We start from the raw sequence: 42511 nt of genomic DNA, 5'->3' as shown, positions 1-42511 counted from the left end.
CGCCGCGCCGCCCGGGCGGCCGCCCGCCGGGCCCGCCGCGCCGCGCCCGCGGCCCGGCGGCAGTCGGTGCGCGAGCGCGGGCTGTGGGCCTGGTTCATCCCCGAGTCCCGGCGCATGAGCCTGGCGATCCTCGTCGCCCTCCTCGCCGTCTTCGCCCTGCGCCCGCTGCCGGGCTTCGACGTGCTCCGCTCGACCTCCCTCGGCGCGGAGCGCAGCATCGGGGCCCTCTCGGCGCTGGGCCTGCTGTTCATCGCCGTCACGACCCTGTACTCCCTGGTCACCACGGCCCTGATGCACTGGGTCGGCTCCCATCTGGACCGTCGCGAGCTGCGCGTGATCGCCCGGCTGAGCCGGGCGCGCCACTCCGTCGGGTGGTACCGGTGGGTGTGGGGCAGCACCGGCGCGCGGTCGGAGGCCGTGCAGATGCTCGTCACCTGCGCCGTCGCGGTACTGGTGCTGCTGACCCGGCCCGATTCCGTCCCCGTGGTGATCCCGCTGCTGTTCACCGCGGGCGCCGTGGTCGCGGCGTGGCTGAGCAGCGTCGTCGGGTTCGCCGCGGAGTACGCGGCGGAGGACTCCCACGGCACGGGACTGCACATGCCCGCCGTCCCGCCGGCCGAGCGCGGCTACGAGGAGTACCTCGACCTCGCCGTGCTGGTGCAGACCACCTCCGGGCCCCCGGGCGTGGTCGGCACCACCCGGGCCGCGCGGCGCGCGCTGCGCTCCCAGTCGATCCTCGCGCACGTGATGAGCACGGTGATCATCTCCCTCGCGGTCTCCGTGGTGCTGACCTCGCTGACCTGAACTGCCCGGGGACGCCCCCGCACTAGGATGACGGGGTGCGCCGCCTGCCGGTGCGCCGGCCCAGAACGCCCCGACATCGGAAGGTCGTCGTATGTCCACGCTCCACGACGAGCAGATCCCCCCGCGCGAGAAGGTCCTGGTCGTCGGCGCCGGTCCCGCCGGGCTCGCCGCCGCCGCCGCGCTGAAGGCGCTCGACGTCCCCTTCGACCTCGTCGACCGCGCCGCGCACGTCGGCGGCATCTGGAACCTCGAGCGCGAGGACTCGCCCGTGTGGCCGGCGATGGAGATGGTCTCCTCACGCGACTTCACGCAGTTCGAGGACATGCTGCAGCCGGCGTCCTACCCGACCTTCCTCGATCCGGGGCGGATGGCGAAGTACCTGCGGGCGTACGCCGCGCGCCACGAGCTGACCGACCACTTCCTGCCGCGCACCGAGGTGCGCTACGCCAAGCCCTTCGGCGAGGGGACCTGGCAGGTGGAGCTGTCCACCGGGCACGTCCACGTCTACCGGGCGATCATCGCCGCCCACGGCATCAGCGAGCGTCCGCATCGGCCCGCATGGGCGGCGGACCTCCCCTCGACCACGCAGGTGCTCGACGCCCGCGACTGGAACGGCGGGGACGGGCTCGAGGGCCGGCGCGTCGTGGTCGTCGGCTCCGGCCAGTCCGCGGCGGACATCGCCGTGGATGCGGCGCGGCGCGCCGGCTGGGTGCACTGGTCCGTGCGCACCGGCCACTGGATCGTCCCCCGGCGCATCGGCCCCGTGCCCGGGGACGTGGCGGCCGCCCGCGAGCCCGCCCTGCTGGGCCGCGTCAACGCGCGGATCGCCGATCTCGTCGCCAAGGGCACCGTGGGCGATCCCGCGGACCTCGGCCTCCCCCGCCCGACGGCCGACGTGCTCGATGACCGCGTGATCATCTCCGACGACGTCGCCGACCGGATCCGCGAGGGGCGCATCACGCCCGCCGCGGACGTCGCCTCCGTCACCGCCGACGGCGACCTGCAGCTGGTGGACGGCACGGTGCTCGGCGCGGACGTCGTCATCCTCGCGACCGGATACGAGCAGGGCGCCGGCTACCTCCCCCGGGACATCGTGCCCCGCACCGCCTCCGGCTCCCCCGACCTGTTCCTGGGCGCGTTCCCGCGATCCCGCGACGACCTGGTCCTTCTGGGGCAGCTGCGGGTCAGCGGCGGGGTCCTCCCCGTGCTCGTCGAGCAGGCCGATGTGGCCGCCTACTTCCTGCGCGCGGTGCGCGAGGACGCCCCGGCGGCCGATGCCTTCCGCCGTCTGCGCACCGGAGCGGACGCCTCCGTGCGCCGCCGCACCGTGCAGGACGCGGGCCTTCTGGGTCGCCTGCGCGGGGCGCTCGACTCCGCGGCCGATGCCCAGCGCCGCACTCCCTCCCCGGAGTCCGGGGCGGCCGAGGGGCTGGTGCCGTTCGTGGACCGGGACGAGCTGCTGGACCGTCTGCGCGCGGCCCGCGGCCTGTTCCGCTGACCGCGCCGCCCGCTCAGCGGCGGCGCAGCACGAGGAGGACGGCGGCGAGCGCCCCGGCGGCCATCGCGGTGACGGCGATGCCGCCCTGGCGCTGATCGGCCAGGGCATCCGCGCGCCAGGTGCGCCCCGTCGCCCCGAACCAGCTGGACTGGATGAGGTCCGAGCCGGTCATGAGCACGATCCCCGCCGCAAGGACCACCAGCAGCGGGGTGACGAGCACGAGGGCGCGGCCCCGGGCCAGGCGCGACGCGGCGACCGGTGCGGCGCCGGCGAGGACCGCCAGGTGCAGCAGGGCGAGGTGGGCCGCATGGCCGTCCAGGGCCAGGCGCAGCAGCGGCGTCGCATACACGGCGACCAGCAGCAGGACCGGCACGGCGCCGAGCGCGGCGAGCACCGCGGTGGAGCGCCGGCCGTCCTCGGCCGGGGCGTCCTGGTCCGTCCCCGCGGCCCGGCGCAGCGCCGCAGGGAGCGTGACCAGGGCGCCGAGCACCGGGCCGACCAGCAGCATGAGAAGCAGGTGCTCCATCAGATGGGCGGAGACCAGCACCTTCGCGTACACCGCGACGGAGCTGGAGGTGATGAGGACCATCACCGCGCAGGCCGCGAGCAGGGCGAGGCTGGAGCGCGACGACCGGGCGGGACCGGTGGGCCGCCACCACAGCAGCAGCAGGACGATCGCGGCGGCGAGGGCGTAGGCGTCCGGCCGCCAGGTCGTCAGCAGCTCGACGAGGCCCGGGGCCGGCGGCAGCGGGTAGCCGGTGAGGATGCCCGCCGGTCCGGTCGCGGCGGCCGACTGCTGCGCGGGAGGCGGTGAGCTCGACATGGCGGCGGCCAGGCCCACGGCGATGCCCATCAGTCCCAGCTCGAGGACCGCGAGGCGGCGGTACTCCCGGATCGGCTCCGGGACGGCCGCCCCGGATCCCGCGGCCCCGGCCCCGGGTCCTGCCGAGGCGGAGATGCGGGCGCCGGCATCGGCCTCCACCCGTCCCGCGAGCAGGCGCCGCTGACGCAGCCCGAACAGGGCCAGGATGCCCAGCAGCACCGCCTTGGCCACCCCGATCTGCACGTACAGGCTGGTCAGCACGTCGGAGGGGCCGTTCATCCGCACCGACAGGGCCCAGACCCCGCTGATCAGCAGCGCGCACCAGGCGATCAGGGCGAGGTGGGAGAACCGGCGGATCACCGCGGCGCTGTCGCGGTCCGGCCCGGGCGGCAGCAGCTGCAGGACGCCGAGGGCGCCGACCCAGATCCCCATCGCCAGCAGGTGGACGAGCATGGTGGAGGTCGCGACCTCGTGGTTCGCGTCCCCGGCGGCGTGCCCCGTCATCGCCTTCGCGAACAGGCCCAGGCCCGCCAGCAGCACCACCGCCCGGGCGAGGGCGACGGAGGATCCGAGCAGGGCCACGGACGTGGTCAGGGCGGCGACGACGACGCCGGTGATCAGCCAGACCCCCAGGTCGGTGCCGAGGAACACGGACGCGTCGGAGCCGAAGCGCGGGGATCCCACGGGCTGCCCGGTGGCGACCGCGTAGGAGAAGGCCAGGGCGAGGGCCTGGGCGAGGGTCCAGACGCCGGCGCAGATCGCGGAGACCAGCAGGGCCCGGGACCGGGCGGACTCCTCCCGGACGATCCAGGCGGCGACGATGCTGCCGCCGAGGGTCAGGGCGCCGGAGAGGTCGGCGAGGACCGCGGCGGCGGGGGCGCCGTGGCGGGCGATCGCCCCGGCGTCGATGAGCACGACGTTGTCCCCGGCGGCGAGCGCGGCGGTGGCGGCGGCGAGGGCGGCGACCCCGGCGACGGCCAGGGCGACCAGGGCGACCACCGCCGGGAGCGGGAGCGCCGCGCCCGGGGGCTGGTCGCCGGGGCGGGGCGGACGACGGTCGTCGGAGCCCGGGCCGGGGCGGGAGCGCGGGGCCTGCGGGGTGCGGGCCCGGCTCATCGGCCGATCACCAGGCCCAGCCACAGCGCGGACATGCCCGCACCGATGCTGAGCAGGAGGTACCCCACCCCGATCACGGTGAACCGGCGGCGGGAGAGGTCGACGATCTCGATGGCGGCGCTGCTGAGCGTGGACATCGCCCCGCACAGCCCGGTGCCCAGCAGGAGGTAGCCGAGGCGGGCGCCGCCGGCGGAGGCCGAGCCGAGCTGGGCGACGAAGACGCCCAGCAGGAAGGAGGCGAGGATGTTGGCGAGGAACACGGGCCAGGGCACCAGGTCCAGGATGATCGAGGGGCGCCCGTCGCGCTCGCGCAGAGCCTTCCAGCCCTCGCCGATCCCCCAGCGGGCGACGGCGCCGACGGCGCCGCCGATCGCCACCAGCAGCACTGCGACCAGGACCGTCATGAGGCGTCCTCCTCGTTCGGGGTGGGGGCGGGCTCCACCCGGCGCCGGCGGTGCCCGCTGCGGGCGGGGCGCTGCAGGCGCGCGGGGCGCACGCCCGCGAGCCGGGATGTGGGTCCCAGCCGGGCCAGGCCGGCGGCGCGGGCGCTCACGCGCCCGACCATCAGGCCGACCATGATCGCGACCACGGCGAGGAGCACGGTGAGCGTCCCGTACAGCAGCGCCAGGCGCGGGAACTCGGCGCCGATCATCGCCGATCCCTCGAGGACCACGGTGGAGAAGGTGGTGAACCCGCCGATCATGCCGGTGCCCACCGCGGGGAACAGCCAGCGCGGGGCGTCCCGGCGCACCTGGATGCCGCCGGCCAGCAGGCCCATGGCCAGGCATCCCAGGGTGTTGGCCAGGAGCGTCGACCAGGGCATCTCGACGAGTGTCGGGGTGGTCGTCGAGGGCAGCAGGAGCTGCAGCAGGAAGCGCAGCACGGCGCCCACGGCGCCGCCGCCCGCGATGAGCAGGGCGATCTGCCAGCGCGGCAGCGGCGGCAGGACCGGACCGGATCCGAAGACCTCCTCCTCGGTGCCCGGGATGTTCAGCGCCGCCATCTCGACGGTCTGCATGCGCGGGTCGTCGCGGCGTCGAGGGGCGGGCGGAGTAGTCACCGCACCAGCGTACCCAGCGCCGCGGGAGCGGCGATCCAGGGCCCCTGCCCTGCGGGCCCGGACCGCCGCGCCGGGATCAGCCCCAGACCAGGCCCAGGTCGGGCTGCTCGAGGACCGCGGAGACGTCCCGCAGCAGCTCGGCGCCGAGGGCGCCGTCGATGAGGCGGTGGTCGAAGCTCGCGGCCAGCTGGGCGACCTGGCGGGGCACGATCTGCCCGTCGATCACGCGCGGCTTCTCCTTGACCGCCCCCATGCCGAGGATCACGGACTCCCCCGGGTTCAGGATCGGCGTGCCGGAGTCGATGCCGAACACCCCGAAGTTCGTGATGGTGATGGTGCCCTCGCGGGTCGCCGAGAGCGGCGTGCGGCCGGCCCGGGCGGTCTTGGCCAGGTCGTTGATGCCGATGGCGAGCTCGCGCAGGGTCAGCAGGTGGGCGTCCTTGATGTTCGGGACGATCAGCCCGCGCGGCGTCGCCGCGGCGATGCCGAGGTTCACGAAGTGCTTGTAGACGATCTCCTGGGAGGCCTCGTCCCAGCTGGCGTTGACCTCGGGGTTGCGGCGGATCGCCACCAGCAGCGCCTTGGCCACCACCACGAGCGGGGAGATCTTCACATCGGCCCATTCGCGCGAGGCCCGCAGCCGGCCCACGAGGTCCATGGTCGCGGTCATGTCGACCTCGTTGAACACGGTCACGTGCGGGGCGGTGAAGGCGGAGGAGACCATCGCCTCGGCGGTGCGCTTGCGCACCGAGCGGATCGGCACGCGGGTGGTGCGGTCATCGCTCGTGTACCCGGCGAAGGGCTGCGACAGGCTCGACTTCATGGTGCCCGGGAGCGTCTCGGGCGCCTGCGGGGACTCGTCGGGGAAGTAGTCGCCGTCGTGGACGCTCACGGTGTCCCCGCCGATGGCCCGCTGCTGCGCCGCGAGCACGTCCTCGCGGGTGACGGTGCCGTCGGGACCGGTCGCGAAGACGTCCGCCAGGGCGATGCCGAGGTCGCGGGCGAGCTTGCGCACCGGCGGCTTGGCGAGGATCCGGTCGATCGGCACCTGCGTGTCCGCCGCGGGCTGGACCCGGCGTCGGCGCCGCGGGGGCGCCTCCGTGGAGCCGTAGCCGACGAGGTTCTTCGGCTCCTCCTCCGCCGGGGCGGCCGGGGCCGGCTCCGCCGGGGAGGCCGATGCCGCGGCCGACGGGCCGTCAGGGGCCGGAGCCGATGCGGGGGCATCGGCCGCAGGAGCATCGGCCGTGGGGGCATCGGCCGTGGGGGCATCGGCCGCAGGAGCATCCGCCGCAGAGCCCGCCGGGGCGGGGCCGCCGTCGGTGTCGACCTCGATCAGCGGGGTGCCCACCGGGACCTCGTCGCCGACGGCCACGAGCACGCGCGTGACGGTGCCGCCGACATGGCTGGGCAGCTCGACGGCGCTCTTGGCCGTCTCCACCTCGATCACGGGGTCGTTGATGGAGATCCGGTCGCCCACGGAGACCTTGATGTCGATGATCTCCGCCTCCGTGAGGCCCTCACCGGGGTCGGTCAGCGTGATCAGCACGAGAGTGGTCATGGCGCGGATCCTTTCAGTGGGCGAGGAGGCGGTCCACGCCGTCCATCACCCGGTCGAGATCGGGCAGGTAGGCGTGCTCGGTGCGCGCCGGCGGGTACGGCGTGTGGAAGCCGCCCACACGCAGCACCGGTGCCTCCAGATGGTAGAAGCACTCCTCGGTGATGCGCGCGGCGATCTCCCCTCCGAGCCCTCCGAGGACCGGAGCCTCGTGGACGATGAGCAGACGGCCGGTGCGCCGCACCGAGTCCGCGATCGTGGGGACGTCGATCGGCGACAGCGACCTAGCGTCGATGACCTCGACGGACACGTCCTCCTGGGCGGCGGAGGCCGCGGCCTCCAGGGCCAGCGGCACGCTGGGGCCCCAGGCCAGCAGCGTGAGATCGGTGCCGGGGCGGACGACGGCGGCCTGCCACGGGGACAGCTCGGGCCGATGATCGGTGTCGACGTCGCCCTTCATCCAGTAGCGCCGCTTGGGCTCGAGCATGATCACCGGGTCATCGGTCTCGATGGCCTGGCGGGTCATCCAGTAGGCGTCGTGCGCGGTCGAGGGGGCCAGGATCCGCAGCCCGGCGGTGTGGGCGAACAGCGCCTCGGGGCTCTCGGAGTGGTGCTCGACCGCCCCGATCCCGCCGCCGTGGGGGATGCGGATGACCAGCGGCATCCGCACGCGGCCGCCGGTGCGGTAGTGCATCTTGGCGACCTGGGTGGTGATCTGGTTGTAGGCCGGGAAGACGAAGCCGTCGAACTGGATCTCCACCACGGGGCGGTAGCCGCGGAAGGCGAGGCCGACGGCGGTGCCGACGATGCCGGCCTCGGCCAGCGGCGTGTCCACCACGCGCTGGGAGCCGAACTCTGCGTGCAGGCCGTCGGTGACCCGGAAGACGCCGCCGAGGACGCCGACGTCCTCGCCCATGATCAGCACGTGCTCGTCGGCGCGCATGGCGTCGCGCAGCCCGGCGGTGATCGCCTTGGCGATGGGGAGCTGGACGATGCTCACCGGCCCGCCTCCTCGTCCTCGAACTGGGAGAGGTACTGCACGTACGCCTCGCGCTCGGCATCGACGATCGGATGCGGCTCGGAGTAGACGTTGTCGAACACGATCATCGGGTCCGGGTCCTTCATGCCGTGGATGTGGTGGTGCAGCTGCATGGCGAGGTCATGGGCCTCCTCCTCGCAGGTGGCGACGTAGGCCTCGTCGATCTCGTCGAGGCCCGCGAGGTGGCGGCGCAGGCGCAGGATCGGGTCCTTCTCGGCCCATTCCTCCTCCTCGGAGCCCGGACGGTAGCGGGAGGCATCGTCGCTCGTGGTGTGGGCGGCCATGCGGTAGGTGAGGGACTCGATGAACCGCGGCCCCTCCCCTGCCCGGGCGGAGTCCAGGCCGCTGCGCACCGCGCCGAGCACGGCCAGGACGTCGTTGCCGTCCACCCGCACCGAGGGGATGCCCCAGCCGCGCGAGCGCTGGGCCAGCGGGACCCGGGTCTGGACGGAGGTGGGGACGGAGATCGCCCACTGGTTGTTCTGGGAGTAGAAGACCACCGGCGCCTCGAAGGAGGCGGCGAAGGTGAAGGACTCGGCGACCTCCCCCTCGCTGGAGGCGCCGTCGCCGAACAGGGCCAGCACGGCCGTGTCCCGCTCGAGGTCGCCGGTGCCGACGGCGCCGTCGCGCTGCAGGCCCATGCCGTAGCCGACCGCGTGGGGCGCCTGCGCGCCGAGCACGATCATGTACGGGTGGGTGCGCAGCTCGTGCGGGTCCCAGCCGCCATGGCTGATGCCGCGGAACATCTCCAGCAGGCGCCATGGCTCGATCCCGCGCGCCCAGGCGATGCCGTGCTCGCGGTAGGTGGGGACGAGATAGTCCTGGGTCCTGGCCGCATGCCCGGCGCCGATCTGCGCGGCCTCCTGGCCCAGCGCGCTCGCCCACAGGCCCAGCTGGCCCTGGCGCTGCAGGCTGGTGGCCTCGAGGTCCGCGGCGCGGATCATCACCATGTCGCGGTAGTAGCCGCGCAGGCGCTCGGGGGTCGCCAGGCCGCCGGCCTCGAGGACCTCGTCGAACTCCTCGTGCGGGGTCCGGGTCCCGTCCGCGGAGAGAAGCTGGATCATCGGCTCGTCCGCCGCCACAGCGGGGATCGTGGTTCGGAAAGCACTCACGACGGTAGCGTAACTTACGGAACCGTAACGTCAAGGGTCCCGGCCGGATCGGCGCGTCGCGGGCCCCCGGCATCCCGGTGGCCTGCGCCGGGACGCGCGGCCTGCATGTCAGGATGGACACATGGCGCACGTACTCGCGGTGGACGACGACCCCGACATCCTCGAGCTGGTGGCCCTGAAGCTCCGCTCGGCCGGCCACACGGTGACCACGGCCGGCTCCGGCGAACGGGCCCGGGACGTGCTCGCCGCCCATCCGGACATCGAGCTGGCGGTCGTGGACCACATGCTCCCCGGCATGACCGGGGTGGACCTGGTGCGCGCGCTGCGCGCCGAGGGGTCCGCGCTGCGGGTGCTGATGCTCACCGCCCGCAGCCAGGAGCGCGACCTCGTCGGCGGCTTCAGCGCGGGAGTCGACGACTACCTCACCAAGCCCTTCTCCCCGCGCGAGCTGGCCGTGCGGGTCCGGGCGCTGCTGGACCGACGATGACCCTGCCCTGGCTCACCCCGCACCTGCTGGTCACGGTGCTCGTGACCGTCTGGGCGCTGGTCCTCCTCACGATCCTCGCCACCCTCCTCTCCCACGCCGCGCGGGTCCGCACGGAGCGCTCGCAGCGCGCGCTGGACGAGGCGGCGCGCCCCCTGGTGGCACGGTTCGTCCTGGACGATCCGGTGGACCCCGGCCTGCGCGCGACGCTGCGCGATGCCCGCGGGGCCTTCGGGGACCGGGTCGACGAGCGTCTGCTCGCGGTGCTCGAGGGCATCACCGGGGAGGGCCGGGAGCGGACGGTCGCGCTGCTGGTGGACCGGGGGCACCCGGCGCGGCTGCGCCGACGCGCCCGCTCCCGCCGAGCCCTGGTCCGCGCCGCCGCGATCCGGCGCCTGGGCCGGCTGGCCCTGCCCGCCGATGCCGACCTGGTGCGCCGGGCGACCGCCGACCGGGCGCCCGTCGTGTCCTCCGTCGCCGCCCGCGCCCTCGCCGCCTACCCGGGGGCCGCATCGGCCCAGGCCGTGCTCGACCTGCTGCGCGCAGGAGCCTCGGTCCCCCAGCTGGTCGTGGTGAACTCGCTGATCGGCCAGGGCGAGGCCGACGAGGACGCCCTCGCCCGGATCCGCCAGGGTCTCGAGGACCCCGAGGCGCGGGTGCGCGCGGCCTGCGCCCAGGTGCTCGGGGAGCTGACCAGCACGGCCGATGCCCCGCTGCTGGGCGAGCTGCTGCGCCGCGATCCCACCGCGGGCGTGCAGCTGGCCGCCGCCGGAGCGCTGCGGCGCGTCGGCCGGGCCGGCGCCGTGCCGGCGCTCCTGGAGGGCACCCGATCCGCCTGGGGGCCGGTGCGCCTGCAGGCGCTGCAGGCCCTGCTCGCCCTGCCCCGCGAGGTCGCGGCGCCCGCCCTGGCCGAGGTCGCCCGCCGCGGCGACCCGCTGCTGGAGCCCCTCCTGCCCCGACCCGCCGACCTTCCCGGGAGCTGACCGATGGACGTGCTCGAGCTGACCGGGACCTGGGTGGACGACGCGGTGCGCGCCGTGCTGCTCTGGACGGCGATCCCGTCCCTGCTGTACTTCCTGGCGATCGCCGTGCAGCAGGGCGTGCTCGTCCTCATGGGCTGGGTCGACGTCCGTGCGAGCTCCGCCCGGCGGGACGTGCTCGACCTCGCCGAGACCGCCACCGCCCCCGTCTCGATGAGCCTGACCGTCGTGATGGCCGCCTACAACGAGTCCGCGGTGATCGCCGAGTCCGTGCGGTCGGTCCTCGCCCTGGACTACCCCGACCACGAGGTCGTCGTCGTCAACGACGGCTCCACCGACGACACCCTCGAGGTCCTCCGCCGCACCTACGACCTGGTGCCCAGCGACCGGGAGGTGCGCGCTGCGGGGAACCTGCAGGTGCGCGGCGCCGTGCGCGGCGTCCTCGAGGCCCGCGACCCCGCGGTCCCGCTGGTGGTGGTGGACACCGAGAACTCGGGCCGCGCCGATGCCTCCAACGCCGGGCTCGCCGTGAGCGCGAAGGACCTCGTGGTGTTCTTCGACGCGGACTCGGTGCTGGACGCCGACGCCCTGCTGCTGGCCGTCCAGCCCTTCCTCGACGATCCGCTGCGGGTGGTCTGCACCGGCGGGAACATCCGCGCCGTCAACGGCTGCCGCGTGGTCGCCGGGCGCGTGGTCGAGGAGGGGATGCCCCGGCCGTGGCTGGCCCGCCTCCAGGTCGTCGAGTACCTGCGCGCCTTCAGCCTGGGCCGCGCCGGGTGGTCCCGCCTCGGGGCGCTGATGCTGGTCTCGGGCGCGTTCGGCGTGTACCGGCGCGACATGCTGCTGGAGGTCGGCGGCTTCGACGCCGACACCATCGGCGAGGACTTCGAGCTGACCATGTCCCTGCATCGCTGGTGCCGTCGCCGCCGCCGCGCCTACCGCCTCGTCTTCGTCGCCGAGCCCACCTGCTGGACCGAGGTGCCCGAGTCGCGGGCCGTGCTGCAGCGGCAGCGCTCCCGGTGGCATCGCGGCCTGTGGGAGGTGCTGTGGAAGCACCGCGGGATGCTGCTGAACCCGCGCTACGGGCGGATCGGGATGGTCGGGCTGCCCAGCTTCTGGCTGTTCGAGCTCATGGCTCCCCTGTTCGAGCTGGTGGGCCTGGCCCTCATCCTGCTGGCGATCGCCGTCGGGGCGATCGACCCCGTCCTCGCGCTGGCTGCCCTCGGCATCTCGCTCGGGATCGGCATCCTCGTGACCGTGCTGGCGATGCTCATCGAGGAGGGCGCCCGGCGCCGGCGCACCACGGTGGCCGACCTCGGCGTGATGGTCCTCTGCGCCGTGGTGGAGAACCTCGGGTACCGCCAGCTCACGGCCGTGTGGCGGCTGCAGGGATGGTGGCAGGCGCTGCGCGGCTCCACCGCGTCCTGGGGCGAGATGACCCGCACGGGGTTCGCCACCGACTGATCGCGGCTCCCCGGCTGACCGCGGCGCCCCGGCTGATCGCGGTGCGGTGCGGCGGCGCGCCCGCCCTCAGGTGCGGGCCAGGGGCAGCACCAGGGTGATCGCGGTCCCCTGGCCTAGGGTCGAGCTGATCTCGACCTCCCCGCCGTGGGCGCGGACGATGCGCCGGGTGATCATCAGCCCGAGCCCGTTGCCGCTGATCCCCGCGCGGGTCGCGCTGCGCGCCCGGAAGTACGGCGTGAACAGCGAGTCGAGGTCCTCCGCGTCGATCCCGATCCCCTCGTCGGCCACCTGAAGCCGGGCTCGGCCCTCGTCCACGGCCAGGGACACGCGGATCGTGCCCTGGTCGTGGGAGTAGGTCACGGCGTTGGAGAGCAGGTTGTCCACGGCCTGGCCCAGGCGCTCGGGATCCGCGTTGACCAGCTCGACGTCCTCCTCCAGCCCGGCGGTGACGATGCTCAGGCCCCGGCCGCGGGCCCGGGGGCCGATGGCCTCGATCTGCTCGGCGACCAGGCGCGTCAGGCTCGTGCGGTGCTCGGGCGCGCTGGCCGAGCCGATGTGGTCCGAGCTGGTCCGGGCGGAGTCCAGCAGTCCCATGATCAGGGAGCGCAGGCGGTCGACGTTGCGGGAGACCACGCCCAGATGGGACCGCACCGTGGCGGAGGGGACGGCGTCCGCGTCCTCCGCCTCGTCCGCCAGCAGCTCGACGTACCCGGCGATCGAGGTCAGCGGCGTCTTCAGCTCGTGGGAGATCCCCGCCAGGAACTGCTCCTCCTGGAGCACGGCGGCGAGGGAGGTGGTCACGTCGTGGACGACCATGAGCATGCGCCCGTCGTCCAGGCGCGTGGACGAGATGGACAGGGCGATCCGGTTCCCGTCCGCCTCCGTCCAGACGGCCTGCCCGTCCAGCTCCGCACCGCCGCGCACCCGGGCGAGGGGGTTGCGGTCCGGGCGCACCGGGTAGCGGCCGTTCTCGGTGAAGACGGGATCATCCAGCAGCTCCTGGACGGGCACGTCGCGGCCGGCGCCCTTCAGCCGTCCTCGGCTGCGCAGGCTCCCGTCGAGCTGGATCACCACCTCGACCGCCCCGATCGCATCGGCGATCAGCGCGTTGCGCCGGCTGGTCTCGTCCAGCCGGCTCACGATCGAGGCGACGACCATGCCGAGCGCGCCGATCAGCAGCGTGAGGGAGAACCCGCGGGCCAGCACCGTCATGGCCTGCCCCGGCGCGATCACCAGGCCGACCACGACCGACATCACCGAGATGCCGAGCGCCAGCCCGACCCCGCGATAGCGCAGCTGGGCGGCCAGCCAGACCGCCGGCAGCGTCATCAGCGCCCCGCGCAGCACGGGCGCGTCGACGAGCCCCCAGCGCGCGACCGCGAGCACCAGCAGATCGAGGACGGGCACGAGGAGCAGCGCACGGCGCTCGAACCGGGCGGCCCCGGCGTCCGAGCGGCGGGCCAGGATCATCCCGATCACCAGCAGGAGCGTCAGGGCGTGCACGAGCAGGTCGCCGCCCCAGTACAGGCGGGGCCGCTCGATCCGCGTGCCGTCCAGCAGCAGGCTGCCGATCACCAGGCAGGCGGACAGGGTGAGCTGATGGCCCAGCGCGATCATCGGCATCTCGGCGACGGGTCCGGAGACCTCGCCGCGCAGGGCCCTCCTCACCCACCGGGTCGGGCCGGGTCCTGGTCGCTGCGCAGTCACCCTCCGAGCGTAGTGCGATCATCGGCGCCGGCCCATCCGCGCGCGGCCGTTGCGGCAGAATCGGGGGATGGATCCCGCGCGACCACCCGCCGGCGCCTCGCTGCGCATCATCGGCCTCATGTCCGGCACCAGCCACGACGCGATCGATGCCGCGGCCTGCGACCTGTGGGCCGAGGGCGACGACCTGGTGCTGCGCCCGCGGGGCATGATCAGCGTCCCCTATGCGCCGTCCCTCCGCGCCCGGCTGATCGCCGCCCTGCCGCCGCGGGAGACCACGATGCAGGAGGTGTGCCGGCTGGATGCCGACATCGGCCGCGCCTTCGCCGAGGTCGCCGTGCAGGCGAGGAGCGAGCTGTGCGACGGCGCCGCGGACCTGGTCGTCTCCCACGGGCAGACGATGTTCCACGACGTCCGCGACGGCGCCGTCCACGGCACCCTGCAGCTGGGACAGCCGGCCTGGATCGCGGAGGCGACCGGCAGCACCGTCGTCGCCGACCTGCGGTCCCGCGATGTGGCCGCCGGCGGCCAGGGCGCCCCGCTGGTGAGCCTGGTCGATGCGCTGTGGCTCGCCGGCCGGGATGCGGCGGTGGTGAACCTGGGCGGGATCGCCAACGCGACCCTGCTGCGGCCGGGCGCGGACCCGGTCGCCTTCGACACAGGTCCGGCGAACGCGCTGATCGACGCGGCCGTCGCCGAGGCCACCGGCGGCGAGCGCCGCTACGACGAGGACGGTCGCCTCGCCGCCGGCGGCACCGTCGACGACGCGCTGCTGGCGATGCTGCTCGCCGAGCCGTACTACGCGCTCCCCGCCCCGAAGACCACCGGCAAGGAGCTCTTCCACGCCGACTACCTGGCCGACCGCCTGAGCGGGAGGGTGCGCCCGCGGCTCGAGGACCTGGTCGCGACGCTCACCGCGCTCACGGCGCGGACGGTCGCCGATGCGGTGCGCGGCCGCGAGCTCGTCGTCGTCTCCGGCGGCGGCACCCGGAACCCCGCGCTGATGGGGATGCTGCGCGCGCAGCTGCCCGGCGCTTCGGTCGCCACCAGCGACGACCTCGGTCTGCCGTCGGCCGCGAAGGAGGCCCTGGCCTTCGCCGTGCTGGGGGCGCTGACGGTCCACGGTCTGCCGGGGACGCTGCCCTCCTGCACGGGGGCGCGGCGCGCGAGCGTCCTCGGGGCGATCCTCCCCGGACAGACGACGCCGCCGCGGATCCTGGAGGCGGCGCCGGCGCGTCTGCGGGTCCTCCCGAGCGCCTAGGGATCTCCGCCGGCACAGGCCGGGGGCAGGTTCAGATCCGCCGGAGGTGCCGCTGGCGCCACACCTCGCGCCAGGTGGGGACGCGCACGCCGTGCTCAGCCATGCGGCGTCGCAGGGCGCGGCGCGTGACCAGCATTCCCAGGATCCCCGCGGCGAGGAACGGCAGCTGCACGGCGAAGGCGAGCCGGAAGGAGTGCAGGTCGTAGTTCCCGTCGGGCCGCAGCGCGTCCAGCACGACGCCGATCAGCAGGATGCACACCAGCGCCCCCAGGAACCCGCCGGTGAGGACGAGCCCGGTGGCGGTGCCCAGCCGGTTGCCGGGCATGCTCGTGCGGGGGAAGTCGAAGCCCACGGAGGAGCCCGGACCGCCCACCGAGAAGCCGATCACCAGCAGCAGGATCAGCCACAGCGGCGCCGGGCCGGGCCAGAGCAGGATCGCCACGAAGGGGACGGCGCTGGCGAGGACCACCAGCAGCACCAGGGTGGAGCGGCGCAGCGGGTGGCGCTGGGTGAGCGCGCCGATCAGCGGGCCGGCGGCGATCGCGACGATCACGTACACCGTCATCACCGTCGAGGCGAGCGCCTGGCTCAGCCCCTCACCGGCGGTGAGGTACGGGTACCCCCACATCATCGCGAAGGCGATGCCCGGGAACCCGGAGGCGAAGTGGGTGAAGAAGCCCAGCTGCGTCGCGGGATGGCGCACGATCGCGGCGATGTCCGCCGGCAGCCGCCGGACGCTCGGCCGGGAGCGGACGGGATCTGCGCCCGGCGGCGCGGCGCGGATGATCGTCAGGGAGATCGCGGCCGCGGCGACGGCCACCCCCGCGGCGGCGGAGAACGCGGGCGTCCAGCCGAAGCGGGTCAGCACGAGCACGAAGGGCACCGCGGAGAGCACCTGGCCGAGCTGGCCGACGATGCCCGTGAGCTGCGTGTAGATCGGCACGCGCGAGGCGGGGAACCACGCGGGGACCAGGCGGATCGCGCTGGTGAAGGTGAGCGCGTCCCCCGCGCCGACGATCACCCGGGCGAGGATGGCCATCCCGACCTGGTCGGACAGGGCCAGGGCGATCTGGCCCGTCGCCATGAGCAGGGCGCCGAGGGTCAGGGTGACCCGGGCCCCGTAGGCGTCCAGGAGGACCCCGCCGGGGATCTGCCCGAGCGCGTACACGAGCAGCTGGACGACCACGAAGGTCGCCACGATCGATGCGGAGGTGCCGAAGCGGTCCGCGGCCTCCAGCCCGGAGACGCCGAGCGTCGTGCGCTGCAGGACGGCGGAGGTGTAGGCGAGGATCGCGGCGCCCCAGACGAGATAGGCCCTCACGACGTCTTCCGCCTCTCCCGCGCCTCGTGCGCGCACCCGGTCCTGCGGGCCATGCGCGGTGCGGGCACGGCTCGCCCTGTCGGGCCATTGTCGCCGGTGGACCGCCGCCCCACAAAAACCTTCCAGCAGACGGGAATCGGCGCGCCCGGCCGCCGGGGCCCGATCGGGCTCCCGGCGGCCGGGGCTCGCGCGTCAGGCGCTCGCGTCCTCCACGGCGCCGCGCAGGGCCGCGAGGTCCAGCGGCTCCTGCTGGGCGTCGAGGTCCTGGACGGGCAGCGGGCAGTCGCCCAGGTCCGGGATCTCGAGCCGGGCGCCGTTCTCCTGCATGGAGCGGTGGGCGATGATGCCCGGCAGGGTGTAGCGGGCGGCGCGCCAGGCGTTGACCACGGGCTGGGTCCGGGCGGAGACGGCGCGCGCGAAGTCGTCCACCAGGAAGTGGTGGGCTCCCTCGTGGCCGTTGGGCATCCCCTGGAACTCCTGCGGGAGGCGGGCCTGGTGGTGGGAGCGGGCCGCCCCGGCGACGAAGGCGTCGCGCAGGGTCGGCGAGACGTCCGCGAGGCGCGGGTCGTCCAGGCTCATGGTGCCCTCGGTGCGGATCAGCTCGGTGACCTCGAGGACGTCGCGCTTGTCGTGCCAGTAGGTGACGTCGATGGTCTCCTCGAAGCTGGACTCCTCGCCGAAGAAGCGGAAGCGGGACTCGCGCTTGTGGCTGGGGTAGCCCACGCGGCGCAGCTCGTTGGTGCGGAAGGCGCCGCCGTTGTCCATCTCGAACAGGGCGAAGGCGTTGGAGACGTCGTTGCCGAACATCGACACCTCCTTGTCGAAGACGCCGTCGCCGCGGGTGTCGGGACGCCCGATGCAGGAGACGGACACCGCGTGGCGGTCCTCCAGGACGCCCAGCACGCCGCCCACCGCATGGGTCGGGTAGAGCATCGGCGGGTAGGAGGCGGTGGACTTCCAGGCCTCGCCGCCGGAGTACTTGTAGGCGTCGTAGAAGCCCAGGTCCATGTCGTGGACGTAGTCGCCCTCGGCGTAGAACACCTCGCCGAACACCTTCTCGCGGTGCAGGCGGCGGGCCAGGACGACGGCGGCGTTGTACTGGCTGGTCTCGCCCATCATGTAGACCAGCCCGGTGCGCTCGACCTCGGCGCAGATCCCGCGGATCTCCTCCTCCTCGATCGCCATCGGGACCGCGGAGTACACGTGCTTGCCGGCCTGCAGGGCCTGGATCGCGATCCGGCCGTGGGTCCACCGCTGGGTGAAGATCGCGACGGCGTCGACGTCGGAGGCCAGCAGCTCCTCCACCGTCTCGAAGCGGCCCGCGAAGGTGAGGCCCCGCGCCTCGAGCGCATCGATGCGCTCGGGGACGGAGTCGACGGCGTAGACGGCATCGATGTCGGGGTGGGCGGAGAACAGCTCGGCGAAGTGGGTGCCGAACTGTCCGATGCCGATGATGCCGAGGCTGAAGGACATACTTCCTCCTTGAAAGTAAGTGGTCCGAGAACCGTACGACAGGTCGGACCTCTGCGGCAACACATATCTCGGGCGCCCCGCATCCCGGGCGACCCCCGCGCGGGATCGCCGGCGCCCGCCGTTCACCGGGACGACGCCGCACCGACGCCTGCCGGACGTCCGGACCCCCTACGGTCCCCGGGTCATCCCCCCCCGACCCTGGAGAACCGCCATGAGCTCTGCCTGCTGCGACCGCCGTCCCGACCTCGCCCCCACCGGGAGGCGGATCGCCCTCGCCGATGCGGAGCTGGCCTCGCTCGGCTTCTCCCGGCGCGGGATGCTGCGCGCCGGCGCTCTCGCCGCGGCGGGCGCGGGACTGGGGGCATCGGCCCTGGCGGCGCCCGGCCGTGCGGCGGCGGCCCCGGCCCGCCCCGTGCGCCCGAAGCATCTCACCTGGCTGGTGGGCGACCATCATGTGCACACCGTCTTCTCGCACGATGCGAAGTACCGGATCCAGGACCAGCTCGATGCCGCGCAGCGGTTCGGGGTGGACTGGCTGGCCTTCACCGAGCACGCGAACTTCGCCCACGCCGACCGCGGTCTGGCCGATTCGGGCGATCTCCTCGACGCCGAGCGCGCCCGCCGCGACCTGCTGATCTTCCAAGGGCTGGAGTGGTACATCCCCGCCGCCGAGCACGGCAGCGTGATCCTGGCCCCGGGGAAGGACAGCCGCGACGTCCTGCGCGCCTTCGAGCTGACCTTCGACGGCAAGCTCAACGGCTGGGAGAAGCCGGCCGATGCCGCCCAGCACGCCGAGTGGGAGGCGCGGGCCGCGGCGGCGATCGCGTGGCTGGGCCAGCAGAAGCGCGAGGGCCGCATCGAGGACGCCCTGGTCCTGGCGAACCATCCGATGCGGCTGGGCATCGACTCCCCGCACGAGATGCGCCGCTGGCGCGACGCGGACCCCGACATCATGATCGGCATGGAGGGCGCGCCGGGGGCGCAGGGCTCCGGGGTCAGCACGTTCGCGCGGGCCGGCGACCAGCGCGGCGAGTACACCAACGCCCCGCGCCCGGACTCCTTCGCCGCCTATCCGCTCGAGGCGTACCGGCCCTGGGGCGGCTTCGACTGGATGACCGCGACGGTGGGCGGGATGTGGGACGCGATGCTCGCCGAGGGGCTGCCGTTCTGGATCACCGCGAACTCCGACCACCACCTGCAGGTGCGCGACACGCGCCGCATCGGCGACTACCCGGCCGAGGAGCCGTACACCTCGCTGGACTCCGAGTTCGACCGGTGGGCCGTCCGCGGCCGCCGCCCCGACCCCGTCGAGACCGGGCAGCCGCAGGGCGGCTCCGACTACTGGCCCGGCGAGTTCGCGCGCATCCACACCGGCGTGACCGACCGCTCCTACGCCGCGGTGATGGACGCGATCCGCGGCGGCCGGATGTGGGTGGACCACGGGCATCTGCTGGACGGCTTCGAGGTCTCCGTGCAGGGGCTCTCCACCGGCCGCGGCCGGGAGCGCACGACCGGACCGGAGGCGACCCTGGGCGGGCGGCTGAGCGTCCGCCGCGGGCAGGACGTGCAGGTCACGCTGCGCATCACGACCTGCGACACGGAGAACTCCGCCGGGATCCTCCCCCACCTCGACCACGTCGACCTGATCGCCGGCCCGATCACCGGCCCGGTCGCGGACGCGGACGAGATGCGCGCCCCGGCCACCCGCGTGGTGCGGCAGATCGACACCGCCGGGCGGCGCGGCACCTTCACGCTCACCCACGTGTTCGAGGATGTGCAGGAGGCCTTCTACGTGCGCTTCCGCGGCTCCGACGGCAACCGTCTGGGTGCCGGGTACCACGGCGCCGAGGTCGACCCGGCCGGCCCCCAGCGCCACGGCGACCGGCTCGGCGACGCCGACCCGTGGGCGGACACCTGGTTCTACGCCAACCCCGTGTTCGTCGACGTGCGCTGACCCTCTCGCCGGCCGCCCGCCCGGCAGGGCGCACTCCCCGCCGGGCCGGCGCGATCCCGCCCGGCGGGCGCGATCCCCGTCGGCGGGCGCGGTCCCCGTCGGCGGGCGCGATCCCCGTCGGCGGGCGCGGTCCCCGTCGGCGGGCGCGATCGCTGGGGAACAATGGCCCTGTCCCCGGGATGCCCGCGGACGCCCTGGCCGATGGACCCCGAGGGAGCGACGATGAGGGATGGACCGGCGGTGCCGGGCGCGGCCCGCGAGATCCGGCTGGGCCGCGCCGGGACGATCGCCCGGATCGCGCCCGACGGGTACAGCGCGCACGGCTGGGTGCTCGAGCTGGGCGGGGCCGAGCAGTCCCATGTCGACCTCGCGGATCCGCGGACCCTCCGCCACGAGTACCTGCGGCGCATCGCCGCCGTCCTGGACACGCTCGGCCGCCCGCATCGGCCGCTGGACGTGCTGCATCTGGGCGCCGGTGCGCTCACGCTGCCGCGGTACGTGCAGGTCACCCGCCCGGGATCGCGGCAGGTGGTGATCGAGATCGAGCGGGAGCTGCCCGGCTTCGTGATCGACCGCCTGCCGCTGCCGGCCGGCACCGACCTGCAGGTCGTGATCGGCGATGCGCGCGAGGAGCTCGCGGCGATGCCCGGGGTCCTCGTCGACCTGATGGTGCTGGACGTGTTCACCGGCGAGGAGACCCCGGAGCATCTGGCCTGCCGGGACTTCTACGCCGAGGCGATCGGGCACCTCGCCCCCGGCGGCGCGCTGCTGGTGAACATCGGCGACGACGCCGGGCTGCGCTTCTTCGCCCGGGAGGCGCAGGCGCTCGAGGAGGCGGCGGCAGCCGCCGGGGTGGGCGGGGCGTGGACCCTCGCCGAGGAGCACCTGCTCGAGCAGCGCCTCGCGGGGAACCTCGTGCTGGGCGCCGGGGACGGGCTCGCCGGCCCGGAGGCACCGCAGCGGCGCGCGGCGTGGCTGGCCGCCGGGCCGCACCCCGCCGGAGTCCTGGACCCCGACGGGACGGCGCACCTGGTGCACCGGATCCAGGGCGGCTGAGCCTCCCCGGCCGGCTCCGCGGCGCCGCGGCGCCGGCGCGGAGCCGGCGGCCCCGCGATCAGCGGCCGATCCACTCCCGGGCGATCTCGAGAAGGCGGTCGTTCGCGGCGACCTCGGCGATGGTCACCCGCACGCCGTCGACGCCGTAGGCCCGCACAACGAGGCCGCGGGAGTCCGCGAACGCGGCGAACTCGGCGCTGCGCTCTTCCAGGGGGAGGTACACGAAGTTGCCCTGCGAGACGGGCAGCTCCCAGCCCTGGGACGCGAGTCCGGCCCGGACGCGGTCGCGCTCGGCACGGATCTGCGCGGCCCGCTGCTCGAGCTGCTCGCGCGCCGCGGGCTCGAGGGTCGCCAGCGCCGCCTCCTGGGCCAGCAGGCTCGCGCCGAAGGGCACCGTCACCTGCCCCAGCGCCCGCGCCAGCCGCGGATGCGCGACCGCGTAGCCGATGCGCAGACCGGCCAGCGCCTGCATCTTGGAGAAGGTGCGCAGCAGGACCACGTTGCCGTGCTCGCGGAAGATCGCCCCGGAGTCGAGCACCGTCTCCGGGTCGTGGAACTCGCGGTAGGCCTCGTCGATCGCGACGACGACGTGCTCGGGCACCGATCGCAGGAACGCGCGCACCTCGTCCGTGCCGAGCGCGGGACCGGTGGGATTGTTCGGCGTGCACAGCACGACGAGGCGGGTGCGGTCGGTGATCGCCGCGGCCATCGCCGGCAGGTCGTGCCGATGCCCCTCGGCCAGCGGGACCATCACCGGCACGCCGCCGTGGCTGGTGACGACGATCGGGTACGCCTCGAAGGACCGCCACGCGAAGACGACCTCGTCGCCCTGATCCACGAGAGCGCGCACCAGGTCCCCGCTCACCGCGACGGATCCGGTCGAGACGGCGATCTGCTCCGGGGCGACGCCGTGCTCGCGACCCAGCGCCTCGCGCAGCGCGGCCGCGGCCATGTCCGGGTAGCGGTTCGCCCCGGCGAGCGCCCGGGTCACCGCCTCCTGCACGGACGGCAGCGGCGGGAACGGCGACTCGTTGGAGGAGACCTTGTAGCGCTCCACGCCGTCATCGGCCGCCGGCCGGCCGGGGACGTAGGAGGGCAGGGCGTCGAGGGTCCCGCGCAGGCGGACCGCCGCATCGGCGGGGGCGGGCTCGGACGGGGACGCAGCGGGCTCGGGGGCATCGGGCTGGGACATGCGCTCCAGGGTAGGGCGCACCGGGCCGGGACCGGGCCGCATATCAGGCTGTGATCCGGGCCCCGAGGTGCTTGGATGGGGGCATGAGATTCCTCGTGCACCTCATCGTCACCGCCGGGGCCCTGTGGGTCACCGCCCTGATCCTGCCGGGGATGCACCTGGGCGACGGGGACGCCACGGCCCTCACCCAGGTCCTCACCATCCTCGCCATCGCCCTCGTGTTCGCGCTGGTGGACGCGATCGTCAAGCCGGTCGCCTCGCTGCTGGCCATGCCCATCACCTGCGTCACGCTGGGCCTGTTCCAGCTGGTCGTCAACACGCTGATGCTGCTGCTGACCAGCTGGGTGTCGGGGCTGTTCGGCCTCACCCTCACCTTCGACACGTTCTGGTGGGCGCTGCTCGCCGGAATCCTCATCGGCATTCTCGGCGCGATCGTCGAGGCCGTGATCGGGGTCGGCGACCGGGACCGCGCCGAGGACTGATCCGCCCGATCCCGTCCTCCCGCTCCGGGTGCGCCGTACCCTGTGGGCGTGACTCCGCACGCCGCGCACCCCGCCCTGGATCCGCACGCCGTCCGCGCCCGCGTCCAGGCGCGCACCGGCCCGTTCGATGCGGACTTCGCCGCCCGCTTCTCGGAGCACCTGCCCACCCTGCACGGCCTGTTCCAGCGGATCTACGGCGAGCGGGAGGACTGGCAGGACGCCCTGGACGAGGTCCTCGTCCTGGCCGCCGAGTCCTGGCAGCAGCGGCCCGCGCCGCTGAAGGCCCTGGACGCGGCGCGCGCAGAGGATCCGGACTGGTTCACCTCCGCGCGGATGCTCGGCGGGGTCTGCTACGTCGACCGCTACGCCGGGACGCTGCGCGGCATGCACGAGCACATCGGCTATTTCCAGGAGCTGGGGCTGACCTACCTGCACCTGATGCCCCTGTTCGCGGCGCCCGAGGGCAACAACGACGGCGGCTACGCCGTGAGCAGCTACCGGCAGGTCGACCCGCGGCTGGGCACCATGGAGGACCTCGCCGAGCTCGCCGCGGCCCTGCGCGAGGCCGGCATCTCCCTGGTGGTCGACTTCATCTTCAACCACACCAGCGACGAGCACGAATGGGCCCGCAAGGCGGTGGCCGGCGACCCGGAGCACGAGGACTTCTACCTCATCTTCGAGGACCGGGCGATGCCCGACGCCTACGAGCGCACCACGCGCGAGATCTTCCCCGACGACCACCGCGGCTCCTTCGTGCAGCTCGAGGACGACCGCTGGATCTGGTCGACCTTCTACCACTTCCAGTGGGACCTGAACTACGCGAACCCGGCGGTGTTCCGCGCCATGGCCGGGGAGATGCTGTTCCTCGCCGCGCAGGGCGTCGAGGTGCTGCGCATGGACGCCGTCGCCTTCATCTGGAAGCGCCTGGGCACCGCGTGCGAATCCCTCCCCGAGGCGCACCTGCTGCTGCAGGCCTTCAACGCGGTGCTGCGCATCGCCGCGCCCAGCCTGCTGTTCAAGTCCGAGGCGATCGTCCACCCCGACGAGGTGATCGAGTACATCTCCCCCGGCGAATGCCAGATCTCCTACAACCCGCTGCAGATGGCGCTGACCTGGGAGGCCCTCGCCACCCGCGATGCGCGGCTGCTGAACCAGGCCCTCGAGCGGCGCCACGCCCTGCCCGCCGGCACGGCCTGGGTGAACTATGTGCGCAGCCATGACGACATCGGCTGGACCTTCGCCGACGAGGACGCCGCCGAGCTCGGCATCGACGGCTATGCGCACCGGCGCTTCCTCAACGACTTCTACGTGGGCCGCACGGTGGGCAGCTTCGCGCGCGGGGCCGCGTTCCAGGAGAACCCCCGCACCGGCGACGCCCGCGTCGCCGGCACCACTGCGTCCCTCGCGGGGATCGAGAAGGGCGACGCCGGCGGGGAGGACCGCGTCGTCCTGGCCCATGCGATCGCCCTGTCCACCGGCGGGATCCCGTTGATCTACCTCGGCGACGAGGTCGCGCAGATGAACGACTACGGCTACCGCAACCGTCCCGCCGAGGCGGAGGATAGCCGCTGGGTGGGCCGCCCGCACCGCCCCGCTGAGGCCTATGCGGTGCGCGAGGACGAGCGCACCGTCGCCGGGCGCGTCCACCAGCGGCTGCGGCGCCTGCTCGCCGTCCGCCGCGACGCCCCGCAGCTGGCCGGGAACGACCTCGTCCCCTTCCACGTCCCCCACCGCTGCGTCATCGGCTTCCAGCGCCCCGGCGAGGTCACGAGCATCCTGGTGCTCGCGAACGTCGGCGACGAGGGCGTCCACGTGGACCCGGTGACGCTGTCCGGCCTCGATCCGCAGGCCCGCGAGCTCATCGCCGATGTCGAGGTCGATCTGCGCGAGGGCGCGGCGATCCCCGCGCACGGCGTGCTGTGGCTGGAGGTGCGGCCGCGCGGCTGAGCGCATCGGCCCGGGGTCGGGCGCGGGGCATCGGCCCGGAGCCGGACGGAGCGCATCGGCCCGTGACGGACCCCGCTCCCCCGCGCCCCGGGGGTGATGGAACAATGGGCCCCATGGCCCATACCTTCGCCGACCTCACCCCGCCGATCGCGCTCACCCCGCTGGACGGCCGGTACCGCGCCCAGGTCGCCCCGCTCGTCGATCACCTCTCCGAAGCCGCCCTGAACCGCTGCCGGATCATCGTCGAGGTCGAGTGGGTCATCCACCTCCTCGACAACGGCGCCATCCCGGGCCTGCGCACCCTCACCGAGGACGAGCGCGCCCTGCTGCGCGCCATCCCGGAGGACTTCGGCGCCGAGGGCATCGCCGAGCACGCCGAGATCGAGCGCGAGACCGTGCACGATGTCAAGGCCGTCGAGTACTACATCAAGCGCCGTCTCGCCGGGACCTCCCTCGAGCCCCTCGCGGAGATCGTGCACATCTACTGCACCAGCGAGGACGTCAACAACCTGTCCTACGCCCTCATGGTCAAGGGCGCGATCGAGCAGGTGTGGCTGCCCGCCCTGCAGGGCGTCATCGACGACCTCGCCGCCCTCGCCCGCGAGACCGCCGAGGTGCCGATGCTCTCGCGCACCCACGGCCAGCCCGCCACCCCCACCACCCTGGGCAAGGAGCTCGCGGTCTTCGCCCACCGCCTGGGGCGCCAGGCACGGCGCATCGCGGCCGACGAGATCCTCGGCAAGATCAACGGGGCCACCGGCACGTTCGCGGCGCATTCGGTCTCCGTGCCCGGAACCGACTGGGAGGAGGTCTCGCGCACCTTCGTCGAGCACCTGGGCCTGACCTGGAACCCGCTGACCACGCAGATCGAGTCCCACGACTGGCAGGCGGAGCTGTACGCCGACGTGGCCCGCGCCGGGCGCATCCTGCACAACCTGGCCACCGACGTGTGGACCTACATCTCGATGGGCTACTTCCGCCAGCGGCTGTCGGCGCAGGGCGGCACCGGCTCCTCGACGATGCCCCACAAGGTCAACCCGATCCGCTTCGAGAACGCCGAGGCGAACCTCGAGATCTCCGGCGCCCTGCTGGACGTGCTCGGCCAGACCCTGGTCACCTCCCGCCTGCAGCGCGATCTCACCGACTCCACCACCCAGCGCAACGTCGGCCCCGCCATCGGCCATTCGCTGCTGGCGATCGCGAACCTCCGCAAGGGCCTCGCGGGCCTGGACGTGGACGCCGAGGCGATGGCCGCGGACCTCGACGCCAACTGGGAGGTGCTCGGCGAGGCCGTCCAGTCCGTCATGCGCACCCTGGGCGTGCAGGGCGCCGAGGGCATGGACAACCCCTACGAGCGCCTCAAGGACCTCACCCGCGGCCAGCGCGTCACCGGCGAGGGCATGCGCGAGTTCATCGGGACCCTGGGCCTGCCCGCGGAGGAGGAGGCGCGCCTGCTCGCGCTGAGCCCGGCGACCTACGTCGGCTACGGGCCGCGCCTGGTGGGACACCTCGACGACGCCTCCGGCGAGGACCCGTCATGACCGAGGCCCATCGGCCCGCCGTGGATGCGACCGCCGAGGCCGGGGACGCGTCCGCCGCGCCCCATGCCGCGACGGACGCGCTGACCGCGGCGGATCCCTGCTCCTGCAAGGACGCCCACGGCTACCACGACGACAAGCCGGCCTACCTGCGCCGGCTCAAGCGGGTCGAGGGCCAGGTCCGCGGGCTGCAGCGGATGATCGAGGAGGACGTGTACTGCATCGACGTCCTCACCCAGGTCTCCGCCGTGCAGAAGGCCCTCGAGTCCGTCGCCACCGGGCTGGTGGACGACCACATCCACCACTGCGTCCACGACGCCGCCCGCTCCGGAGACCCTGCCGTCATCGACGCCAAGATGGACGAGGTGATGGCGGCCGTGAAGCGGCTGCTGAAGTGAGCTCCTCCCCCTCCGACGACCGGGCCGGCTCCGCCGGGCACGGCTCGACGCCCGTCCCCGCCGGGCCGGCCGCACGCACCCCGCTGCCGCGGGAGTTCTTCGACCGCCCCGTCCTCGACCTCGCCCCGCTGCTGCTGGGCTGCGAGCTCGCCGGGCGGGGCGTGCGCCTGCGCATCACCGAGGTCGAGGCGTACTGCGGGGCCGTCGATCCCGGATCCCACGCCTTCCGGGGCCGCAGCGCCCGCAACGCCACCATGTTCGGCCCTCCCGGGCACCTGTACGTCTACCGGCACATGGGGCTGCACGTGTGCATGAACATCGTCGCCGATGCGGAGGGGGTCGCCACCGGGTGCCTGATCCGCGCCGGCGAGATCGTCGAGGGGGCGGATCTCGCCCGCGAGCGCCGCAGCGCCCGCGGCGTCACCCGCCGCGACCGGGACCTCGCCCAGGGGCCCGGTCGTGCGACGGTCGCCTGCGGCGTCACCTGGGAGGACGACGGCCTGGACCTGTGCGCCGGCCCGCTGCGCGTCCTCCCCCGGGACCCGGCGCTGCCAGCCCCCGTCGTGGCGACCGGGCCGCGGATCGGCCTGCGCACCGAGGCGAGCGACCCGGTGCGCTTCCCCTGGCGCTTCCGGATCCTCGGCGACCCGACCGTCTCCGGCCCCGCCGCGCTGAACCGCGCAGCCCCACCGCCCATCGCCTGAGACCGGACGCCGCCGCGAGCGCGAGCGGCAGCGGCCTGTGCTCGCCCGACGGCGGAACCTGACCGGTCCAGCGCTTGCCCGGCCGGGATCCGGCGCCTCCGGGGACGCCCGGTCGGACCCCTCGCCGCGAGCCTGGCCGCGCGCTGTCCGCGCTCCTACAGTGGCCCCAGGCGCAAGGACGCGCCCCGGGGTTCCGGCCACACGCCGCGGCCCCCGGTCAGGTCTCCCGATCGGGAGCAGCGTGGAAGGCACCAGCGACGATGACCGCGACATACGTGTACCCGTTCAGCGAGGGCTCCAAGGACCAGAAGGACCTGCTGGGCGGCAAGGGGGCGAACCTCGCCGAGATGACCCGGCTGGGCCTGCCCGTGCCGCCCGGGTTCACGATCACCACCGACGCCTGCCGCTGGTACATGTCCCACGGCGAGAACCCGCCCGAGCTGGCCGACCAGGTCGCCGCCGCCCTCGCCGACGTCGAGGAGCGCCTGGGGCGGAGGTTCGGCGACCCCGAGGACCCGCTGCTGGTCTCGGTGCGCTCGGGGGCGAAGGTGTCGATGCCGGGGATGATGGAGACGGTCCTGAACGTGGGCCTGAACGACGAGACCGTCCAGGGCCTGGCCGCCCGTTCGGGATCGGAGCGCTTCGCCCAGGATTCGTACCGTCGCCTGCTGCAGATGTTCGGGCGCACCGTCGAGGAGATCGACGGGGAGCGCTTCGAGGAGGTCATGGACCGCGTCAAGGCGCAGCGCGGCGTCGCCTCGGACGTGGATCTGACCGCCGAGGATCTCGCCGGCGTGGTCGCCGCGTTCCAGCAGATCATCCTCGAGGAGACCGGCGAGCCGTTCCCGCAGGACCCGCGCGAGCAGCTGCGCCGCTCGATCCGCGCCGTGTTCGACTCGTGGAACGCGCCGCGCGCGGTGGTGTACCGCAACACCGAGCGGATCCGCCACGACCTGGGGACCGCGGTGAACGTGTGCTCGATGGTCTTCGGCAACCTCGACGACCGCTCCGCGACCGGGGTGTGCTTCACCCGGGACCCCGCCACCGGCCAGCTCGGCGTGTACGGGGACTTCCTCGTCAACGCGCAGGGCGAGGACGTCGTCGCGGGGATCCGCAACACGCGCTCCCTGCCCGAGCTCGAGCAGGTCCTGCCCGAGTGCTACGCGCAGCTCACCGGGATCATGGACACCCTCGAGGCGCACTACAAGGACCTGTGCGACATCGAGTTCACCATCGAGTCCGGGACGCTGTGGATGCTGCAGACCCGCGTCGGAAAGCGCACCGCCGCGGCGGCCTTCCGCATCGCCACGACCCTCGTGGACGAGGGCGTGATCGACGAGGAGGAGGCGCTGCGCCGCGTCGACGGCGGCCAGCTGAGCCGCCTCATGTTCCCTCACTTCGCCGAGGGCTCCGGCGCGGAGCCGATCACGACGGGGCTCAACGCCTCCCCCGGCGCGGCCGTCGGCCAGGTCGCCTTCGACTCCGCGAGCGTGGCCGCGCGGGCCCGCGACGGGATCGCCACCATCCTGGTGCGCCGGGAGACGAACCCCGACGACCTCGCCGGGATGCTGGCCGCCGCCGGGGTCCTCACCTCCCGCGGCGGCAAGACCAGCCATGCCGCGGTGGTCGCCCGCGGGCTGGGCAAGACCTGCGTGTGCGGGGCGGAGACCCTCGAGGTCGACGAGAAGGCCCGGGAGATCCGCATGGGCGGGGAGGTGATCGCCCGCGAGGGCGATGTCATCTCCATCGACGGGACCAGCGGCGAGGTGTACCTCGGGGAGGTTCCCGTCGAGCCCAGCGAGGTCGTCCAGTACCTGGAGGGAGATCTCGCGCCCGATGATCCGGCCGCGAGCGATCTGGTGCGCTCCGTGCACCGCCTGATGGGCGTGGCCGATTCCCTGCGCACCCTCGAGGTGCGCGCCAACGCCGACACCGCCGAGGACGCCGCCCGGGCGCGCCGGATGGGCGCCCAGGGCATCGGCCTGGCCCGCACGGAGCACATGTTCCTCGGCGAGCGGCGCGTTCTGGTGGAGAACCTCATCCTCTCCGCCGACCAGGAGCAGCGCCAGGAGGCGCTGGACGAGCTCGCCGAGGTCCAGCGCGGCGACTTCGTCGGGCTGCTCGAGGCGATGGGCTCCCTGCCCACGACGATCCGCCTGCTGGATCCGCCCCTGCACGAGTTCCTCCCCGACATCACCGAGCTCAGCGTGAAGGTCGCCAAGCGCGAGGCGGCCGGCAAGAAGAAGTCCAAGCGGGACGTGACCCTGCTGGGGGCCGTGCGGCGCCTGCACGAGCAGAACCCGATGCTGGGGCTGCGCGGCGTGCGCCTGGGGCTGACGATCCCGGGGCTGTACGGCATGCAGACCCGCGCGATCCTCGAGGCGGAGGCCCAGGTGCGCCGCGCCGGCGGCGACCCCCACATCGAGATCATGGTGCCGCTGGTGTCCTCGATCCGCGAGCTGTGGGAGATCACCGCCGAGATCCGGGCGGTGCGCGACGACGTGGCCGCCGAGCAGGGCATGGACCTCGCCTGCCGGATCGGCACCATGATCGAGCTGCCGCGGGCGGCGCTGCGGGCCGACGAGATCGCCGAGGTCGCCGAGTTCTTCAGCTTCGGCACCAACGACCTCACCCAGACCACCTGGGGCTTCTCCCGCGACGACGTGGAGGCCGGCTTCTTCTTCACCTACAAGGACCGCGGCATCCTGCTGACCAGCCCCTTCGAGTCGCTGGACCAGTACGGGGTCGGGGAGCTGGTGCGCATCGGCGCGCAGCGCGGCCGCTCCACCCGCCCGGACCTCACGCTGGGGGTGTGCGGCGAGCACGGCGGCGACCCCGACTCCATCCACTTCTTCCACCACGTGGGGCTGGACTACGTCTCCTGCTCCCCGTTCCGGGTGCCGGTGGCGCGCTTCGAGGCCGGGCGGGCGAAGCTGCTGGAGGACTCCTTCGAGCTGCACCACTGAGCCGGTCGGGCCCCGTCGGGGCGGCCGGGCCGACGCCCGGGGCCGCACCGGCGGGCCGGGCCCGCGACCCCGCCTGGCGCACGACACGGCCGATGCCCGCGACGGGGCCGGTGCCCGCGACGGGGCCGGCGCCCGCGACGGGGCCGATGCCCGCGAGGGGGCATCGGCCCCGTCGAGCCTCAGCCGCGGGGGCGGACGTTCAGGGACTCGATGACGGCATCCTCGCCCAGGCGCAGGGCCAGGCCCACCGTCGCGGCGACCGACTCCGGGCGCAGGTACTTCTCCACCTCGTAGGCGCCGTCCTCGAAGGAGCGCAGCTGGCGCTGCATGTCGGAGTCGACGCGGCCGGGATGGATGGAGACCACCCGCACGCCGTGGGGACGCTCCTCCTGGCGCAGCGCGTCGGTCAGGGCGCGCAGCGCGAACTTGGAGGCGGCATAGGCCCCGCCGCCGGCCCCTGCCGTGTACCCGCTGCCGGAGTTGATGGTCACCACGGTGCCGCGGCGTGCCCGCAGCCCGGGCAGCAGCAGCCGCGTGAGCTCGGCGACGGCGGTGACGTTGGTGGCGAAGGAGCGCGCCCAGTCCTCGGGGGCGAGGTCCTCGACGGTCCCGGGGACGAGGATCCCGGCGCTGTGCACGACCCCGTCCAGCCCCGCAGCCAGTCCGAGCTCCTCGACGGCGCGGGCGACCTGCGCGGCGTCGGTGAGATCGGCGGCCAGCAGCTGCGGTGCGGCGCCGCCGGCTTCCTCCAGGGACGCGGCGAGCTCGGCGAGGGCCGAGGCGTCGCGGCCGCCCAGCACCAGGTCATGATCGGCGGCGAGCTCCTGGGCGACGGCGCGGCCGATGCCCCGGGTGGCACCGGTGACGAGGACGAGCGGGCGGGAGGGGGCAGCAGGCGCAGGCGTGGTCATGCCTCCATCCTTCCACTGCCCCGGCCGAGGTGGGCCAGGGCCGCGACGACGTGGGCGCTGGTCATCGCCTCCAGCGTCGGTTCGATCACCGGGGCGAACAGGGGCGAGTGGTTCACCGGGAGCGAGGCGGCGCCGCCGTCCTCCCGCATCGCCGCGGCGAAGGCCTCCGGGTCCCCTCCCCCGACCAACCAGTAGGCGTAGGGCACGCCCAGCGCATCGGGGATCACCGAGAAGTCCTCGGACGCGGTGACCTGGGGCATCGGCACGACCCGGTCCTCGCCGAAACGATCGCGGAAGGCCGCGGCCACCCGCTCGGCGGTCTCCGGGTCGTTGAGGGTGGGCGGCAGCTGGTGCTCGAGGACGATCTCGGGGTCGCGGGGCGCTCCGGAGGCCGCGCACTCGGCGCGGACCACCCGCTCGACCGCGGCGAGCACGCGGTCCCGCACCGCCGGGTCGTAGTGGCGCATGTTCACCTGCAGCTCCGCGCGGTCGGCGATGATGTTGGGCCGGGTGCCGGCGTGCAGCGCCCCGATGGTCAGGACGCTGAACTCCCCCGGGGCGACCTCGCGGGAGACCACGGTCTGCAGGCGCAGCACCACGCTCGCGGCGAGGACCACGGGGTCCACCGAGAGGTGCGGCATGGAGCCGTGGGCGCCGCGGCCGTGCAGGGTGATGCGCAGGGAGTCGCTCTGCGACATCACCGGGCCGGGGCCCACCGCGATCATCCCGGCCGGCATCGGCATCACGTGCTGGCCCAGCGCCACGTCCGGGTGCGGGATCCGCTCGGCGAGGCCGTCCTCGACCATGGCCCGGGCGCCCTCGCCGGTCTCCTCGGCGGGCTGGAACAGGGCGATGTAGGTGCCGGACCAGGTCCCCGGGTGCGCGAGCAGCTGGCGCACGGCGCCCAGCAGCGCGGTCACATGGGTGTCGTGGCCGCAGGCGTGCATCACCCCCTCGACCTCCGAGGCGTACGGCAGTCCCGTCCGCTCCTGCACGGGCAGGCCGTCGATGTCGGCGCGGGCCAGCACCACGGGCCCTTCGCCGTGGGTCAGCACGGCGACCACCCCGGTCCCGCCGATCCGCATCGGCCGCGCCCCCAGCGCCTCGAGCTCCGCGGTGATGCGCTGCGCGGTGGCGGTCTCCTCGAGGCCCAGCTCGGGGTGACGGTGCAGGTCGGTGTACAGCTCGCGGCGCCAGTCGCGATGCTCGGACAGGTCGCGCAGAGCGGCGTCCACGGCCTCCGCAGCCGGCTCGCCGGCGGCGGGCGCGGCGGCCCCCGGGGACGAGGCAGGGTCGGGCTCGGGGACAGAGGCGGCAGCGGGCTCAGGCACGGACACGGTGGGTTTCCTTCCGACGACGTTCTCGGGGAGGACACCGTACGCCTGCCGGATGAGCCCCTCCCCCGGGCCGCGGCGGCCGCGCGCCTGGCACGATGTGCCCGTGAGCATCGTCATCCCCGCCCGCCTGCTGCGCGCCGAGATCGTCGTCGTGCTGGCGCTGTCCCTGGGCCGCAGCGCCGTCTATGCGGTCCTCGCGCTGGTGGAGGCGATGGCGCGGGGCCCGCTGGCCGAGCAGAGCGTGGCGCTGAACGCCTCCGCCTCCGAGATGCCCTGGGCCGATCTGGCGCGCCAGCTGCTGGGGATCGTCTTCACGCTCGCCCCGGTGGCGCTGGCCGTGCTGCTGCTCGCGCTCACCGCCGGCTCGGTCCGGGCGGCGCTGGCCGATCTGGGACTGGACCTCGCCGCGCCGCTGCGTGATGCGCTGGCGGGCCTGGCCCTGGCCGCCGGCATCGGCCTGCCGGGACTGGCCGTCTACGCGGCGGGGCGGGCGATCGGCGCGACCGTCGAGGTGATCCCCGCGGCCCTCGCCGAGCACTGGTGGACGGTGCCCGTGCTGGTGCTGCAGGCGGTCAAGAACGCCGTGGTGGAGGAGGTGATCGCGGTGGGCTACCTGTCGCGGCGCCTGGAGGCGCTGGGCTGGGGGCCGGGGCGGATCATCCTCGCCTCGGCGCTGCTTCGCGGGGCCTACCACCTGTACCAGGGGATCGGCCCCGGCATCGCCAACGCCGTCATGGGCGTCGTGTTCGCCGCCTGGTTCCGGCGCACCGGCCGGACGATGCCGCTGGTCATCGCCCACACCCTGCTCGACGTCGTCGCCTTCGTCGGCTACGCCGTGCTGAAGGACGCGATCAGCCTCTGAGGCCGGCGGTCACAGGACGTAGGGCTCGCCCTCGCCGTCGGAGACCATCGGCAGACCGGACTCGAACCAGATGTCCATCCCGCCGGCGACGTTGATCGCGTCGTAGCCGTTCTGGTTCAGCCACTGGCAGACCTGCGCGCTGCGCCCGCCGCTGCGGCAGACGATGTACAGGTCGCCGTCCTCGGGCAGCTTGTCGAGGTTCTCCAGCAGGGTGCTGGCGGCGAGGTGCTGGGCGGTCGGGGCATGCCCGGCGTCCCACTCGGACTGCTCGCGGACGTCGATGAGGTGGGCGCCCTCGGGCACCTCGGCCGGGGCCACGGATTCGAAGTTCATGACGTCCAGCGTAGCGACCGGACCGGCACCGCGGGACGTCCCCGCCGCCGCGTCGACGCACCGGCCGAGGATCCACGGGACCAATACGGGGACACAGCGCCATATACCGCCTGTGTCCCCGTATTGGTCCCGCGAACCCCTCGTTGGTCCCGCGGCCCCCTCGCCCCGGGCTCCCCGTCCGGTCAGGCCTCGCTGCGCGCGACCCGGGACACGAGCGGGGCGCTGACCAGGACGCTCACGGCGACCAGGCCCAGGGCCACCAGGGCGCTCAGCAGGTACTGCACCAGCGGGCCCAGGATCGCCGCCCCGCCCAGGACCGGCATGATCAGCCCCGCGGCGCTCACCCCCGCGATGATCGCGGCGATCGCGAGCGGCAGCCCGATCTCGGCCATCCGCGCCCGCTGCAGCGCCGAGATCGGCGCGCCGGAGACGTGCTGGGAGCGGTAGACGCCCGCCTGGTCCAGGACGCGGGCGGTCTGGGTGACGCCGGTGGACACCGCGGCGAGCACCGCGGCGATGCCGAGGGTGAGGTAGCCGCCGGTGTTCAGCGCCGTCATGAGCGCCGCCTCCGCCGGGTCGGTGGAGCGGCCGAAGATCGTCAGCAGGGTCAGGAAGCCGGCGATCACCAGGCCGAAGGTCACCCCGGAGACGCTGCGCCAGCCTGCGCGGGGGTCCGCGGCCAGGCGCCGCGCCCCCACCAGCAGCGCCGGGCGGGGCGCCACGGCGGCGAGGATGCGGGCGGCGAGCCACACCACGAACGGACCGACCAGGTTCACGCTGCCCACGAGGACCGCCATGAAGACGGCGAGCACGACGGTGGTCACCAGCAGCGGGTCGTCCGCGGTGCCGGCCAGTCGCGGCACGATCTGGAAGGCGGCGCCGAAGCCGATCACGAGCAGCACCCAGACGGCGAGGCGGATCACCGACATGCGCACGATCCGGGAGTCCCGGGCGACGCCGAGCGGGGAGATGACCACGCCCAGGAGCCCGAGCGCCGCGGAGAACGCCGACAGCAGCGCGACGGCGAGGACGAGCACCGGATAGCCCCAGACCGGGAGCATGAGCTCGCCGATCGTGAAGGGCGCCAGGCCGAAGTCGAGACCGGTCAGGGCCGGGGTCACCGCGAGGTGCAGGCCGATGCCGGCGAGGGAGCCGATCAGCGCCTGCAGGACGACGTCGAGCACGGCGATGGTGCCGATCTGCGCGGACGTCCCGCCCACCAGGCGCATCGAGGCGAGGTCGCGCTCGCGACGGCTGAGCGACAGCTTCGCGGCCGCGCTGCCGAGGCCCATGGCGCTCGGGACGAGCAGGGCCGTCGCGACCGCGGCGCAGGTCAGCAGGAACGGCAGGTTCGCGCGGGGATCGGAGAAGTCCACGCCCTCCGGGACGACGGCGGCCCTTCCCAGGAATGCCGTGAGGCCGCCGAGGACGGTCGCGAGGATCGCGGTGGAGGCGGCGAAGCCGATGATCGGGAGGATCCCGGCGATCCCTCCGCGGCGGCGCAGGACGAGGGGGGCGACGTTCAGCAGGGTCATCGGACCTGTCCCTCCGCGGCGCTCCGGCGGCGGAACTGCTGCTCGATGCGCCCGTCGCGCATGGCGATGGTGCGCTCGCACACCGCGGCGACCGCCGGGTCGTGGGTGACCATCACGAGGCTCGCCCCGGCTTCGCGGCTCGCCTCGGTGAGGACCTCGAGGACGGCGTGGCCGGTGGCCTGGTCCAGGGCGCCGGTCGGCTCGTCGGCGAAGACGACGGTGGGCCGGCCGGCGAGCGCCCGCGCGATCGCGACGCGCTGCGCCTGCCCGCCGGAGAGCTGCCCGGGACGGCGGTCGTGCAGGCCCGCGAGCCCCAGCCGGTCCAGCCAGCCGCGGGCGTCGGCGGTCGCGGTGCGCCGCGAGGACCCGGCGAGCATGCGCGGCAGGATCACGTTCTCCAGCGCGGTCAGCTCCGGCAGCAGCTGGCCGTCCTGGAAGACGAAGCCGAACGCGCTGCGGCGCAGGCGGGTCCGTGCCGCGTCGGACAGGTCCTGCAGCGGCTGTCCCCCGTGGTGGACGGTGCCGTCGGTCGGGGCGATGATGCCGGCGAGCACGTGCAGCAGCGTCGTCTTGCCGCAGCCGGAGGGGCCCATGACGGCGAGCGACTCGGCGACCTGGATGTCGAGGTCGATCCCGTTCAGGGCGGGGGTCGCGCTCGCGGACTTCCCGTAGGTGTGGCGCAGGCGGCGGGCCTGCAGGACCGGCGGCGGTCCGGCCGGGAGGGGCTGCGGCTGCGGGGCGAGGCCCGCGACCGGCGGGACGGGCAGCGCGGGGGCGCTCTGCGGGACGGCGGAGGGATGCGTCGTGTTCATGGCTCCACGATCCCGCCGCCGCCCCGGGACGCGCATCGGCCCCGGGATCGAACTCCCGGGGCCGGCGTCAGACCGTGGGGGGACGGCGCCGTGCGACCGGCGACCGCCCGCGGATCACCCGAAGCGGCCGGAGATGTAGTCCTCGGTCTGCTTGTTCTCGGGGTTGGTGAACATCTTCTCGGTCTCGTCGATCTCGATGAGATGCCCGGGCTTGCCGGTGCCGGCGATGTTGAAGAAGCCGGTGCGGTCGGAGACGCGCGAGGCCTGCTGCATGTTGTGGGTGACGATGACGATGGTGAAGTCCTGCTTCATCTCGTGGATGAGGTCCTCGATCGCCAGGGTCGAGATCGGGTCGAGCGCGGAGCACGGCTCGTCCATGAGGATGACCTCGGGCTTGACGGCGATGGCGCGGGCGATGCACAGACGCTGCTGCTGGCCGCCGGACAGGCCCATGCCGGGCTTGTCGAGGCGGTCCTTGACCTCCTCCCAGAGGTTCGCGCCGCGCAGGGAGCTCTCCACGAGCTCATCGGCCGTGGACCGGGAGATGCGCTGGTTGTTGAGCTTCACGCCCGCGAGCACGTTGTCGCGGATGGACATGGTCGGGAAGGGGTTCGGCTTCTGGAAGACCATGCCCACCCGGCGGCGGACGTTGACGGGGTCCACGCCGCTGCCGTAGATGTTCGCGCCCTCGATCTCGACCGAGCCGGTGGCGTATGCCCCGGGGATGACCTCGTGCATGCGGTTCAGGGTGCGCAGGAAGGTGGACTTCCCGCAGCCCGAGGGGCCGATGAGCGCGGTCACCGAGCGGGGCTGGATCGTCACGTTGACGTTCTCCACGGCGAGGAACTCGCTGTAGTAGATGTTCAGATCCTCGACGTTGATGGCCTGGGCCATGGAGATTCCTTTCGATGCGGCCGGCGGGAGCGGCTCAGCGGCCGAGCTTCGGCGAGAAGTAGTAGCTGACCAGGCGGGCGATGACGTTCAGGAGCATGACGATGAGGATCAGGGTGAGCGCTGCGGCCCACGCCCGGTCGTAGTTGATCGTGGTCGAGCACGCGTAGTCGATCTGCGTGATCGGGTTCGTCATGACGTCGGAGTTGCACACGGCGTTGCCCGAACGGTACTGGCTGTTGATGAACGTCGGCAGGGTCTGCATGCGGCCCTCGAACAGGTTGGCGTTCATCAGAGGCAGGGCGCCGACCGTCAGCAGCAGCGGGGCCGTCTCGCCGATCACGCGGGCGACGGCGAGGGTGACCGAGGTCGTCAGGCCGGCGATCGCGGTCCGCAGCACCACCCGGACGATGGTCAGCCACTTGGGCACGCCCAGGCCGTAGGCGGCCTCGCGCAGCTCCATCGGCACCAGGCGGAGCATCTCCTCGCTGGAGCGCACCACGGTCGGGATCATGAGAACGGACAGGGCCACCGATCCCATCAGGCCGATGCGGATGCCCGGATCGTTGGTGATGGTGATGAACAGCGCCAGGCCGAACAGGCCCGCGACGATCGAGGGGATGCCGGTCATCACGTCCACCAGGAAGGTGACGCCGCGGCCCAGCACCTTCAGCGCGCCGTAGCGGGCGTACTCGACGAGGAAGATCGAGGTGAACAGGCCGATCGGCACGGAGATCAGGGAGGCGCCCAGGGTGATCAGCAGCGTTCCCACGATCGCATGGGAGATGCCGCCGGTGTCCATGCCGCCGATCACGCCGGCCATGTCCATGGTCCAGAACTGCAGCGGGATCGGGCCGATGATGCGGACGATGCCGCGGTGCAGCACCTCCCACAGCAGCGAGATCAGCGGGATCATCGCCACGGCGAAGGCGCCGTACACGAGCATCGTCACCAGGCGGTCGGCGGCCCAGCGGCGGCCCTCGCGGACCCGCGAGTAGAGATAGCCGATCACGAGGTGCAGGCCGTAGCCCAGCACGAGGACGCCGCCGATGCTCACCGACCCGAACAGGGCCAGGACCAGCACGGCCAGGAGGACGGCGGCGAGGGCGGTCAGCAGCATGTGCCAGCCCGGGAGCCGGTTCTCGGCGGTCGCCGAGCCGGTCAGCAGCTCCGAGTGCGTGGGCTTGGAGGTGGTCGTGGTGCTCATGGTTCCCTCTCAGCCCTGGGTGCTGCGCGCCACGACGGCGCGGGCGATCGCATTGATGACGAAGGTGATCACGAACAGCACGAGCCCGGTGAAGATCAGGCGGGCCATGACGTCCGGGGTGGCCTCGGCGCTCTGGGAGGCGATGTTGGCGGCGATCGAGTTGTGCCGGCCCACCTCGAGGATGTGCAGCGAGAACGAGGAGCCGGGCGAGAGCACCATGAGCACGGCCATGGTCTCGCCGAGCGCGCGGCCCAGGCCCAGCATCGAGGCGGAGACCACGCCCGAGCGGCCGAAGGGCAGCACCACGGTCCGGATGGTCTCGAAGCGGGTGGCGCCGAGGGCGAGGGCCGCCTCCTCCTGCAGCCGCGGGGTCTGCAGGAAGACCTCCCGCGACACGGCGGTGATGATCGGCAGGATCATCACCGCGAGGACCACGGAGGCGGTGGCGAGGTTGCGCATCGGGGCGCTGGGCTCCCCGGCGAACAGCGGGATCCACCCGAGATACGTGTTCAGCCACATGTACAGCGGCTCCAGGCGCGGCACCAGCCAGACGCCGCCCCACAGGCCGAAGACCACCGAGGGGACCGCGGCGAGCAGGTCGATCATGAAGCCCAGCGGCGTGGCCAGGCGCCGCGGCGCGAAGTGCGAGATGAACAGCGCGATGCCGACGGCCACCGGGACCGCCATGAGCAGCGCGAGCACCGCCGCGAACACGGTGCCGAACACCAGCGGGGCGGTGTACTCGAGGAGGGAGACGGCGTCCGCATCGCCGGTGACCTCGCGGCTGGACTGGATCGCCGGGAGGGAGCGGATCGTCAGGAAGACGGCGACGAGCAGCAGGGTGAGGAAGATCAGAAGGCCGGAGCCGATGCTCAGCCCGCTGAAGATCAGGTCACCGGGCCGCTTCGCGGTCCGAGCCTTCGTCTCGGGGGGATCGGACTGCTTCTGCGGCGTGGGGGTGGCCGCGGCGGACGTGCTCACGAACAGCCTTCCTGAGGTGGGGACGAGGAACCCGGTGCGCCGGGTGGCACGGCGCACCGGGTGCTCAGGGGCTCCGCCCCCGGCCTCCGGTGCGCCGTGATGCGGCGGTGCGTCAGGCCGCGGCCTTGATCGACTCGATCGCGGCGGTCGCGTCGGTGGACAGGCCCTCGGTCAGCGGGGCGCTGCCGGCGGCCTGCGCGGAGGCCTCCTGGCCCTCGGGGGACACGACGTAGCCGGCGTAGGCCTTCACCAGGTCCGCGGTCTCCTGATCAGCATAGGTGTCGCACAGGACCAGGTAGGAGACGAGCACGATCGGGTAGGCGCCCGGGTCGTCGATCGTGCGGTCCAGCTCCATCACGATGTCGTGCTCGGAGCGGCCCTCGGCGCGCGGGGAGAGCTCGACGGCCTTGGCGGCGGCCTCGGGGCTGTACTCGATGTACTCCTCGCCCACCTTCACCTTGGCGATGCCGAGGTTGCCGGCCTTGGAGGCGTCGGCGTAGCCGATGGTGCCGTTGCCGCCCTCGACGACGGAGACGAGGCCGGAGGTGCCGTCGCCGGACTGGCCGCCCTCGATGGGCCACTCGTCGACCTCGCCGTGGGTCCAGACGTCGCCCGCGGTCTCGGACAGGTAGGAGGTGAAGTTCTCGGTCGTGCCGGAGCCGTCCGAACGATGCACGGGCGTGATGGCGAGATCCGGCAGCGTCGCCTCGGGGTTGTCCGCGACGATGGCCGGATCGTTCCACGTGGTGATGGTGCCGGCGAAGATGCCCGCGATCGTCGGGGCGGACAGCTGCAGATCCTCGACGCCCTCGAGGTTGAACACGACCGCGATCGGGGAGATGTAGACGGGCAGGTCGAAGGCGGTGCCGCCCTGGCAGGCCTCGGCCGACTGCGCCAGCTCGTCCTCGGTGAGCGCGGCGTCGGAGCCGGCGAACTGCACGCCGCCGGCGAGGAACTGCTCGCGGCCCGCGCTGGAGCCGACGGAGTCGTAGGTGACCTGGGCCTCGGGGTTCAGGGCGATGAAGTTCTGGGTCCAGGCGCCCTGGGCGGACTCCGCGGAGGAGGCGCCGGCGCCGGCGAGCTGGCCCGAGGCCGCGCCCGGCTGCGCACCGCCGGCGTCGGAGCCGCCGTCGGCCGAGGGGCTGCCGCCGCCGCAGGCGGACAGGGCCAGGGCGCCGGTGAGGCCGAGGGCGGCGAGCGCGACGAGCTTGTTCTTGCGAGCGTTCACAGCTGGTCCTTTCGGGGGGCCTTGGCCCACCAAGGTCATGGGGTCTTTTGACGTCCGTCCTCGAAACTAGGGAGTCGAGATGACACACCGCCGCCCCCGATGTGAACGCCAGGTGAACACCCCATCCCGACTGGCATCTCCGCAGGTCAGGCTCATATTACAGGTTCGTCACACCCGCGGTCACGATGCGGTCACGACGCGCCCGGGGTGCCCGTCGGGGGCGCCGGGGCGGCGCGGGGACCGGCCTGCTCACGAGGTGCCGACCGCCCAGACGCCGACGACCACGTAGAGCAGGATCCACAGGACCACGAAGATCAGGTACAGGGTGCCGAGGATGCCGGTGACCAGCCCTGCGATCGCGAGCCCGCGGCCTCCCTGCGTGCCGTCCGCCGTCGCCTTCATGCCCATCACCGCGAGCACGACGGCGACGGGACCGGCCAGGGGCAGGCAGGTCAGGGAGAGGATCCCGAGGATCATCGCGGCCGTGGCGGAGCCGCTGCTGGGCGGGGCGACGTAGTACTGCGGCTGCGCCGGACCCCCGTAGGGCAGGGCGCCGGAGCCGAACTCCGGGCCGGTGTAGCCGGGGGCCGCCGTCGCCGCGCTGCTCGCATAGGGGTCCGGGGCCGCGGCGGCCGACGCAGACGAGCCGGCCGATCCGAGCTCGTCCGCGGGGACGCCGTACGGATCCGTGCCGGGGCTCCCGTAGCCGCCCGCCCCGCCGTAGGTCCCGGCGTACGGATCCGAGGGCCCTGAAGCGCTGTACCGTCCGTAGCCGTCCGAGTCCGTCATCCCCGCTCCTTGCGTGCTGTCGGCGCGGCGCGTTCCGCACCCCGGTGGACCGGAGCGCCCCACCCCGCGGCGATCCGGCTGCGGCCGAGCGGCCGCACGGGCATGCTACGCGGTGCGGCGATCGCGCCGCTCCCCCGGCTCGTCCGCGCCGCCCCCGGCTCGTCCGGGGCGCTCACCGGATGTTCGGGAGGTGCCTCTCGATGGCGACGATCCGGGCATCGGCCGTGCAGTGCAGGATCAGCGCCTCCCCGGCGGCGAGATACGGGTTCGCCCGGGGCAGCTCGAGGGCGACGTCCTGCAGGGCGAGGGCCCGCGCGGCGGCGATCACGGTGGGCAGCACGGGGCGGTGGGTGCACACCACGGTGGGCTGGGCCTCCTGCAGCACCCGGTCCATCACCGCCCGGGTGCGCGAGGGATGGTCGGCGTGCCCGGCCTCGGTGAGCTCGGGCTTCTCGACGATGTCCATGCCGCCGAGCTTCGCGAAGGGCTCCACCGTGTCCCGACAGCGCTTCCACGGGCTGGTGACCACGCGGCCGGGGTCGAAGGCGTCGATCACCGGGGGCAGGGCCTTGGCCTGCTGCTTCCCCTTGCTGTTCAGGGGCCGGGACTTCTCGCCCTTGCGCCATTTGGCCCGGGACAGCGCCGCGGCATGGCGCTGGATCACGATCGGGACCGTCACCAGCTCGTCGCGGCTGCGATAGCGCTGCAGCGCCTCCAGCTGCACGTGGTCCCCGCGCCGGGTGGTCAGCGCCATCGCCTCGTCCAGCGGCACCCAGCGGGTCTCGTCGATCTCGCGGCGGTCCTCGGGGCCGGGCCCGGAGCGCGCCCGCACCGTGGCCGCCCAGTACTGCACGATCTTGGTGCGCCCGTCCGGCAGCAGGTAGACGGAGGCGGGCAGCGGCCGATGCAGCCGCACGCGGTATCCGGTCTCCTCGGCGACCTCGCGCACCGCGGCGGCGGGGAACGTCTCCCCGCGGTCGAGCTTGCCCTTGGGGATGGACCAGTCGTCGTAGCGCGGCCGGTGCACGAGCAGCACGTCGATGCCGCCGCGCTTCTCGCGCCACACCAGGGCGCCCGCGGCGAGGACAGGGGCCGGGCTCCCGGAGGCCGCCAGCACGCTCATGCCTCCTGCGCGCGGCGCAGCTGCACGTCGCGGCCGATGGTGCTGAAGCCCAGGCGCCGGTACACGCTGAGCGCGGGGGCGTTGTCCCCCTCGACGTAGAGCACGGCGCGACGGCAGCCGGCACGGGCCAGATGGTCGAGGGCCCGGACCATGAGCAGCCGGGCGACGCCGCGGCCCTGCGCGACCGGGGCGGTGCCGACGACGTAGATCTCGCCGTCCTCGGCGGCCTCGCCCTCCCGCTTGGTCCACACGAAGCCGACGAGCTCGCCGCGGTGGCGGGCCAGGAAGAATCCCTCCGGGTCGAACCATGGCTGGGCGGCGCGCTCGCGCAGGTCCGCGAGGGTCATCCGCCCCTGCTCGGGGTGGGAGGCGAAGGCCACGGCGTTCAGCGCCACCCACTCTTCACCATCCCGGTCCAGGTCGAAGCCGGTGATCTCGAGCGGCTGCAGGGAGGACTCGGCGGCCGGGAGCGCCGCCCCGGGAAGGGGACGCCCGAGGGTGAGCAGCGTCCTGCGGGGGGTGTACCCGGCGCCCTCGAGCAGGGCGAGCGCGCCGGCGAGCGCGCCGTGCG

The 42511-nt window shown here is 73.7% G+C and carries 36 protein-coding genes and 2 pseudogenes (1 of these 38 cut by a window edge); 16 read left to right on the top strand and 22 right to left on the bottom strand.

Annotated features, from left to right (window positions below; genetic code table 11):
• Positions 1 to 804: DUF1345 domain-containing protein (locus tag BF93_RS14850; RefSeq protein ID WP_038373692.1), on the top strand; the 804-nt coding region annotated here is incomplete at its 5' end.
• Between the two features lie 91 nt (positions 805 to 895).
• A complete protein-coding gene (locus BF93_RS14845) occupies positions 896 to 2302 on the top strand; it encodes a flavin-containing monooxygenase (RefSeq protein WP_038373691.1) in 1407 nt (468 codons plus the stop codon).
• 13 nt (positions 2303 to 2315) lie between these two features.
• Here BF93_RS14845 and BF93_RS14840 read toward each other — a convergent pair whose 3' ends face one another.
• From BF93_RS14840 to BF93_RS14815, 6 genes are all read right to left on the bottom strand, one after another.
• Positions 2316 to 4241: a cytochrome c oxidase assembly protein gene (locus BF93_RS14840; RefSeq protein WP_084148589.1), complete on the bottom strand. Its 1926-nt coding sequence runs from the start codon at positions 4239 to 4241 to the stop codon at positions 2316 to 2318.
• The gene (locus BF93_RS14835; RefSeq protein ID WP_038373689.1) at positions 4238 to 4645 is read right to left on the bottom strand and encodes a fluoride efflux transporter FluC; all 408 of its coding nucleotides are present in this window, start codon (positions 4643 to 4645) and stop codon (positions 4238 to 4240) included. Before BF93_RS14835 ends, BF93_RS14840 begins: the two co-directional genes overlap by 4 nt.
• Positions 4642 to 5301: a fluoride efflux transporter FluC gene (locus BF93_RS14830; RefSeq protein WP_232226453.1), complete on the bottom strand. Its 660-nt coding sequence runs from the start codon at positions 5299 to 5301 to the stop codon at positions 4642 to 4644. The genes BF93_RS14835 and BF93_RS14830 overlap by 4 nt, the downstream gene beginning before the upstream one ends.
• 76 nt (positions 5302 to 5377) lie before the next feature.
• Positions 5378 to 6859, bottom strand: coding sequence for a dihydrolipoamide acetyltransferase family protein (locus BF93_RS14825; RefSeq protein WP_038373688.1), 1482 nt, complete (start codon positions 6857 to 6859; stop codon positions 5378 to 5380).
• Positions 6860 to 6872: 13 nt separating this feature from the next.
• Positions 6873 to 7856, bottom strand: a complete 984-nt coding sequence (locus tag BF93_RS14820; protein WP_038373687.1) for an alpha-ketoacid dehydrogenase subunit beta — start codon at positions 7854 to 7856, stop codon at positions 6873 to 6875.
• Complete coding sequence (locus BF93_RS14815; RefSeq protein ID WP_084148591.1) at positions 7853 to 8959, bottom strand: thiamine pyrophosphate-dependent enzyme; 1107 nt, start codon at positions 8957 to 8959, stop codon at positions 7853 to 7855. Before BF93_RS14815 ends, BF93_RS14820 begins: the two co-directional genes overlap by 4 nt.
• Before the next feature lie 169 nt (positions 8960 to 9128).
• Between BF93_RS14815 and BF93_RS14810 the strand changes: the two genes are divergently transcribed.
• Genes BF93_RS14810 through BF93_RS14800 form a run of 3 tightly spaced genes read left to right on the top strand, consistent with a single transcriptional unit; the run spans position 9129 to position 11935 of the window.
• Positions 9129 to 9494 carry a response regulator transcription factor gene (locus tag BF93_RS14810; protein WP_038373685.1) on the top strand — a complete coding sequence of 122 codons (366 nt, stop codon included), beginning with the start codon at positions 9129 to 9131 and terminating at the stop codon, positions 9492 to 9494.
• On the top strand, positions 9491 to 10474 hold the full coding sequence (locus BF93_RS14805; RefSeq protein ID WP_038373683.1) for a HEAT repeat domain-containing protein: 984 nt from the start codon (positions 9491 to 9493) through the stop codon (positions 10472 to 10474). The genes BF93_RS14810 and BF93_RS14805 overlap by 4 nt, the downstream gene beginning before the upstream one ends.
• 3 nt (positions 10475 to 10477) lie before the next feature.
• The gene (locus tag BF93_RS14800; RefSeq protein ID WP_038373681.1) at positions 10478 to 11935 is read left to right on the top strand and encodes a glycosyltransferase family 2 protein; all 1458 of its coding nucleotides are present in this window, start codon (positions 10478 to 10480) and stop codon (positions 11933 to 11935) included.
• Between the two features lie 66 nt (positions 11936 to 12001).
• Here BF93_RS14800 and BF93_RS14795 read toward each other — a convergent pair whose 3' ends face one another.
• Positions 12002 to 13642, bottom strand: a complete 1641-nt coding sequence (locus BF93_RS14795) for a sensor histidine kinase (protein WP_156954161.1) — start codon at positions 13640 to 13642, stop codon at positions 12002 to 12004.
• Between the two features lie 67 nt (positions 13643 to 13709).
• Here BF93_RS14795 and BF93_RS14790 point away from each other — a divergent pair, with 67 nt between their 5' ends.
• Positions 13710 to 14900, top strand: coding sequence for an anhydro-N-acetylmuramic acid kinase (locus BF93_RS14790; protein ID WP_232226452.1), 1191 nt, complete (start codon positions 13710 to 13712; stop codon positions 14898 to 14900).
• Between the two features lie 31 nt (positions 14901 to 14931).
• Here BF93_RS14790 and BF93_RS14785 read toward each other — a convergent pair whose 3' ends face one another.
• Both BF93_RS14785 and BF93_RS14780 read right to left on the bottom strand, forming a co-directional pair.
• A complete protein-coding gene (locus tag BF93_RS14785; protein WP_038373678.1) occupies positions 14932 to 16221 on the bottom strand; it encodes an MFS transporter in 1290 nt (429 codons plus the stop codon).
• A 192-nt stretch (positions 16222 to 16413) separates the two neighbouring features.
• Positions 16414 to 17694, bottom strand: a complete 1281-nt coding sequence (locus tag BF93_RS14780) for a Gfo/Idh/MocA family protein (protein ID WP_038373677.1) — start codon at positions 17692 to 17694, stop codon at positions 16414 to 16416.
• A gap of 211 nt (positions 17695 to 17905) precedes the next feature.
• On the opposite strand from BF93_RS14780, the gene BF93_RS14775 reads away from it, so the two are divergent.
• The 3 genes and pseudogenes from BF93_RS14775 to BF93_RS20305 form a co-directional block, all read left to right on the top strand.
• Positions 17906 to 19648 carry a PHP domain-containing protein gene (locus BF93_RS14775; protein ID WP_051487008.1) on the top strand — a complete coding sequence of 581 codons (1743 nt, stop codon included), beginning with the start codon at positions 17906 to 17908 and terminating at the stop codon, positions 19646 to 19648.
• A 162-nt stretch (positions 19649 to 19810) separates the two neighbouring features.
• A pseudogene (locus BF93_RS14770) lies at positions 19811 to 20428 on the top strand (spermidine synthase); the annotation flags it as partial.
• Positions 20408 to 20500 (top strand): annotated as a pseudogene (locus BF93_RS20305) (spermidine synthase); the annotation flags it as partial. The pseudogenes BF93_RS14770 and BF93_RS20305, both read left to right, overlap by 21 nt.
• Positions 20501 to 20762: 262 nt before the next feature.
• Here BF93_RS20305 and BF93_RS14765 read toward each other — a convergent pair.
• Positions 20763 to 21896: a histidinol-phosphate transaminase gene (locus tag BF93_RS14765; RefSeq protein WP_038373675.1), complete on the bottom strand. Its 1134-nt coding sequence runs from the start codon at positions 21894 to 21896 to the stop codon at positions 20763 to 20765.
• Between the two features lie 83 nt (positions 21897 to 21979).
• On the opposite strand from BF93_RS14765, the gene BF93_RS14760 reads away from it, so the two are divergent.
• From BF93_RS14760 to ppdK, 6 genes are all read left to right on the top strand, one after another.
• Complete coding sequence (locus tag BF93_RS14760) at positions 21980 to 22378, top strand: phage holin family protein (RefSeq protein WP_038373674.1); 399 nt, start codon at positions 21980 to 21982, stop codon at positions 22376 to 22378.
• A 75-nt stretch (positions 22379 to 22453) separates the two neighbouring features.
• Positions 22454 to 24325: an alpha-amylase family protein gene (locus BF93_RS14755; RefSeq protein ID WP_038373719.1), complete on the top strand. Its 1872-nt coding sequence runs from the start codon at positions 22454 to 22456 to the stop codon at positions 24323 to 24325.
• Between the two features lie 113 nt (positions 24326 to 24438).
• Positions 24439 to 25866: an adenylosuccinate lyase gene (gene purB, locus BF93_RS14750; RefSeq protein WP_156954160.1), complete on the top strand. Its 1428-nt coding sequence runs from the start codon at positions 24439 to 24441 to the stop codon at positions 25864 to 25866.
• Complete coding sequence (locus BF93_RS20275; protein WP_084148585.1) at positions 25863 to 26261, top strand: metal-sensitive transcriptional regulator; 399 nt, start codon at positions 25863 to 25865, stop codon at positions 26259 to 26261. Before purB ends, BF93_RS20275 begins: the two co-directional genes overlap by 4 nt.
• Complete coding sequence (locus tag BF93_RS14740) at positions 26258 to 26965, top strand: DNA-3-methyladenine glycosylase (RefSeq protein WP_084148584.1); 708 nt, start codon at positions 26258 to 26260, stop codon at positions 26963 to 26965. Before BF93_RS20275 ends, BF93_RS14740 begins: the two co-directional genes overlap by 4 nt.
• A gap of 260 nt (positions 26966 to 27225) precedes the next feature.
• Positions 27226 to 29931: a pyruvate, phosphate dikinase gene (ppdK, locus tag BF93_RS14735; RefSeq protein WP_038373672.1), complete on the top strand. Its 2706-nt coding sequence runs from the start codon at positions 27226 to 27228 to the stop codon at positions 29929 to 29931.
• Positions 29932 to 30110: 179 nt separating this feature from the next.
• Here ppdK and BF93_RS14730 read toward each other — a convergent pair whose 3' ends face one another.
• Entirely contained in the window at positions 30111 to 30842 is a 732-nt protein-coding gene (locus BF93_RS14730; RefSeq protein ID WP_038373671.1) for an SDR family oxidoreductase, read from the bottom strand.
• Complete coding sequence (locus BF93_RS14725) at positions 30839 to 32173, bottom strand: amidohydrolase (RefSeq protein WP_332248921.1); 1335 nt, start codon at positions 32171 to 32173, stop codon at positions 30839 to 30841. The genes BF93_RS14730 and BF93_RS14725 overlap by 4 nt, the downstream gene beginning before the upstream one ends.
• Positions 32174 to 32288: 115 nt before the next feature.
• Here BF93_RS14725 and BF93_RS14720 point away from each other — a divergent pair, with 115 nt between their 5' ends.
• On the top strand, positions 32289 to 33041 hold the full coding sequence (locus BF93_RS14720; protein WP_038373713.1) for a CPBP family intramembrane glutamic endopeptidase: 753 nt from the start codon (positions 32289 to 32291) through the stop codon (positions 33039 to 33041).
• Between the two features lie 9 nt (positions 33042 to 33050).
• Here BF93_RS14720 and BF93_RS14715 read toward each other — a convergent pair whose 3' ends face one another.
• From BF93_RS14715 to mshD, 10 genes are all read right to left on the bottom strand, one after another.
• Positions 33051 to 33374, bottom strand: a complete 324-nt coding sequence (locus BF93_RS14715; RefSeq protein WP_038373670.1) for a rhodanese-like domain-containing protein — start codon at positions 33372 to 33374, stop codon at positions 33051 to 33053.
• A 182-nt stretch (positions 33375 to 33556) separates the two neighbouring features.
• Entirely contained in the window at positions 33557 to 34909 is a 1353-nt protein-coding gene (locus BF93_RS14710; RefSeq protein ID WP_038373669.1) for an FtsX-like permease family protein, read from the bottom strand.
• Positions 34906 to 35721: an ABC transporter ATP-binding protein gene (locus BF93_RS14705; protein WP_038373668.1), complete on the bottom strand. Its 816-nt coding sequence runs from the start codon at positions 35719 to 35721 to the stop codon at positions 34906 to 34908. The genes BF93_RS14710 and BF93_RS14705 overlap by 4 nt, the downstream gene beginning before the upstream one ends.
• 114 nt (positions 35722 to 35835) lie before the next feature.
• Positions 35836 to 36615 carry a phosphate ABC transporter ATP-binding protein PstB gene (gene pstB, locus BF93_RS14700; protein ID WP_038373665.1) on the bottom strand — a complete coding sequence of 260 codons (780 nt, stop codon included), beginning with the start codon at positions 36613 to 36615 and terminating at the stop codon, positions 35836 to 35838.
• A gap of 34 nt (positions 36616 to 36649) precedes the next feature.
• Positions 36650 to 37819: a phosphate ABC transporter permease PstA gene (gene pstA, locus BF93_RS14695; RefSeq protein WP_038373664.1), complete on the bottom strand. Its 1170-nt coding sequence runs from the start codon at positions 37817 to 37819 to the stop codon at positions 36650 to 36652.
• A gap of 9 nt (positions 37820 to 37828) precedes the next feature.
• Complete coding sequence (gene pstC / locus BF93_RS14690; RefSeq protein ID WP_038373663.1) at positions 37829 to 38800, bottom strand: phosphate ABC transporter permease subunit PstC; 972 nt, start codon at positions 38798 to 38800, stop codon at positions 37829 to 37831.
• A gap of 112 nt (positions 38801 to 38912) precedes the next feature.
• Positions 38913 to 40028: a phosphate ABC transporter substrate-binding protein PstS gene (pstS, locus tag BF93_RS14685; protein WP_038373662.1), complete on the bottom strand. Its 1116-nt coding sequence runs from the start codon at positions 40026 to 40028 to the stop codon at positions 38913 to 38915.
• Positions 40029 to 40277: 249 nt separating this feature from the next.
• Positions 40278 to 40817 (bottom strand): DUF4190 domain-containing protein, encoded by a 540-nt coding sequence (locus BF93_RS19110; protein ID WP_051487007.1) that lies wholly within the window; start codon positions 40815 to 40817, stop codon positions 40278 to 40280.
• A 172-nt stretch (positions 40818 to 40989) separates the two neighbouring features.
• Positions 40990 to 41940 carry an NUDIX hydrolase gene (locus BF93_RS14675; protein WP_038373660.1) on the bottom strand — a complete coding sequence of 317 codons (951 nt, stop codon included), beginning with the start codon at positions 41938 to 41940 and terminating at the stop codon, positions 40990 to 40992.
• Positions 41937 to 42511: the 3' portion of a mycothiol synthase gene (gene mshD, locus BF93_RS14670; protein WP_038373659.1), read on the bottom strand. 334 nt of this gene lie beyond the right edge of the window; 575 of the gene's 909 nt are visible here — the last part of the coding sequence; its start codon lies off the right edge, out of view — the gene reads right to left on this strand; it ends in the stop codon at positions 41937 to 41939. The genes BF93_RS14675 and mshD overlap by 4 nt, the downstream gene beginning before the upstream one ends.

The sequence above is a fragment of the Brachybacterium phenoliresistens genome (assembly GCF_000576425.1).
Taxonomy (GTDB): domain Bacteria; phylum Actinomycetota; class Actinomycetes; order Actinomycetales; family Dermabacteraceae; genus Brachybacterium; species Brachybacterium phenoliresistens.
The sequence above is the reverse complement of the archived record's forward strand: the minus strand, read 5'-3'. Positions and strand labels throughout refer to the sequence as shown.

What these genes read in the sequence shown, in the direction of transcription:
- pstA (WP_038373664.1), bottom strand. Translation starts at nt 37,819, where the DNA reads ATGAGCACCACGACCACCTCCAAGCCCACGCACTCGGAGCTGCTGACC.
- BF93_RS14780 (WP_038373677.1), bottom strand. Translation starts at nt 17,694, where the DNA reads ATGTCCTTCAGCCTCGGCATCATCGGCATCGGACAGTTCGGCACCCAC.
- BF93_RS14840 (WP_084148589.1), bottom strand. Translation starts at nt 4,241, where the DNA reads ATGAGCCGGGCCCGCACCCCGCAGGCCCCGCGCTCCCGCCCCGGCCCG.
- BF93_RS14730 (WP_038373671.1), bottom strand. Translation starts at nt 30,842, where the DNA reads ATGACCACGCCTGCGCCTGCTGCCCCCTCCCGCCCGCTCGTCCTCGTC.
- BF93_RS14760 (WP_038373674.1), top strand. Translation starts at nt 21,980, where the DNA reads ATGAGATTCCTCGTGCACCTCATCGTCACCGCCGGGGCCCTGTGGGTC.
- BF93_RS14835 (WP_038373689.1), bottom strand. Translation starts at nt 4,645, where the DNA reads ATGACGGTCCTGGTCGCAGTGCTGCTGGTGGCGATCGGCGGCGCCGTC.
- BF93_RS14805 (WP_038373683.1), top strand. Translation starts at nt 9,491, where the DNA reads ATGACCCTGCCCTGGCTCACCCCGCACCTGCTGGTCACGGTGCTCGTG.
- BF93_RS14790 (WP_232226452.1), top strand. Translation starts at nt 13,710, where the DNA reads ATGGATCCCGCGCGACCACCCGCCGGCGCCTCGCTGCGCATCATCGGC.
- BF93_RS14775 (WP_051487008.1), top strand. Translation starts at nt 17,906, where the DNA reads ATGAGCTCTGCCTGCTGCGACCGCCGTCCCGACCTCGCCCCCACCGGG.
- BF93_RS14715 (WP_038373670.1), bottom strand. Translation starts at nt 33,374, where the DNA reads ATGAACTTCGAATCCGTGGCCCCGGCCGAGGTGCCCGAGGGCGCCCAC.
- BF93_RS14705 (WP_038373668.1), bottom strand. Translation starts at nt 35,721, where the DNA reads ATGAACACGACGCATCCCTCCGCCGTCCCGCAGAGCGCCCCCGCGCTG.
- BF93_RS14710 (WP_038373669.1), bottom strand. Translation starts at nt 34,909, where the DNA reads ATGACCCTGCTGAACGTCGCCCCCCTCGTCCTGCGCCGCCGCGGAGGG.
- BF93_RS14825 (WP_038373688.1), bottom strand. Translation starts at nt 6,859, where the DNA reads ATGACCACTCTCGTGCTGATCACGCTGACCGACCCCGGTGAGGGCCTC.
- BF93_RS14810 (WP_038373685.1), top strand. Translation starts at nt 9,129, where the DNA reads ATGGCGCACGTACTCGCGGTGGACGACGACCCCGACATCCTCGAGCTG.
- BF93_RS14765 (WP_038373675.1), bottom strand. Translation starts at nt 21,896, where the DNA reads ATGTCCCAGCCCGATGCCCCCGAGCCCGCTGCGTCCCCGTCCGAGCCC.
- BF93_RS19110 (WP_051487007.1), bottom strand. Translation starts at nt 40,817, where the DNA reads ATGACGGACTCGGACGGCTACGGACGGTACAGCGCTTCAGGGCCCTCG.
- pstB (WP_038373665.1), bottom strand. Translation starts at nt 36,615, where the DNA reads ATGGCCCAGGCCATCAACGTCGAGGATCTGAACATCTACTACAGCGAG.
- ppdK (WP_038373672.1), top strand. Translation starts at nt 27,226, where the DNA reads ATGACCGCGACATACGTGTACCCGTTCAGCGAGGGCTCCAAGGACCAG.
- BF93_RS14675 (WP_038373660.1), bottom strand. Translation starts at nt 41,940, where the DNA reads ATGAGCGTGCTGGCGGCCTCCGGGAGCCCGGCCCCTGTCCTCGCCGCG.
- purB (WP_156954160.1), top strand. Translation starts at nt 24,439, where the DNA reads ATGGCCCATACCTTCGCCGACCTCACCCCGCCGATCGCGCTCACCCCG.
- BF93_RS20275 (WP_084148585.1), top strand. Translation starts at nt 25,863, where the DNA reads ATGACCGAGGCCCATCGGCCCGCCGTGGATGCGACCGCCGAGGCCGGG.
- BF93_RS14815 (WP_084148591.1), bottom strand. Translation starts at nt 8,959, where the DNA reads ATGATCCAGCTTCTCTCCGCGGACGGGACCCGGACCCCGCACGAGGAG.
- BF93_RS14800 (WP_038373681.1), top strand. Translation starts at nt 10,478, where the DNA reads ATGGACGTGCTCGAGCTGACCGGGACCTGGGTGGACGACGCGGTGCGC.
- BF93_RS14845 (WP_038373691.1), top strand. Translation starts at nt 896, where the DNA reads ATGTCCACGCTCCACGACGAGCAGATCCCCCCGCGCGAGAAGGTCCTG.